Source organism: Winogradskyella sp. J14-2, assembly GCF_001971725.1.
Classification (GTDB): domain Bacteria; phylum Bacteroidota; class Bacteroidia; order Flavobacteriales; family Flavobacteriaceae; genus Winogradskyella.
Map to the genome: position 1 here is coordinate 1,787,816 of NZ_CP019388.1, position 57,671 is coordinate 1,845,486.

At 35.1% G+C, this 57,671-nt stretch carries 46 protein-coding genes (2 of these 46 running past the window's edge); 23 read left to right on the top strand and 23 right to left on the bottom strand.

What is annotated here, in order from left to right:
- From BWZ20_RS08200 to BWZ20_RS08220, 5 genes are all read right to left on the bottom strand, one after another.
- On the bottom strand, positions 1–377 hold the 5' end (the start) of the coding sequence (locus BWZ20_RS08200) for a vWA domain-containing protein (RefSeq protein ID WP_076618817.1). It extends 628 nt beyond the left edge of the window; the window shows 377 of its 1,005 coding nt (coding positions 1–377); it begins with the start codon at positions 375–377; the stop codon falls past the left edge of the window.
- Entirely contained in the window at positions 377–2,029 is a 1,653-nt protein-coding gene (locus tag BWZ20_RS08205) for a hypothetical protein (protein WP_157358457.1), read from the bottom strand. The genes BWZ20_RS08200 and BWZ20_RS08205 overlap by 1 nt, the downstream gene beginning before the upstream one ends.
- Positions 2,030–2,153: 124 nt before the next feature.
- Positions 2,154–3,020 carry a DUF58 domain-containing protein gene (locus BWZ20_RS08210; RefSeq protein WP_076618821.1) on the bottom strand — a complete coding sequence of 289 codons (867 nt, stop codon included), beginning with the start codon at positions 3,018–3,020 and terminating at the stop codon, positions 2,154–2,156.
- A 99-nt stretch (positions 3,021–3,119) separates the two neighbouring features.
- A complete protein-coding gene (locus BWZ20_RS08215; protein WP_076618828.1) occupies positions 3,120–4,121 on the bottom strand; it encodes an AAA family ATPase in 1,002 nt (333 codons plus the stop codon).
- Positions 4,122–4,279: 158 nt separating this feature from the next.
- Positions 4,280–4,846 (bottom strand): DUF4382 domain-containing protein, encoded by a 567-nt coding sequence (locus BWZ20_RS08220; protein ID WP_083677191.1) that lies wholly within the window; start codon positions 4,844–4,846, stop codon positions 4,280–4,282.
- A 105-nt stretch (positions 4,847–4,951) separates the two neighbouring features.
- Here BWZ20_RS08220 and BWZ20_RS08225 point away from each other — a divergent pair, with 105 nt between their 5' ends.
- Genes BWZ20_RS08225 through BWZ20_RS08235 form a run of 3 tightly spaced genes read left to right on the top strand, consistent with a single transcriptional unit; the run spans position 4,952 to position 7,731 of the window.
- Complete coding sequence (locus BWZ20_RS08225; RefSeq protein WP_083677192.1) at positions 4,952–5,815, top strand: aldo/keto reductase family oxidoreductase; 864 nt, start codon at positions 4,952–4,954, stop codon at positions 5,813–5,815.
- A gap of 2 nt (positions 5,816–5,817) precedes the next feature.
- The gene (locus BWZ20_RS08230; protein WP_076618852.1) at positions 5,818–6,567 is read left to right on the top strand and encodes an SDR family NAD(P)-dependent oxidoreductase; all 750 of its coding nucleotides are present in this window, start codon (positions 5,818–5,820) and stop codon (positions 6,565–6,567) included.
- A 30-nt stretch (positions 6,568–6,597) separates the two neighbouring features.
- Entirely contained in the window at positions 6,598–7,731 is a 1,134-nt protein-coding gene (locus BWZ20_RS08235) for an ATP-binding protein (RefSeq protein WP_076618858.1), read from the top strand.
- 212 nt (positions 7,732–7,943) lie between these two features.
- Here BWZ20_RS08235 and BWZ20_RS08240 read toward each other — a convergent pair whose 3' ends face one another.
- The 5 genes from BWZ20_RS08240 to BWZ20_RS08260 form a co-directional block, all read right to left on the bottom strand.
- Positions 7,944–8,318 carry a hypothetical protein gene (locus BWZ20_RS08240; protein WP_157358362.1) on the bottom strand — a complete coding sequence of 125 codons (375 nt, stop codon included), beginning with the start codon at positions 8,316–8,318 and terminating at the stop codon, positions 7,944–7,946.
- A gap of 49 nt (positions 8,319–8,367) precedes the next feature.
- A complete protein-coding gene (locus tag BWZ20_RS08245) occupies positions 8,368–9,555 on the bottom strand; it encodes a DUF1501 domain-containing protein (RefSeq protein WP_076618873.1) in 1,188 nt (395 codons plus the stop codon).
- A gap of 2 nt (positions 9,556–9,557) precedes the next feature.
- Positions 9,558–10,931: a DUF1800 family protein gene (locus BWZ20_RS08250; RefSeq protein ID WP_076618881.1), complete on the bottom strand. Its 1,374-nt coding sequence runs from the start codon at positions 10,929–10,931 to the stop codon at positions 9,558–9,560.
- Positions 10,932–11,091: 160 nt separating this feature from the next.
- Complete coding sequence (locus BWZ20_RS08255; RefSeq protein WP_076618889.1) at positions 11,092–11,331, bottom strand: hypothetical protein; 240 nt, start codon at positions 11,329–11,331, stop codon at positions 11,092–11,094.
- A gap of 290 nt (positions 11,332–11,621) precedes the next feature.
- Positions 11,622–13,175, bottom strand: a complete 1,554-nt coding sequence (locus BWZ20_RS08260) for an aldehyde dehydrogenase family protein (RefSeq protein ID WP_076618897.1) — start codon at positions 13,173–13,175, stop codon at positions 11,622–11,624.
- A 122-nt stretch (positions 13,176–13,297) separates the two neighbouring features.
- On the opposite strand from BWZ20_RS08260, the gene BWZ20_RS08265 reads away from it, so the two are divergent.
- From BWZ20_RS08265 to BWZ20_RS08310, 10 genes are all read left to right on the top strand, one after another.
- Positions 13,298–14,377, top strand: a complete 1,080-nt coding sequence (locus tag BWZ20_RS08265; RefSeq protein WP_076618904.1) for an isoaspartyl peptidase/L-asparaginase family protein — start codon at positions 13,298–13,300, stop codon at positions 14,375–14,377.
- Positions 14,378–14,467: 90 nt separating this feature from the next.
- Positions 14,468–15,208, top strand: coding sequence for a DUF6090 family protein (locus BWZ20_RS08270; protein ID WP_076618910.1), 741 nt, complete (start codon positions 14,468–14,470; stop codon positions 15,206–15,208).
- Positions 15,209–15,213: 5 nt separating this feature from the next.
- On the top strand, positions 15,214–15,969 hold the full coding sequence (locus tag BWZ20_RS08275) for a DUF6090 family protein (protein ID WP_076618913.1): 756 nt from the start codon (positions 15,214–15,216) through the stop codon (positions 15,967–15,969).
- A gap of 63 nt (positions 15,970–16,032) precedes the next feature.
- Positions 16,033–16,815, top strand: coding sequence for a DUF6090 family protein (locus BWZ20_RS08280; RefSeq protein WP_157358364.1), 783 nt, complete (start codon positions 16,033–16,035; stop codon positions 16,813–16,815).
- Position 16,816: 1 nt separating this feature from the next.
- Complete coding sequence (locus tag BWZ20_RS08285; protein WP_157358366.1) at positions 16,817–17,113, top strand: DUF6090 family protein; 297 nt, start codon at positions 16,817–16,819, stop codon at positions 17,111–17,113.
- A 695-nt stretch (positions 17,114–17,808) separates the two neighbouring features.
- Positions 17,809–23,397, top strand: coding sequence for an alpha-2-macroglobulin family protein (locus BWZ20_RS08290; protein ID WP_076618922.1), 5,589 nt, complete (start codon positions 17,809–17,811; stop codon positions 23,395–23,397).
- A 411-nt stretch (positions 23,398–23,808) separates the two neighbouring features.
- Complete coding sequence (locus BWZ20_RS08295) at positions 23,809–24,660, top strand: SH3 domain-containing protein (protein ID WP_076618923.1); 852 nt, start codon at positions 23,809–23,811, stop codon at positions 24,658–24,660.
- Between the two features lie 92 nt (positions 24,661–24,752).
- The gene (locus BWZ20_RS08300) at positions 24,753–25,088 is read left to right on the top strand and encodes an antibiotic biosynthesis monooxygenase family protein (RefSeq protein ID WP_076618926.1); all 336 of its coding nucleotides are present in this window, start codon (positions 24,753–24,755) and stop codon (positions 25,086–25,088) included.
- Positions 25,089–25,164: 76 nt separating this feature from the next.
- On the top strand, positions 25,165–27,528 hold the full coding sequence (gene pbpC, locus BWZ20_RS08305) for a penicillin-binding protein 1C (protein ID WP_076618929.1): 2,364 nt from the start codon (positions 25,165–25,167) through the stop codon (positions 27,526–27,528).
- A gap of 48 nt (positions 27,529–27,576) precedes the next feature.
- Positions 27,577–28,017, top strand: a complete 441-nt coding sequence (locus BWZ20_RS08310) for a hypothetical protein (RefSeq protein WP_076618931.1) — start codon at positions 27,577–27,579, stop codon at positions 28,015–28,017.
- A gap of 45 nt (positions 28,018–28,062) precedes the next feature.
- Here BWZ20_RS08310 and BWZ20_RS08315 read toward each other — a convergent pair whose 3' ends face one another.
- The gene (locus tag BWZ20_RS08315) at positions 28,063–29,148 is read right to left on the bottom strand and encodes an endonuclease (RefSeq protein ID WP_076618933.1); all 1,086 of its coding nucleotides are present in this window, start codon (positions 29,146–29,148) and stop codon (positions 28,063–28,065) included.
- Positions 29,149–29,283: 135 nt separating this feature from the next.
- Between BWZ20_RS08315 and BWZ20_RS08320 the strand changes: the two genes are divergently transcribed.
- Both BWZ20_RS08320 and BWZ20_RS08325 read left to right on the top strand, forming a co-directional pair.
- Positions 29,284–32,163: a TonB-dependent receptor gene (locus tag BWZ20_RS08320; protein WP_076618936.1), complete on the top strand. Its 2,880-nt coding sequence runs from the start codon at positions 29,284–29,286 to the stop codon at positions 32,161–32,163.
- 33 nt (positions 32,164–32,196) lie between these two features.
- Positions 32,197–33,639, top strand: coding sequence for a DUF5689 domain-containing protein (locus tag BWZ20_RS08325; RefSeq protein ID WP_076621304.1), 1,443 nt, complete (start codon positions 32,197–32,199; stop codon positions 33,637–33,639).
- 486 nt (positions 33,640–34,125) lie between these two features.
- Here BWZ20_RS08325 and BWZ20_RS08335 read toward each other — a convergent pair whose 3' ends face one another.
- Positions 34,126–34,635, bottom strand: a complete 510-nt coding sequence (locus tag BWZ20_RS08335) for a heavy-metal-associated domain-containing protein (RefSeq protein WP_076618939.1) — start codon at positions 34,633–34,635, stop codon at positions 34,126–34,128.
- 95 nt (positions 34,636–34,730) lie between these two features.
- Between BWZ20_RS08335 and BWZ20_RS08340 the strand changes: the two genes are divergently transcribed.
- The gene (locus tag BWZ20_RS08340; protein WP_076618942.1) at positions 34,731–35,609 is read left to right on the top strand and encodes a DMT family transporter; all 879 of its coding nucleotides are present in this window, start codon (positions 34,731–34,733) and stop codon (positions 35,607–35,609) included.
- Between the two features lie 48 nt (positions 35,610–35,657).
- On the opposite strand, the gene BWZ20_RS08345 is transcribed toward BWZ20_RS08340, so the two are convergent.
- Together BWZ20_RS08345 and BWZ20_RS08350 are read right to left on the bottom strand one after the other, a co-directional pair.
- Positions 35,658–37,739 carry a M16 family metallopeptidase gene (locus tag BWZ20_RS08345; protein WP_076621306.1) on the bottom strand — a complete coding sequence of 694 codons (2,082 nt, stop codon included), beginning with the start codon at positions 37,737–37,739 and terminating at the stop codon, positions 35,658–35,660.
- A 19-nt stretch (positions 37,740–37,758) separates the two neighbouring features.
- Positions 37,759–39,078 carry a M16 family metallopeptidase gene (locus BWZ20_RS08350; RefSeq protein WP_076618944.1) on the bottom strand — a complete coding sequence of 440 codons (1,320 nt, stop codon included), beginning with the start codon at positions 39,076–39,078 and terminating at the stop codon, positions 37,759–37,761.
- 288 nt (positions 39,079–39,366) lie between these two features.
- Between BWZ20_RS08350 and rplU the strand changes: the two genes are divergently transcribed.
- Together rplU and rpmA are read left to right on the top strand one after the other, a co-directional pair.
- Positions 39,367–40,053: a 50S ribosomal protein L21 gene (gene rplU, locus BWZ20_RS08355; RefSeq protein WP_076618947.1), complete on the top strand. Its 687-nt coding sequence runs from the start codon at positions 39,367–39,369 to the stop codon at positions 40,051–40,053.
- A 43-nt stretch (positions 40,054–40,096) separates the two neighbouring features.
- Entirely contained in the window at positions 40,097–40,357 is a 261-nt protein-coding gene (gene rpmA, locus BWZ20_RS08360; protein WP_076618949.1) for a 50S ribosomal protein L27, read from the top strand.
- 115 nt (positions 40,358–40,472) lie between these two features.
- On the opposite strand, the gene BWZ20_RS08365 is transcribed toward rpmA, so the two are convergent.
- The 6 genes from BWZ20_RS08365 to BWZ20_RS08390 form a co-directional block, all read right to left on the bottom strand.
- Positions 40,473–42,245, bottom strand: a complete 1,773-nt coding sequence (locus tag BWZ20_RS08365; protein ID WP_076618952.1) for a MutS-related protein — start codon at positions 42,243–42,245, stop codon at positions 40,473–40,475.
- 85 nt (positions 42,246–42,330) lie between these two features.
- The gene (locus BWZ20_RS08370) at positions 42,331–43,077 is read right to left on the bottom strand and encodes a succinate dehydrogenase/fumarate reductase iron-sulfur subunit (RefSeq protein ID WP_076618954.1); all 747 of its coding nucleotides are present in this window, start codon (positions 43,075–43,077) and stop codon (positions 42,331–42,333) included.
- 9 nt (positions 43,078–43,086) lie between these two features.
- Entirely contained in the window at positions 43,087–45,087 is a 2,001-nt protein-coding gene (locus BWZ20_RS08375) for a fumarate reductase/succinate dehydrogenase flavoprotein subunit (protein WP_076618957.1), read from the bottom strand.
- An 11-nt stretch (positions 45,088–45,098) separates the two neighbouring features.
- A complete protein-coding gene (locus tag BWZ20_RS08380) occupies positions 45,099–45,785 on the bottom strand; it encodes a succinate dehydrogenase cytochrome b subunit (protein ID WP_076618960.1) in 687 nt (228 codons plus the stop codon).
- A 94-nt stretch (positions 45,786–45,879) separates the two neighbouring features.
- Entirely contained in the window at positions 45,880–46,746 is an 867-nt protein-coding gene (locus tag BWZ20_RS08385; RefSeq protein ID WP_076618963.1) for a hypothetical protein, read from the bottom strand.
- A 23-nt stretch (positions 46,747–46,769) separates the two neighbouring features.
- Positions 46,770–49,613: a VPS10 domain-containing protein gene (locus BWZ20_RS08390; protein ID WP_076618966.1), complete on the bottom strand. Its 2,844-nt coding sequence runs from the start codon at positions 49,611–49,613 to the stop codon at positions 46,770–46,772.
- A gap of 367 nt (positions 49,614–49,980) precedes the next feature.
- Here BWZ20_RS08390 and BWZ20_RS08395 point away from each other — a divergent pair, with 367 nt between their 5' ends.
- The 4 genes from BWZ20_RS08395 (at position 49,981) to BWZ20_RS08410 (ending at position 52,655) form a co-directional block, all read left to right on the top strand.
- A complete protein-coding gene (locus BWZ20_RS08395) occupies positions 49,981–51,273 on the top strand; it encodes an aminopeptidase P family protein (protein WP_076618969.1) in 1,293 nt (430 codons plus the stop codon).
- 19 nt (positions 51,274–51,292) lie between these two features.
- On the top strand, positions 51,293–51,514 hold the full coding sequence (locus BWZ20_RS08400) for a hypothetical protein (RefSeq protein WP_076618972.1): 222 nt from the start codon (positions 51,293–51,295) through the stop codon (positions 51,512–51,514).
- A gap of 78 nt (positions 51,515–51,592) precedes the next feature.
- Entirely contained in the window at positions 51,593–52,363 is a 771-nt protein-coding gene (locus BWZ20_RS08405) for an HNH endonuclease (protein WP_076618975.1), read from the top strand.
- Positions 52,344–52,655, top strand: coding sequence for a hypothetical protein (locus tag BWZ20_RS08410; protein ID WP_076618979.1), 312 nt, complete (start codon positions 52,344–52,346; stop codon positions 52,653–52,655). The genes BWZ20_RS08405 and BWZ20_RS08410 overlap by 20 nt, the downstream gene beginning before the upstream one ends.
- Positions 52,656–52,723: 68 nt before the next feature.
- Here the strand turns inward: BWZ20_RS08410 and BWZ20_RS08415 are convergent, their stop codons facing one another.
- Positions 52,724–54,052, bottom strand: coding sequence for an aspartate kinase (locus tag BWZ20_RS08415; protein WP_076618982.1), 1,329 nt, complete (start codon positions 54,050–54,052; stop codon positions 52,724–52,726).
- A gap of 457 nt (positions 54,053–54,509) precedes the next feature.
- On the opposite strand from BWZ20_RS08415, the gene BWZ20_RS08425 reads away from it, so the two are divergent.
- Positions 54,510–55,874, top strand: a complete 1,365-nt coding sequence (locus BWZ20_RS08425) for an ATP-binding protein (protein WP_076618988.1) — start codon at positions 54,510–54,512, stop codon at positions 55,872–55,874.
- Between the two features lie 2 nt (positions 55,875–55,876).
- Here BWZ20_RS08425 and BWZ20_RS08430 read toward each other — a convergent pair whose 3' ends face one another.
- Together BWZ20_RS08430 and brnQ are read right to left on the bottom strand one after the other, a co-directional pair.
- Positions 55,877–56,581: a DNA adenine methylase gene (locus tag BWZ20_RS08430; protein WP_076618992.1), complete on the bottom strand. Its 705-nt coding sequence runs from the start codon at positions 56,579–56,581 to the stop codon at positions 55,877–55,879.
- Positions 56,578–57,671, bottom strand: partial view of a branched-chain amino acid transport system II carrier protein gene (brnQ, locus tag BWZ20_RS08435; protein ID WP_076618995.1) — the 3' portion only. It continues 211 nt past the right edge of the window; the window shows 1,094 of its 1,305 coding nt (coding positions 212–1,305); the start codon falls outside the window, past its right edge; it ends in the stop codon at positions 56,578–56,580. Before brnQ ends, BWZ20_RS08430 begins: the two co-directional genes overlap by 4 nt.

A 57,671-nucleotide genomic window follows, 5' to 3' on the forward strand; every position in this document is an offset into this window, starting at 1 on the left:
TCTATAAAATCTGCCGCGACTTCTTTTAAAGCTTCCAAACGATTAGGGCGTAGGTCTTTTGCCAACATGCTTGCGGATACATCTATTGCCATTACAATATCTATTCCTTTTGTTGTTTTTGTTTTGGTAGATACATCGACAGTTCTTGGTCTTGCAAGTGCTGTAATTAGTAAAGCTAAAGCGAGCATTCTTAATACAAATAATATGTGCTTAAACTTTCCCCAAAACGACGATGTTTGCTTAAACCCCTCTATACTAGATATCTTTAACTCAGCAGATTGTTTGCTGTGCTTAAACACATACCAGACTAGTGCTAATGGCAATAGCACTAAAAACCAAAATAATTCTTTATTTAAAAACTCTATATTTTCAAACATTAATTCTGTGATTCTTGTTCAGCATTAGCTTGTTTGTCAGATTTCATTTCTATTGATTCTATAATTCGCTCTGCAACCTTAACAGCGTAGTTATCTTCTGTAGCCCAAACCAAGGTGATATGTATAATTGCACCTTCTTTTGTAGCAAAACTAAAAATAGCATATGATGCTTTGAAGGTTTTATCAGAATCACCCGTTGGAAAATCACCAATGCCGTAAGTTTTACTTCCCTCAACATTATTTGGTGTTATGTACTGTTCGTTTTTAGTTATTATATTCTGAACATTCTTAGTTTCCCACGCTTTTAAAATCTGCTCTATAGACTGCGATACTTTTAGTTCTAGGTTTTCTTGATCTTGTTGGTTATTATCGGTTTTTGGTGTTTTAGTTACTATTTTAATGGTAACTTGTTTTGCGTCATTAAACACAAATTCTTTTGTATTAAAATTGAGTTTCTGCTCTTTTGATATGCTATCTGTAACTCGTCTTAATACTTGCGGAGTTTCAATATATACAGGTGGATAGCCGTAAGCACTTTTAACCCATTCACCTTCTAAAAGTTCTTTGCTTTCATCACCTAAAATGGTATCATTAACATATTTAAAACCATAGGTTATGCCAAAACCTACATAGGTTGCGATGACCAACAGTATTATACTTGTAATAGAAATAACTACATTTTTACGTTTCTTTTTACGTTCTTTCGCTTCCTTGTATTGTTGGTCTAGAAGTTTTTCTTCTTCACTTGGTTCTGGTAAAACGGCCTTTACACTATCAATTTCTTTTTCAATAGTAGCTCTATCCATTTCAATAAGCGCTGTGTCTGGTGCAGATTTTGCAAATTTTACCAAGTCGGCTCGCTTTAAAATGGTTTCGAGATTAAGAATAGTCTCTTTTGTAAACGCAAATTGATTGCCTTCCTTTAAAAGTTGAAGTCTTTGAATAAGTTCATCTGTTGTACTTTCCAATGAACGTTCGTAAACTTGCTCATCTAAATATTTTCTAATAATCATTGTTAGTTCAGAATAATATTCTTTGACTTCTGAGCGCATTAAATATTGACTATTATCTAGTTTTTTTAAAGCTAGTTTTGCTCTGTCGTAAGGTGGTAATAAGGCTATTTCTTCTTCCTCTGTCAGCGGTTTTTCTCGCCAGATAAACCACCACAATAAAAAAGCGACTAAAGCCAAGGCAGCTAAAATTCCTAATAACCATTTCCACCAATTACTACTACTTTTTTCAACTTCTATAATGGGTTTAATGTCGTATAGTTTCTGCTTGGTAGTATCAACTTGAACTGTACCCACATCTACACGTAAAGAATCTGTAAAAAATGGTTTTTCGCCAATAATTATTTTTTGCTTTGGAATTACATACGAACCAGAATCAAACTGCGTAAGCTTATAAATCCTAGACAGTTTTAATTTTGAATTTTCTTTAGTTGTATCAACATCTAGCGCTTCTACCGCTTCAAGTGGCATAAAGGTTTGTCCCTCTGGAAAAACAACCAATGCAGTAGAATCGGCTTCAACTTTTATTTTGTAGTTTATTTGCTCGCCTATTCTGATTTTTGTGGTATCTACTTCTATGGTAACCTGACTAAAAGCACTGCTAGTAAAAAGTAAATAGTAGATAGTAGATAGTATCAGAATTACAACTGCATTGCACGATGTTGCTCCTTCTGATAATTTCTCACTCAGACTAATTATATTTGTGTTATTCTTCGTCACTTTATACTTTTTACCTTACACTAATTAACTTAGCGCAACACGCTTATTATCCTCTTCGTTTAAAATACCCTAACAGTTTCTTTACATAGCTTTCATCTACACGGCAATCAATTGTACCTGCACCAGACTTGGTAAAGCTATCTTTAAAATAATCTACTTTTTCTATATAAAATTTACCGTAATTCAGTCTTACATTTTTAGATGCTGTGTTTACCAAAAGCAACTCGCCTGTTTCTTCATCTTCCATTTGTACCATTCCCAAATTTGGTATTTCCGCTTCGTGCTTATCGTAAACTCTTATCCCTGTAATATCGTGTCTACCAGCTGCAATTTTAAGATTCTGTTTATAATCGTCTGCTATAAAATCTGAAAGCACAAAAACAATGGCCTTTTTCTTCATAACATTTGATAAAAACTTAAATGCTTCGGCTACGTTTGTTTTTTTACTTTTTGGCTGAAATTCTAACAACTCTCTGATAATTCTTAATACGTGAGAGCGTCCTTTTTTTGGTGGAATGTAAAGTTCGATTTCATCTGAAAATAAAATCAAACCTATTTTATCATTGTTCTGAGTTGCTGAAAAAGCTAGTGTTGCTGCTATTTCAGTAACAATTTCATCTTTAAATTGATTTTTTGTTCCAAAGAATTTACTACCAGACACATCTGCCATAAGCATCATGGTCAGTTCGCGTTCTTCTTCAAAAACCTTTACATACGGTTCATTGTATCGTGCTGTAACATTCCAATCTATATTTCTTACATCATCACCAAATTGATACTGACGAACTTCAGAAAAAGTCATACCACGACCTTTGAAGGTAGAGTGGTACTCGCCTCCAAAAATATGATCAGACAAACGACGTGTCTTAATCTCTATTTTCCGTACTTTTTTAAGAAGTTCTTTGGTATCCATTTTTTTTAAGTATGCAGTGTGGAGTCTTCAATAAGCAGACAAAATAATTCAGAGTTCGAGTAAGTTCAGCTTACTGAACACTGGATTACTGCCAACTATTTATGGTACTTCTATCTCATTAACAATCTTGTTAATGATGTCTTCTGAAGTTACATTTTCTGCTTCGGCTTCGTAAGTAATTCCGATTCTGTGACGCAACACATCGTGTACCACTGCTCTTACATCTTCTGGGATTACATAACCTCTTCGCTTGATAAATGCATAACACTTTGCTGCAGTTGCTAAGTTAATACTTCCACGAGGTGAAGCACCAAACGAGATTAATGCTTTTAAATCACCAAGTCTGTATTTTTCAGGATAACGCGTAGCAAAGATGATATCTAGTATATATTTTTCAATCTTCTCATCCATGTAAACTTCTCTAACTGCTTGTTGGGCACTTAGAATTTGTTTCACAGAAACTACTGGATTGACTTTATCATAGGAACCTTTGAGATTTGCTCTTACTATAAGTTGTTCTTCATCTAGCTTTGGATAATCAATTACCGTTTTTAGCATAAAACGGTCAACCTGAGCCTCTGGCAAAGGATAAGTTCCTTCTTGCTCAACAGGATTTTGTGTTGCCATTACTAGGAACGGTTTGTCTAGTACAAAGGTTTCATCACCAATAGTTACCTGTTTTTCTTGCATCGCTTCTAATAGAGCAGACTGTACTTTTGCTGGTGCTCTATTAATCTCATCTGCTAAGACAAAATTTGCGAATATTGGTCCTTTTTTTATAGAGAAATCATTCTCTTTGATGTTGTAAATCAACGTACCAATAACATCTGCTGGTAATAAATCTGGTGTAAACTGTATTCTGCTAAAACTTGCATCAATGGCTTTAGATAAGGTGTTTATAGCTAATGTTTTTGCTAAACCTGGTACACCTTCCAAAAGAATATGTCCTTGACCAAGCAGTCCAATTAACAAACGTTCTACCATGTGTTTTTGACCCACTATAACCTTGTTCATTTCTAAAGTTAGCAAATCAACAAATGCACTTTCTTTTTCAATCTTTTCATTAATTGACTTAATGTCAACTGTACTCGTTTCTTCCATATTTGTTAAGTATAAGAGCTTATCTTTTCTAGGGATTTATTTAGTGATGCAAAATGTTAAAATTATTCGGTAGTTGCTGTTAACAATTGGTTAAAAAATAAAGAGCAAAACCACTACAGTATTGCTCTTATATCTTCATTTAATAGGGATTATTATAATTAATATTCAAATTGTCGTATTGCTGTATATAATTTAGGGTTTAAAATCATCATGTTTTCATCTTCATTATAAAAAATCGACTTGTCTAAGTCTATATCTATAACTATATCATATCGCCTTTTAGAATGTAGTTGCATTTCAATTAAGTTTGAAGGTGTAGCGTTTCCTAAGGTTTCAACATCTAAACTATGTAATACATTATTAATATCCATAAAATTATTATCACCTAGTACCAATCTAATTTCATAAACATAGGTGGCTTCGAATTCAAAATCATCAACTAGCAGCAAAGTATTATCCACTTTTAGGTCAGACACATTAAAAACGCCTTGATTGATTGTATTTAAACTCTTCCATGAGCTGGTGCTATTAGGGTTTTCCTCGATTCTAATCTGAATATCTTGAATATCAAAATACACCTTACCCTGAGATTGACTAGAACTTTTAAGATTTACCGTAATCTGTGTTGACTTGCTATTATCTTCTACATCGTCTTTAGTACAACTCGACATTGTTAGCATTAGTGTAAGTAAGAATAAAATCTTAATGAATTGAAATTTTTTCATGATTTGGGGAAATGGAATAATAACACACCAAGAATACTTTAATCTTTAGGATTTCAGTATTTTTATACATCAATTGCAGAAAAATCCTTATAACCTGAAAAAAAAGTGAAATATTCTCGATTAATTGCAGGTACAATGACCTGGGGAAGTTGGGGCAAACAACTCTCAAAACGCGACATGGTAGATTTAATGCACCATTGCCTTTCTAATAACATTACAACTTTTGACCACGCTGATATTTATGGTGCATACACAACTGAAGCTGATTTTGGCAAAGCATTTACCGATTCTGGTATTAAGCGGGAAGACATTCAGTTAATCTCAAAGTGTGGTATTCAATATTTAGCTGACAACCGAAACAACAAGGTAAAACATTACGATTACTCTAAAGACTATATCATTTGGTCCGTTGAAGAATCCTTAAAAAATCTCGAAACAGAATATTTAGACTTACTCCTTCTGCATAGACCAAGCCCTTTAATGGTTGCTGAAGAAATAGCAGAGGCAATTACCATCTTAAAAAAAGAAGGAAAAATAAGAGATTTTGGCGTTTCAAACTTTACACCTTCCCAAATGGAAATAATTGGATTGCGAATGGATATCGACGTGAATCAAATTGAATTTTCACTTACACAACATTTAGCAATGCACGATGGCACGTTAGATTATATGAAAACATGCGGAATAAAACCTATGGCTTGGTCTCCATTGGGTTCTGTGTTTAGAGAAGATAACGAGCAAACTAGACGTATCCATAAACAACTTGGTGAGTTGATGGACAAATACAACGCCACAGAAGACCAACTATTATTAGCTTGGATTATGAAACATCCTTCGGGAATTCATCCTGTGGTTGGGACAACTAATAAAACAAGACTTAAGCAAGCTGTTGAAGCCTATAAAATTGACCTAGAACTTGAAGACTGGTTTTTAATATTAGTAGCAAGTCAAGGCCATAAAGTTCCTTAATTATGAAGAAAACAGCATTAATAACAGGCGCTACAAGTGGCATTGGTAGAGCCACCGCACATGAGTTCGCTAAACATGGCATTAACTTAGTACTATGTGGGCGCAGACAACAACGATTAGATAGTATTGAAAAAGCCTTATCTAAACAAACGGATGTCCATACCTTAAATTTTGACGTTCGTAACAAAAAGAAAACACTTAAAGCTATTGCTTCGTTACCTACAGAATTTCAAAACATTGATATTTTAATCAATAACGCAGGTAATGCTCATGGATTAGACCCAATACAAGACGGAAGTCTGGATGATTGGGATGCCATGATGGATATTAACGTAAAGGGCTTGCTCTATGTTAGCAAAGCTATAATTCCAGGAATGACAGAGCGTCAATCCGGACATATTATTAATATTGGTTCATCTGCTGGAAAAGAAGTGTATCCAAAAGGCAATGTGTATTGCGGTAGTAAACATGCTGTTTTGGCAATAACAGAAGGTATGCGTATAGATCTTAATCCTTTCGGAATAAAAGTTTCTGCTGTGAATCCAGGTTTAGTAGAAACGGAATTTTCACAAGTGCGATTTAAGGGTGGAAATCAAGCTGATAATGTTTACAAAGGCTACAAAGCTTTACAACCCGAAGATGTAGCAGAAGTCATCTACTTTGCAGTATCCAGACCTGCTCACGTTAATATAGCAGATGTTTTAATGTTATGTACTGCACAAGCGAGTTCTACTATTGTAAAAAAGGAATAATAAAGGATTTCTGCTTTCGCAGGAAATATTATGATCAACAAACGCCTCCTCATAAAAAATCTACTGGCTCACAACGATGAGAACAGTTTTTATGACAAAAAGCGAAAAGTTGATATTAGCCACAAAGAAGGAAAAGCTAAATTTTTAAAGCACATTTGTGCATTGTCTAACAGCAATCCTAAAAACAACTCTTACATTGTTATTGGTGTTGAGGATGAAGACAATAAAATTGTAGGCACCGATTTTTTTGATGATAGTAAAATACAAAACCTCATCAACGCCTACCTCACCAATCCACCAATAGCACAATACGAGAATATTCCGTTTCCGCACTTAGCAGACGATAAAGTTGTGGGCTTAGTAACCATAAGGCCAATTGACAAGATTACATCTTTACGAAAGAATATCTGGAAATATTATGGAGGCTCCGTTTTTTTTAGAGATGGTAGTATAAGCATGCCAAAAGTGTTTGATATTGAAATTAGAGATGTTAACTCCAAGATTGTTGCTGAAATAGAAAACCATGCACAAAACAACATTGAGCTAACATTAAATGGTGTATTCGATTTTATGAATAAGCGGCAAGATTTTAACCCACAATACAAAGTTTTTAAAGAATATTTTGTGCTCTGTTGGTCTGGACAAAAAAAGCACGTTAAAAATGAAGTCTTTTATTCACGCGTGGATATTGAAATGATCAATGAACAAGTACGTTTATTTTACTCTGCATTAGATGAAGTTGCGATTTTTTATGATGACAATTCCTTTAAAATTGTAGAATATGTTCGTCTTGGGCTTCAAAAATCTTTTAAATACTATAAGCTCGAAGAGCAAATCATTCATTTTGATGAAAATGCAAATTATTCTATTGAAGCCAATCTTGTTTTTAATCCGCCTCAATTTGACAGGAAAGTATTGTACCACATATATAACACCAATAATACTCTACTCGAAAAGCTAGAAAAAGGAATTACAATTGCCAATCATGAGATTCCAGATTTAAAAAATTTAGCAGCAAGCTACTTAATTTGTTATCTCAATGGTTTTGAAGATGCACTACCCAAACTAGAATTTGCAAAACCATACATAAAAAATTACAGTTCTAATCTCTATAAATCTTATAAAGAAACCATTAGAATTTTAAGAAAGGTAAAGTACAATTAATTTTTAGTCGGATTTTTAGATTATTTTACCCTCATTTTTTGCATCTGGTCGAATGTAAATCGAAGTGAGTGCAGATTATACATTTTTTTCTACCATTCATCAAAAAATTAAATAATAAAAGGATTTAATATGCATCTTTGAAGTGCTATTAATCAATTATATAACCTTGTTTCAGTATGTTTTTAACTAGATCTGAAGCAAGGTTTATTGTTTTAATTAGGTGTTAACTGAAATTCTAAAATCCGAGTAATAACATGGCAATTGTCTTCAGTTTTATCAACTAAAATGGGATTGGAAATAAAGGTTTGATAGTTATTTGATGTCACTTCAATAATGTAAGTCCCCTCTCGTTCACCAGCTCCTAAAAAATAATCTGAATCTTCTATCCTAGTAAGTTGCTCTTGGTAAGAACCGTCTTTGGCTGTAACCGTAATACCATCCGTTATAATGGCTTGTGTATTTGCATCTTTAAAGGTAATGTTAAGCCCAAAAACATATACTTCTGTACAGTTTTGTGGATTAGGGTCATCAGAATTACAAGATAACAACACAAGCAATGTTAGAAATAAAATAAAGTTCTTCATCATTTTAGCTTTTCATTTTAAAGTTAACAAAAAAGCTGTTGACTGTACAGTTCTAGATAAAGTTAAGCTTTTCAAAATCTTGATTTAATACGATTCTGTCATCAGCATCTAACCATTTGCTTAAAATTGTAGCGTAAACTGTTCTAAAATCGATTTCATATTTTAAATCTCCATTAGAGTCTAAGTGCTCTAGGCTGGCTAGATTATTATAGAATCCAGCTTTCTTTAAATTTTCACCAATAACAAAAACGTTGTTTGCCGCTCCGTGGTCTGTTCCGTTTGCTGCGTTTTGTTTTACACGTCTTCCAAATTCTGAAAACGTTAAAACCAAGGTGTCCTTAAAAGTGTTGTTTTGTTTTAAATCTTTTACAAAAGCCGAAATACTTTCAGCATATTGCGTTAATAATCTTGCTTGTTTATTTTGTTGGTTGGCGTGCGTATCAAAACCGCCAAGAGAAGTGTAAAATACCTTGGTATCTAAATCTGAGTTAATGAATTGGGCTACATTTTTTAGCTGTTTTGCAAATCCATTCTGAGGATACTCTTGCTGCGATGATTTTACTTTAGTATTTTCAAAAATGTATTTAGCAGAAGATGTGGCCTCTATCATGGTTTGATAAAGATATCCCAAATTGTGCTCACTCAAATGCGTATCGTTGTAATGACTGAGCACATTTCTAAAAAATGGATCTTTGGCTGTTTTATATAAAACTTTATAATTATTAGTGGCTATACCGTTAAAATATTGGCCTTTCATTGCTAAGCTTAGTTGCTCATCCATCTCAATGGCGTTGTAGGGTTTTTTTCCATATATATCCATATATCTTCCCAACCACCCACTTTGTAAATACGTATTAGAATCACTTGCCGTTTGCCAAATATCCATTGACCTAAAGTGAGAGCGTACTGGATTTGGATAACCAACGTTATTCAATATTGAAAGCTCTCCGTTATCGTACAACGAACGTAAGGGTGCTAAACTTGGGTGAAATCCCAAATCATCAGTCATACGAATAATGTCATTGGTAATTGCCAAACGTGGTCTAGCATTATAGTAGATATCATTATTGTACGGAATTATGGTATTTAAACCATCATTTCCACCTGCTAGTTGAACAACAACTAGTCGTTTAAACCCTAAACGCGAAGTATCTACAGACTCAAAGGCTTTAAGAAAACTTGGCACAAAAAACAAGCTACTTGTTAATGCGGAATTTTTTAAAAATTTTCGTCTATCCATAGCTAGCACATTTGATATTCTGGTAAGGACATTAACTGAATACAATAATCCCGTTTAGATGTTTTACGCAACGTTTCTAGATAAGCTAAAGTACCTTTGTTAATACTTCCTTGTAATATAACCTGATGGAGATTCTCAGTTTCAACACTATTAAATTCTTTTAAAAATGTATCCCAATCAGCTAATGTCTTAAATGGTAATTTACCCTTATTATTTTTTAAAAAACCAGCTCTTGTTGCATCATTAAAATCTCCAAATTCTTCTAGAGAAATTACGGCGTTGTTTAGTAAAACGGATGGTAGCTTTAATCTTAGCATAATGGTATTGGCGTCTATCCAAGCTTTGTCTCCCTTCCAGCCTGCAACATTTGGTGGGTCCAATAGCATTTGACCCAATAATTTTTGGATGACAAGTAAATCTCTTTGTCTTTGAAATGTTACAGGAACAGTATTTGCTATTCCGACCAATAGCTCTACCGGTGATTTTATTTTACTCCCAATATTTTCTTCGGCATAAAACCAATCAGACAACAATACAAAGCGCATTAAATTTTCAATATTGTAATCTTTAAAAAACACATCAGTCATAGCTTCGATATGTGTTTTATTAAGCTTTGGATTTACAAAATAGCGATATATCTTTTGACATATAAATCTAGCGCATTGTTTGTTGGAGAGTATTTCGTCTATAATATCATCGCCATTAAAACGTGCTGTCTTCCCTAAAAAAGTCTTAAAACCATAATCGTGATGTAGTTTTCTAAATACAAAACCTCCTTCAAAATTGTGGCTATATCCTGTAAATGCTCTAGCGCTTTCCTTGATATCCTTTTCGGTAAAATGTCCTTCTCCTAGGGTGAATAGTTCCATTAACTCGCGCGCAAAATTCTCATTAGGTTTTCGTTTTCTATTTTGTTTCCCATTTAGATACCTCAGCATAGCGGCGTTTTTAGAAATTGCTTTTACAAACACCCTAAAATCACCAATGGCATAATGGCGTAATGTATTATTATACTGTTGGGCAAACAGAGGATTTCTTTCCCTACAAACAAAATGATTGGCCCAAAACAAAGTCATTCGCTCCCTTAGTAATGTATTTGAATAAATGAGCTTTTTTAACCATTCGTAATTGAGTTCTAAAATCTTTTTTTTATTTTTTTTCTGAATGTCTTTAACTACAGATGGAAACTTCTTAAGGTCATCTTGATTAAGACCATCGAGATAAGAAAAGTCTAATTGTATTGGCAAGATACTTTTAGAGTTTTCAAAAAGCGCATCAACTACTTGTTTTCTGTCTTTTGAAATTTCTTTATAGTTTCTAGGATGCCATCCAAAACCAGCACGATGATACAAATGTTGAAGTTCTTCTTGCTTCATATCTCTTAGACTTTGATTAGAGGTTTTGGTTTAATTTTAGCGACAATCGTTCCCAAACACTTTATTCCAATATAGATAAAAAAAACCATTTCTAAATTAGAAACGGTTTTTTTAAATTTTTAAGTATGCTTTAATAAAACAATCTGGCTTATTTATTACGTCATTCTTCCTTAAAAGGAGGTGGTGGACAAATAGGGTATCTATATTTTTCTGGAATCTTTTCTATTGTTTTGTTGTAATACAATCCAAAAACGTGACTCCACCAACTTTTTAAAGCTTCTTTTTCAGTAAACAAATAAGCATTTTCTATCCTTGGATTGTCTTCGCTAATATCTACACTTATAATTGCCGCGAAATAATATTCACGTTGATTTTCTCCTATAATCTTATAGGCAAACAAATTGTAGGCATAGATATTCTCTTTAACTGATGGACCAATAAAATCGCCAAAAACTACATCGATATTTTGGTTGTTTAAATCTTCACTAAATTCTAAAAGACGTTTGTAAGTCTACGTTCCTTTAGAAGGCGTGTTATTCTTAAATTGATTTAAATTACCACGCTTTAATTGAGCAGTATAAGCACTTCCTATAGAATCTATTTTCTTAAACTCTAAATCCGCTTGGCCATATCCGCAAAAACAGTATAAAAATCCAATTGTTATATAAAATTTATACAAATCCTTAATAGCTAAAGATCAAACTTAATACCTTGTGCCAAAGGTAATTCGTCTGAATAATTAATAGTATTGGTTTGTCTACGCATGTATATTTTCCAAGCATCAGATCCTGATTCACGTCCGCCACCTGTTTCTTTTTCACCTCCAAAAGCACCACCAATCTCAGCACCAGAAGTACCAATATTTACATTGGCAATACCGCAGTCACTTCCTGCAAAGGATAAGAATTTTTCTGCTTCTTTCATTTCGTTCGTCATGATTGCAGACGATAATCCTTGTGCAACTCCATTTTGCATTTCGATTGCATTTTCTAAATCTCCAGAATATTTCATTAAATATAAAATTGGAGCAAAAGTTTCGGTTTGTACAATTTCAAAATCATTTTCAGCTTCAATAATTGCTGGTTTCACGTAGCAACCAGACTCGTATCCTTCACCTTCTAAAACCCCTCCTTCAACTAGTATATTGCCACCTTCAGCTTTTGCTTTTTCTATTGCAGATAAATACGTATTTACAGAATCTGTATCGATTAATGGACCAATGTGGTTTTTCTCGTCTAATGGATTACCAATAGTTAATTGCTTGTATGCGCCAACAATAGCATCTCTTACTTTATCGTAAACTGACTCATGAATGATTAATCGACGCGTACTTGTACAACGTTGTCCGCAAGTACCAACTGCACCAAACACTGCACCAGGTACAACTACTTTTAAATCTGCAGTTGGTGTAATAATTATAGCGTTGTTTCCTCCTAATTCTAATAAAGATTTACCAAAACGCTCAGCAACTGTAGCTCCAACAATACGTCCCATACGTGTAGATCCTGTTGCAGAGATTAGCGGAATTCTATGATCTGTTGTCATAAACTCACCTACTTTATAATCTCCGTTTATGATACAAGAAATACCTTCTGGTAAATTATTTTCTTTTAATACCTCAGCAATAATATTTTGACAAGCTACTGCACAAAGTGGTGCTTTTTCTGAAGCTTTCCATACACAAACATCACCGCAAACCCATGCTAAAGCTGTGTTCCAAGACCAAACTGCAACTGGGAAATTAAATGCTGAAATAATACCAACAATACCTAAAGAGTGCCACTGCTCTCTCATAACGTGTCCTGGTCTTTCCGATGGAATAGTTTGCCCGTTTAACTGTCTAGATAAACCTACTGCAAAATCGCAGATGTCTATCATTTCTTGTACTTCTCCGTAACCTTCTTGTAAAGATTTACCCATTTCATAAGACACCAACTTACCTAATGGCTCTTTTAATTCTCTTAAGCGGTTACCAAACTGTCTTACTATTTCACCTCTTTGCGGTGCAGGCATTGCTCTAAACTGTAAAAAGGCGTCTTGAGCTGTCTTTATAACTTTATCGTAGTCTTCTCTAGTTGTCGTAGAAACTTTACCAATTAATTGTCCATCTGTTGGAGAGTAAGATGAAATTAACTCACCACTTCCAAAGCTATTTGAGCCTGTAGAAGTTCCTTCGTTAACATCTTTAACACCTAATTGTTTTAAAGCTTCTCTTATTCCGAAATCGGTAGCAATTGCTTCCATATACGTCTTTTTTTTATGAATTATTAAAATTTGCCACGAAGTTACTAATAATTTATCAGTTTAACTTGAAGTCTGAGACTTTATAACGTAACTTTAAAGCACTTACAAAACCAGTTAATATCATGAAAAAACTTCTTATTTGTCTTCTTGCGTTTTCGCTTCATTTCTCTTGTAAAAATGAGAACAACTCCAACATTAACAACAAATCTGACACTACAGCAACCTCAAAAGTTGAAACTGCCGAATTTACCATCATCATTCATGGTGGTGCAGGCACTATTCTCAAAAAGAATATGACACCAGAAAAAGAAGCTGCTTACAAAGCAAAACTCGAAGAAGCCATAAGAGTTGGCTATAACATTCTGAAAAATGGAGGAAGTAGTCTTGATGCTGTTGAAAAAACCATTAATGTTTTAGAAGATTCACCTTTGTTTAATGCTGGAAAAGGTGCTATCTTTACCAATGCCGAAACTAACGAGCTCGACGCTTCAATAATGGATGGCAAAACCCTAAACGCTGGTGCATCTGCAGGTACTACAACAGTTAGGAATCCTATTAATTTAGCAAGAGCTGTAATGGAAAAATCCAAACACGTGATGCTATCAGGAAAAGGTGCTGAAATCTTTGCAGAAGAACAAGGTCTAACACTTGTTGATCCATCTTATTTTTATACCGAAAACCGATTAGAATCCCTAAAACGAGTGAAGGAACGTGAAGCCGAAAAAGCTGGTAAATTTGACACTGAATCTGCTTATCTCGATTTCTACGATGCTGATATTAAAGATTCAAAATTTGGAACTGTTGGTTGTGCAGCACTCGACAAAAACGGAAACCTCTCTGCAGGTACTTCAACTGGAGGTATGACCAACAAACGCTACGGCAGAATTGGCGATGCGCCAATCATTGGCTCTGGTACTTATGCCAATAATGCAACCTGTGCCGTGTCGAGTACTGGTTGGGGAGAATATTTTATAAGAGCACAGGTCGCTCATGATATTTCTGCACTTATGGAATATAAAGGCCTCAGCCTAAAAGATGCTGCTAAAATAGTTCTTGATAAAGTTAAGGCACTTGGTGGCAATGGTGGTATTGTAGCTGTGGATAAAAACGGTAATATGGTAGCCGATTTTAATACGGCTGGCATGTACAGAGCCACAATGAATGACAAAGGAGAATTAACCATTGGGATATATAAGCAATAGTTTGTAACAATTTACTATCTTCATAAACAAATAGTTAACCAACCTCAGCTACACCATCAACCTAATTTGCTTTCAACTTAGAGAAAGTAAATGATTAAATTTTTTAGGCGAATTCGTCAACGACTTCTTTCTGAAAACAAATTCAGTAAATATCTAATCTATGCCATTGGTGAAATAGTCCTCGTGGTAATAGGAATCCTAATTGCACTTCAAATCAATAACTGGAACACCAAGCGATTATTAAAATCCAAAGAGCAAGTCTATTTACAACAAATTAGAATAAGCTTAAACAGTGATTTAGAAAGGATAAAAGAGGTTAAAGAATTTAATGCTTTAAAAACTTCAAAAATAGACTCAACATTTATAGTGTTAGAACAGTCTAACCCTGAAAGATATGTGCCAGCAATTGCAGAATATATGTCAGTAGTGAATGAATTTGACGTTTTTGAGCCCAACGCTATTGCTTTTGATAACATGATTGCCTCAGAAAATATTGATCTTATTACCGATATGGAGTTAAGAAAAAACTTATCACTTTACTATCAAAGAAGAAACTTGAATCTCACCCAAGAGCGAATTAAAGAGACAACGCGCCAATTTGTAGATGACATTATGCCTAAAATGGGCAACAGACAACTCTTGAAACAATTAACGCAACGCGACCACTCTAATTTACCCGATATTTCAGAAGTTAACATACATAGTGATACACAAGTTTATACCAATCTTTTTAATATGACTTTAGTTATAGATGGTCAGAATGAATATTTAGAAATAACTACAGAAGACATAAAACATTTGCTGAATTTAATTAATACTAATCTAAAATAATAGCTATGATTAAATTCTTCAGACATACCCGCAAATTATTAATTGAAAAGAATCAAATGGGTAAATATTTCAAATATGCCATTGGCGAAATACTGCTAGTAGTTATCGGTATTCTCATTGCGCTACAAATAAATAATTGGAACGAAAACAGAAAAAGTAGTATCCAAGAAATTTCAGTATTAAAGAGTTTAAGAGACAATTTACAACAAGCTGAAGAACAGTCTAAAGCACTAATTAACCGAGAAATTGAATTAAAACAAATTCTTATCAAATCTATAAATGTAGCAAGCGAAAATAACAGGTCTTATAAAAAGCAAATTACCGATTCAATTTTCAAAATAGCAGTTTGGGATTTGCAGAGAGACTTACCGACGTTAACAACATACTTAAATCTAAAAAACACCAATCAATTAGGATTAATAAAGAACAAATTGATAAGTGAGAAATTCACCCAATTAGATTTTAAGTACAACAGATTAGCAGATATTTTAGATGATAGATTAAATGTTCAAGAAATAAGGATTGACAATATTTCAGAAAACAATATCAATTTTATTCAATTACTAAAATTTGAAATCCCTGAAATTAATAACGCCAATGAAGTTTCCACAGATTATGAAGAGATTCTGAAAAACAAAAAAGTGAGAAATCTTTTAGGAATGAAATTAACACTTACAAAAGATATTATAGATAGGCGATTAGAACTCGATACCGAAATAAAAGCACTGCTAAAACTTATAAATGAACAATTACAAAATTAAATGATAAAGTTCTTTAAACTATCTGAAATTAAAGATTCAGTGAATCTTTGATGAGGATACAAATTGAAAATAGAATATAAAACTATGATAAAATTCTTCAGAAAGATAAGATATAAACTCTTGAGTGAAAGGAAAACATCACGATATTTAAAATATGCCATCGGTGAGATTATTCTCGTGGTCATCGGTATTTTAATTGCCCTTCAAATCAATAATTGGAATGAACAAAAAAAAGCAAAACAACAAGAGCAAACCTATTACTGCAAAATTGCCGAAGATTTACAGGTAGATATTAAAAATATTGATAGCTCGCTAGTCACTATTGATGAGCGGTTGAAAAGCACAGAACGGTTTTTAAAAAATCTTTTAAAAATACAAACGGATAAACAAGTCATTTTCAAAGACTTTATACCAACTTTTAGGTATTATAAATTCATCCCTACCAAACCAGCTATAGTTGATATCACATCATCTGGAAAACTTGAAACACTTAGAAATCAAGCTTTGAAAAACAGAATTTTAAGCCATTATACTGAGCAAGACAATGCATTACAAATCATTGATATAAATGACAAGGCGCATATTCAAAAAATAATTGAAATTGAAAAATTTGCCGATTTTGGATTTCAAGAAGTGCCAGAATATCAAAGCATATTTGATGAAGAATTGCAAGGATTATTATCCAGCACACAATGGCAACAAAACCCAAAAGACGAATTATTTATAAAGATTAAGGATGCTATGATTTTAAGTATAATTCGAAGTGACCGTGAAAAAGAGCTTCTTAAAGCCATTAAAACTGATGCCGAAGAATTGAATAGTTTATTAATTGAAAACTGCGATTGATATGATAAAATTCTTTCGTCATATTCGTCGCTCACTAATCAACCAAAATAAAATGAAAAATTATTTTAAATACGCTTTTGGTGAAGTATTACTAGTAGTCATTGGAATACTCATAGCCCTAGCGATTAATAATTGGAATGAAAATAGAAAAGCAAAAAATAATGAAATTGTCCTTTTAAGTAAACTGCAAGAAGAAAATAGCTTGAATATGACCTCTATCGAAGACCATCTCGAACTTAGAAAAGAGATGCCTGATGCAGTAGACAGTTTTTTGAATTCCTTGAGAGTAAAAACCTAGAATCAAAAAGTGAATTAACACAAGAAAAACTCGGTAATATTTTACAGTCAGCTGCCTATACTTTTATACAAAGCAATCTTGTAAATTATATAAATACCTACAATGCTAAAAATTCAGAGCTGAGCAAAGAGCTAGCCACATTAGAGTTTTATCAAAACGATTTACATTTATCCTCAACCAAGGGCTTAGATTTAAAAATCAAATACGTTTTTGAAGCCTTAAATAACGATGTTGATTTTAGCTCATTAAACATTATCTCTTATAAAACATTAGAGTCTTTGAGATTTAAAAATAATTTGGTGATTTTAGCAGATATTGAGTACGAAATATCCTCTATGTTTATCCAAACTTATAACCAGATGCAAAAAGTTGATTCCTTAATTACACAAAAGCTCAAATAAAATCAATTATTTCAGTTCGAATAATCTCGTGTCAGTTCTAGTGATTCCGACATTTTTGTAAGAATTGTATCGAGAACTTTTATTATTAACCACAACTTCTCAGAGCAACTACAACTCCAAAATATCCCTTATTTTTTATTAATATTTCACGCGCATCCATAGTCTTCTTTTGTAACTTTAAGAACAATTTAACAAACACTCAAAGTCTAAACCTGTAAAAAACAAAGTATTTATTTAACAAGAATGCACCTACCTTTCTTTTTACTGAAGTTTTATTTAATACCATCATCAACTATGCGCATCAAAAAGCACCTTGCCTTCCTAGCTCTAATCATAATCACATTTTCCTGTAAAAACAAGCCTGTTGAAACTGATAACATCTTTAAATTTCGTGATTATATCAGTTACACTACTTCTGGTCGTGTATCTATAGCTGACCCAATACAAATTAATTTAGCTGAAGAAGTTAGCGGTTGGGAAGCAGAGCAAGGTATTGATGCCAAAATCGTAAAAACACATCCTTATGTTGAAGGGTCTCTTAAAGCTCTGAACAAGCACACCCTTGTATTTACGCCAGACGAAAACCTAGAGCCAGACACCGAATACACGGTAACGGTAAATTTAGCTGACATCTATAAAAATATCCCAAAAGATTTTGAATACTACACTTTTCAGTTCAAAACCATAAGACCAAGTTTCAACCTTATTACCAACAATGTGCAATCGTACAGCAAAGAATGGCAATATGTTTTAGGAACGCTACAATCGGCAGATATTATTGCTCTAGAGGACGCTAAAAATTTGGTAGAAGCTTCTCAAAATAACAAAGACCTCAATATTGTATGGTTAGAAAGCAATGATACTTCTCGTTATTTCGAATTTAAAATCGATAGCATTAAGCGCGAGATTGAAGATAGCAAAGTGCTTGTCTCTTGGGATGGGAAAGCCATTAACGCAGATAACAAAGGGGAAAATCACCTCAACATTCCTGGTAAAAACAACTTTACCATTATAGAAACTAATGTGATTCAAAATCCTGAGCAGCATTTAACGATTAACTTTTCAGACCCATTACAAAAACAACAGAATTTTGCTGGTTTGGTAACACTTCAGAATGTAAAAAATCCAAAATATATCGTCGATGGTAATGTGCTAAAAGTGTATCCAGACACTAAATTGGTTGGCAACATTAAAGTTGATGTATTCACAGGAATTAAAAACACAGATGGCTTCAAACTCAAAAATCAGTTTACCCAAACCTTAACCTTTGAAGAATTAAAACCTCAGGTACGTTTAATAAGCAGTGGTTCTATTCTTCCGAATTCAAAAGACTTAAAATTCAATTTTGAAGCGGTTAATTTGAGCAAGGTGGATGTCAGAATTATCAAGCTTTTTGAAGATAATGTGCTTCAGTTTTTACAAGACAATAACCTCAATAGCGATAACAGTTACGCGATTAGAAATGTTGGCCGTCGTATTGCTAAAGAAACTATAACACTTATTCAAAATCCATCTCAAAACACAGGAAAATGGAAAGCCTACAGCATCGATTTATCTAAATATTTACAGGCAGATGCTGGTGCTATTTATCGTGTAGAAATCGACTTCAAAAAAGACTATTCCCTATATGATTGTTCGTCAAATGTTGAAACTTCAGATGTTGATGAAGACGATTACTATGATGATTATTACGAGGACTATTATGAGGATGATGTTTATGCTTCCGAAGACATTTCCGAAGAAGAGCAAGACTTAAGAGAAGAGCGTTATTGGGACAATCTTACTTATAGCTATAAGAACAGAAATTACAATTATCGCGAAAGAAATAATCCGTGTACAGAATCGTATTTCAACTATGGCAACAAAGGCATTGCTGCCAACCTAATTGGCTCTAACCTTGGTGTTATTGCTAAGCAAGGCAACGATAACAATTACTTTTTTGCAGTGACCAATATTTTGGACACCAATCCAGAACATGGCACAAAAATCACATTATACAACTATCAACAACAAGCTTTGGCAGATGGTATAACCAATCAAGATGGAATTGTAGAAATTGACGCCAAAAAACGTGCAGCTTTTGCGGTTGCTGAAAAAGGCAACAACGTAAGCTATGTAAAATTGTTTGATGGCAACGCACTCTCTCTAAGTAAATTCGATGTCTCTGGAAGCAGATTGCAACGTGGTCTTAAAGGCTACATTTATGGCGAACGTGGTGTTTGGCGACCTGGTGACAGTCTGTTTTTAACCTTTGTGCTTAATGACAAAGCGAACAAATTACCAAAACGCCATCCTGTAAAATTAGAAATCACAGATCCAGTCGGCAAATTGGTCTATCGTAAAGTTTCGACCGACAATCTCAACAACTTCTATGATTTTAAAGTGCCTACTTCATCAGATTATAAAACTGGAAATTACAATGCTAAAGTCTCGGTTGGTGGTGCCAATTTTACCAAAAGTTTGAAGATTGAAACGGTAAAACCAAACCGTTTAAAAATTAAAATCGATTTTGAAGACAAGGTGCTCAGCAACAACAAACCGCTTCAAGGCGATTTGAATGTGGCTTGGCTTCACGGTGCACCTGCAAAAAATTTAAAAGCTGAAATTAAGGCGAAATTCACCACAAAATACACCAGTTTTGATGGTTATAAAAACTATGAATTCAACGACCCAACACGTAATTTCAGTACGGAAGAAACCAATGTTTTTGAAGGTAATCTTGATACTGAAGGCAATGCAAAAGTAAATTCAACATTAAACATTGGGAAAAATGCACCTGGAATGTTAAACGCACAATTCTTAGTACGTGCTTTTGAAAATGGTGGTGATTTTTCTCTCGATGCATTCACAGTGCCTTATGCGCCTTACGAGAGTTTTGTTGGGCTGCGTTCGCCAGAAGGTAATCGTTACGGATCTTTCTTCACCGATGAAAATCACACCTTTGATATTGCTACAGTTGATGCCAGCGGGAAACCTGTTCAACGTAGAAAACTAGAAGTAAAAATCTATAAAATTGAATGGCGTTGGTGGTGGAATTCTTCTTACGACAACTTATCGAGCTACGTGTCTAGCAATTACCACAGACCAATGCAACAGTATGAAATTGATACAGATGCCTCAGGAAAAGCAAGTTTCAAAATTAATATTCCTGAAAAAGACCGTGGACGTTATTTAATTAGAATTGTAGACCCAATAAGTGGTCACGCTACTGGTCGTACTGCATATTTCTATAAAAATTGGTGGTCTAATTCGCCATCTGGTGATAAGGATGCTGCTAAAATGTTAGTCTTTTCAACAGACAAGGACAATTATAATGTTGGCGAAACAGCAAAATTAACCTTTCCATCTGGAAGTGAAGGTAGAGCGTTAATCAGCATAGAAAATGGCACTGAAGTTTTACAACACCAATGGGTAAAAACGCAACCTGGTGAAACTACGGTAGATATTCCTGTAACGCCAGAAATGGCACCAAACGTATTTATCAATATTTCGTTGTTGCAGCCTCACGCTATAACGTCTAACGATTTACCAATTCGTCTGTATGGTGTTATTCCTATGATGGTAGAAAATCCTGCCACCAAATTAGAACCACAAATTAAGATGCCAGATGTTATTAGACCTGAACAATCTTACGAGATAAAAGTATCTGAAAAGAACAACAAACCAATGACTTACACTATTGCTGTTGTTGAAGAAGGTTTACTCGATTTAACCCGATTTAAAACACCAAATGCTTGGGATAGTTTCTACGCTCGCGAAGCTTTAGGTGTAAAAACTTGGGATGTTTTTGACGATGTTATTGGCGCTTATTCTGGTAGTATAGACCAGGTCTTTGCTATTGGTGGCGATGGTTCTGCAGCTAAAGGCAAAAACAAAAAAGCGAATCGTTTTAAACCTGTGGTAAAGTATTTAGGACCTTTCCTTTTAGATGCCGGAAAAACACAAACGCATCAACTAAAAATGCCAAATTATATTGGCGCTGTGCGTACAATGGTTGTGGCAGGAAACAATAACAAAGAAGCCTACGGAAGTGCTGAAAAATCTGTTCAGGTTAAGAAACCACTTATGGTTTTGGCTACTTTACCACGTAAGTTGAGTCCTGGCGAAAAAGTAACGCTTCCTGTTACTGTTTTTGCAATGGAAAATAAAGTGAAGAACGTCAACCTATCCTTAAAATTAAGTGATGGCATTACAGTAAAAGGTCAGCAAACACAGTCGCTTCAATTTGATAGACCAGATGAAAAAATGGTGTATTTTGAATTGGATGTTTCCAAAGCAAAAGGTATCAATACGATTGAAGTTATCGCTTCAGGAAATGGCGAAAAGTCCAACTACAAAGTAGAGATTGATGTTGAAAATCCTAACCCAATGACCTCTCGTGTTATTGATAAGGAATTGGCTGCCAATGGTAACCAAACGATAGAATTTTCAACCTTTGGAGAACCAGGTACCAACTATGCAACGGTAGAATTTTCAACCTTGCCACCAATGGATTTCTCTAAGCGTATGGCATATCTCATTCGTTATCCTTATGGTTGTGTTGAGCAAACCACATCTAGCGTATTTCCGCAGTTGTACTTAACGGATATTTTCGACCTAACGGATAAAAAGAAAAAAGAAGTTCAGCAAAATATTGAAAATGGTATTCGTCGTTTGGGAACATTCCAAAATCCTGATGGTGGATTAGGGTATTGGCGAGGCGAGCGCACAGCAAGTGATTGGGGAACGAGTTACGCAGGTCATTTTATGATTGAAGCTGAAAAGAAAGGCTTTGTTTTACCACTGAGTTTTAAGAGCAACTGGATTGCCTATCAACGCCAAGCAGCTCGCAACTGGCGACCAAGTTACAGACATTACAATAGTGACTTAACGCAAGCTTACAGATTGTACACTTTGGCATTGGCAGGAAGTCCAGATTTAGCAAGTATGAACCGATTACGTGAGTTTGAAGACATTTCGAATGATGCCAAATGGAGATTGGCTGCAGCTTATGCTTTGGCAGGACAAAAAGAAGCGAGCGAAGCGATAACGAAAACGGCGAATATCGATTTTCAACCTATTAATGCTGATAATTACACTTATGGGTCGTTACACAGAAACAGAGCAATGGCTTTGGAAGCTATGCTGCTTACCAACGATTCTAAAAAAGTAGAATTAGCAAAACGCATTGCAAAATCGTTGTCTAGTGATCAATGGATGAGCACGCAAACTACAGCCTACAGCTTATTGGCAATGGGCAAACTTATTGTTGAAAATGGTGGAAAAGATTTAAAACTAAGCTATTCCATAAACGGAAAATCGGAAACGATTGATACTAAAAATGGTATTGCACAACGTAACATTCCTATTAATGATGGTGCTAATCAAATTACAATCAATAACAGCAGAGACAATGTGGTTTATGTTAGAATTTTAAACTCTGGAAAACTGAAACTAGGCGAAGAACTGCCAGTGCAACGTGGTTTTTCAATTTCAACAGTCTATAAAGATTTACAAGGCAATATAATTGATGTTCGCAAATTACAACAAGGTCAGGATTTTGTAGCAACGGTTAGCATTTCTAACCTCACTAGTGATTATGTCAATGATGTGGCGCTGACTCAGATTTTTCCATCTGGTTGGGATATTGTCAATACGCGTTTCACTGATTTTGGTGATACAACGGTCAGTCAAGCCAGATACACAGACATTAGAGACGACCGTGTGAACTTCTTCTTTGATATGGACAGAAGCGGCACACGTGGCACAAAGACCTTTACAGTAATGCTCAATGCTTCGTATTTAGGCACCTACTATTTACCAGGTGCACAAGCCGAAGCGATGTACGATAATGACGATTATTTAGTACGCAACAAAGGGCAATGGGTTACTGTTGAGAAGTAAAATTCCTGCCTTTCGACTACGCTCAAGGTAGACTCTGACAGGAATCTCATAAAAGTAACGTCAGTTCGAGTGATTTTCTGTCATATCGAGCATTGGTTGAAATCAAAATATATTTTGATTGAAAGCACCTACGAAGTAGTCGAGATAAAAGAAAATTGTATCGAGAACAAATAGAAGTGAAAAAGTTTCTTTTCTCGATACTAATTTCAACCTATAAATAGCTTGAAATTCACTCGAAATGACGAAACTTGAAAAGACTGAACTAATTTAAAATAGATTCTGAATCAACACTTCGACAAGCTCAGTGTGACAGTTCAGAATGACAAAAACAAAGCTAAACTACTTGTCGTCCGGAAGACAAGCATCCTAGAATGTAAACCGCTAAAACGTTAAACTTAAAAACAAGTAATTATGAACAATTTAAAAATGATTTTAGCGATTGGATTTGTATTCAATATCCTAGTGGTAACAGCACAACAAAACGCTTATGTATCGGCAGAAAGTGGATTGTCATTGAGAGATCAGCCTGATGTTAGCGGCAAAATGCTGACAAAATTAGCCTATGGTGAAGCCATTGGTGTTTTAGAAAAAACCAATAAACAATTGGTCGTTCTCGATGCTGGTGAAAAAGTAAGTGGCGAATGGGTTAAGGTGGAAACCAGAAATCATATTGGTTATGTGTTTGATGGGTATTTGTCATCAGAAAAAATTGCCAAAACCATTCGTTTGAAATTAAAAGATTTAAATGTTGAAATTAAAAATTTGGCGACGAGTGATTACAAGCGTTCGCACGATTTAAGCAATAGCGAAACAGCAACCATCAATGTTGACGCAGACGCAACACCTGAAGGCAAAAATATCGTATTAGTAGATAGCGATTATAAGCACGTAAGCTTGTTTCAACGTTATGAAAACAGTTTCTCATTTATGAGTTCAGATTCAAAATGCAACACTAACGAGTGGACACAATTTGACACCGAATGGAAGCCATTAAAACAATTGAATTCTAATACTTACGAGACTTTGACATACACTGAAAAGGATTGGATTACATTTATTGAAACAGCAACAAAAGATTTAAAAGATGATGTGGTAGATAAATGTGGTGTAGATTGGTTGAATTATGTAAAGACCATTGATAACGTTAAAGATTTTCCTGTGAGTGTATTGACAAATCGTGTATTTATCAAAATAATTTTAACCGATTTTGAAGATAATGTAACAGAAAAAATCATTGAGTTTGAAATGCCAAAAGGCTCTTGAAATGTAAATTTGTCAATTTGAGTGCAGTCTGAAAAGTTCCTAAATTCTATTAGGTTTCGACTGCGCTCAACCTGACAAAAAATTAAATACTAATGAAGGATAAAATTCCCTACTACGCAGTCATATTCACATCAACTCAAACCGATGACACTGAAGGCTATTCAGAAATGGCTGAGAAAATGGAAACTTTAGCCAGACAACAAGAAGGTTTTATTGGAATTGAAAACGCTCGTAATACAATTAGCATCACTGTAAGTTATTGGGAAAGTTTAGATGCCATAAAAAACTGGAAAGCCAACACTGAACATTTATTCGCCCAACAAAAAGGTCGTGAGCAATGGTATAATTGGTACAATGTAAAAATTTGTAAAGTAGAACGTGAGTACCAATTCCTGCGAAAGCAGGAATCTCATAAACAGAAACTATAATAGTCTATACTGTCATTCCGTGCTTGACACGGAATCCATTATAAATTCCACAGTTAGATTCTGAATCGAGTTCAGAATGACAAAAAACAAGGTGAAACCAATAAACTACATAAAACGCCACAAAATAAAGTCAGCAATCCTAGCTGTACTTCTTTTAGTTTATTATTTCTCTTTACCAAAAGAACTATTTAAAGACCCAACAGCTACTGTAATTACCAGCAATAATAATGAATTGTTAGGTGCTAAAATTGCAGATGACGGCCAATGGCGATTTCCTGAAACCGATAGTGTCCCTGAAAAATTTAAAACCTGTATTTTACTTTTTGAAGACGAATATTTCTACAAACATCCTGGTTTCAATCCTATTTCAATTTTTAAAGCGTTAAAAGAAAACCTAAGTTCTGGTTCGGTAAAACGAGGTGGAAGTACACTCACGCAACAAGTGATTCGCTTATCTAGAAAAGGACAATCTCGAACCTATCTCGAAAAACTGAAAGAGCTTATTCTAGCAACACGACTAGAATTCAGACATTCTAAAGATGACATTTTAAAGCTGTATGCAAGTCACGCACCCTTTGGTGGTAACGTGGTAGGTATTGATGCCGCAGCTTGGCGTTATTTTAATAGAGAAGCATCTGATTTATCTTGGGCAGAAAGCGCAACCCTTGCGGTTTTACCCAATGCACCAAGTCTTATTTATCCGGGAAAAAACCAACAACGATTACTTGACAAACGCAATCGCTTATTAAAAAAGTTGTTAGACAATGGCACTATAAATGAGCTCACTTACGAACTTTCCATCGCTGAAACTTTACCACAAAAACCGTATCCTTTACCTCAAATCGCACCTCATTTATTACAAAAAGTAGCCAAACATAATAAAGGTAAGCGACTAAAAACAACGGTTGATATTGCCTTGCAAACACAAGCTAACCATATTGTAAAACAGCATTACAATAGCTTAAAACAAAATGAGATCTATAACATTTCGGTATTGGTCTTAGACGTTAAAACCAGAAAGGTCTTAACCTATATTGGCAATTCGCCAACAGATAATGCGCATCAAAAAAGTGTGGATATTATTGACAAACCCAGAAGTACAGGCAGTATTTTAAAACCGTTTTTATATGCTGCGATGCTTGATGCTGGCGATTTGTTACCACATACTTTGGTAGCTGATGTTCCCACACAATTTGGTAGTTACCAACCCGAAAATTATGACAAGTCTTATGATGGTGCAGTACACGCCAACGAAGGGCTGTCACGCTCGCTGAATGTACCTGCTGTAAGGATGCTTCAGAAGTTTGGGCTAGACCGTTTTTACCATTATTTGAAGCGATTAAAGTTGAAGGATTTAAGATACAATGCCCATTATTACGGTTTGTCTTTAGCGCTTGGTGGTGCCGAAAGTAACCTTTGGGATTTGTGTAAAAGTTATGCTGCAATGGCTTCGACTTTAAATCATTTTAATACCAATTCTAGCGCATATTTTACAAACGAATTTGTAGAACCTGTTTATAGTTTTGAATCGGAGATCGACTTCGGCAATCTGGTTTCTGAAAAATCAGTTTTTGATGCTGCATCCATCTATCTCACGTTTGAAAGTATGAAACAAGTCAACCGACCTGAAACGGATGAAAGCTGGGAATTTTACGATTCGTCTCAAGACATTGCCTGGAAGACTGGTACCAGTTTTGGGTTTAGAGATGCTTGGGCTATTGGCACCACCAAAGATTATGTGGTTGGTGTTTGGGTTGGTAATGCAGATGGTGAAGGTCGTCCTGGTTTGGTTGGTGTACAAACTGCGGCACCAATTTTGTTTGATGTTTTTGATATTTTACCAAAAAGCGAATGGTTCGCCAAACCTTATGACGAAATGATTGAAGTGAGCATTTGTAAGAAAAGTGGTTATCGCGCTTCAACTGTTTGTGATGATGTGGAATCTCAATTTATTCAAAATTCTGGACAAAAAACAGCACCTTGTCCGTTTCATAAGTTGGTGCATTTGGATGCTTCTGGGCAGTTTCAAGTGAATTCTTCTTGTGAGGATGTTTCAAACTTAAATACGATATCTTGGTTTGTTTTACCACCACTTCAAGAATATTATTTCAAAACTAAAAATCCGTTTTATAAACCGTTGCCGCCTTTTAGAAATGATTGTGTCGAAACTTCAGCAATTCATATGGAATTTATTTATCCCAATCAGCAAAACACTATTTTCTTACCTAAAGATTTTAATGGCAACACCAACGATTTAATTCTGAAAGTAGCACACTCTAGACCAGAGTTGACGCTGTATTGGTACATAGACGATTCTTTTATTGGACAAACCAAAGATATACACGATATGGCAGTTTTACCTGAGGCAGGTGAACACATCGTTACTGTTGTTGATGAAATGGGTAATGAAATAAAGCATAGGCTTACTATAGCAAATTAAAATGGTTTCTAATTCGCAAATTCTTACTTTTGCATTAAAACATAATAAATGGAAACACTACAATTTATACATTCGGGTTGGGCTTACATTGTTTTGCTGGTCTTAGTCATTGCAACATTAAATGCTTTAATTAAGTTTTTTAGCGGCAAAGAATATAGTCCTGTAGACTTTAGATTTTCGTTATTTGCTTTAATTACAATGCACATTCAGCTTTTAATTGGAATTATTTTGTTTTTCTCTAAAGATTACTTTTCTACAATAAAAGAAGTTGGTGGCATGGGAGAGGTGATGAAAAATTCCGCCCTAAGAAATTTAATTGTTGAGCATCCTTTAACAATGATTATAGCTGTGGCATTAGTAACTATCGGCTACTCAAAACACAAAAAGAAATTGGTATCTAGACCAAAGTTTAAGCTTCTTGCTATTTTTTACACATTAGCTTTAGTGTTAGTACTAGCTAAGATTCCTTGGAATTTATGGTTTAACTAATAAAAAAGGCGCAAATTAAAATTTGCGCCTTTTTTATTGAGAAAACTAACCTTTACTTGGCTCTTCTTCAGTATTTTCTTTTACTTCTTTAATGAGATAAATATATACTGGGAAATGGTCACTAAAGCCATCGGTAAAACCACCATCCGCAAAACTTCTTAGCGGATACCCTTCGTAACGTCCACGTTTATTGAACAAGTAGACTGGATTGTAAATACCAGCTTTCCAATATCTAAATGATGAGTAATCGTCTTCTAATAAAGGTTTAGTCATCATAATCTGATCAAATAAACTCAAAGCATCTCTATATGCTGTTGTTCCCCATCCTTTGTCTGTAAACATTCTTTCATAAGGATTGTAAATACCTTTAAAAGGTACTTTCTTCTGATCTTTTTTTGCCTTAAGGACCTTCTTTACGCTTTCGTTTGTTGGGTCGTCATTTAAATCTCCCATAACAAGAATCTTAGCATATGGATTTATAGACTGAAGCGAGTCTATCATACGTTTATTTAATTTAGCTGCGGCAACACGCTTTGGCCTACTTCTAGCCTCGCCACCTCTTCGCGATGGCCAATGATTGACTATGACATGAATTAAATCTCCATCTAACTCACCTGATACTAATAATTGATCGCGCGTATTAATCTTTTTCCGAGATTCATCATCATAGATTACTAACTCGTGAGAACTTGTATTTATAGGTTTGAAAAGTGCTTTTTGATATAATAGAGCAACATCTATCCCTCTTCCATCAGGACTTTCGTAATGGATTATCCCATAATCTTTTGCCAAAAGTAATGGATCGTTAACTACATCTTCAATAACATCTCTATTTTCAATTTCACAAATACCAATTACAGCTGGAGAGTTATTGGCCATATCTGCGCCAATATCTGCAATAACTCTCGCCATATTTTTAACCTTCTTTTTATACACTTCTGCACGACCACCTTTCATTTCCATTATTGGGCTGGCTTCATCATTTTTTAAAGGGTCGTTGATAGTGTCAAATAAGTTTTCTAAATTGTAGAAGGCTATTGTATGAATTTTAAAGCGTTTTTCATCTTGTGCATTAACATTTAGAAGGCTAATCATTACAAGCACAGTCATAAGAGGTTTTAATATCTTCATAATTGATATATTATGTAATTGTTATATCCTAAGCAAATTGCTTGCCAAAAGTATATAATTATTATAAATAATGTACATTTGCACGCCTTAAATAACTATTATTTAATCTAAACGAAAATCAATTTAAAATTAGGTATGAAAAAAAGTTTTTTATTCTTTCTGTCCTTCATAACCTTTTCATTAGTAAGTTTTGCCCAACAGACTACTATTAAAGGAAGTGTTTTAGACGGAACAACAGGAGAACCTATTCCTGATGTAACTATTACTATTGAAGAAACTGGGCAGAGCCTTAAAACCGACGCTAAGGGTGAGTTTAGTTTTACTCAGAACGTTCCTTTAGGCGAGCAAGTTCTGAAAATTGAAAAAGTAGAATACGTTACTAAACGTTACCCTATCATTGTTAATGAAGGACAAACTGTTGATATTAGCGGAATGACCTTAGACTTTGATACGAGTGACAAAAAAGATCTCTTCGTTATTTCAATTTCGGATGATAATCTAAATGGCGAAGACGATGGCTTAACAGATAACGTATCTGGATTATTACAAGCCTCAAGGGACGTGTTTTTAAGTGCTGCCGCATTTGATTTTAGTGCTGCTTTTTTTAGACCGAGAGGTTTAGACAACGCTAATGGTAAAGTACTTATCAACGGTGTTGAGATGAACAAACAGTTTAACGGTAGACCACAATGGGGTAATTGGGGTGGACTAAATGATGTACAGCGCAACCAAGAGTTTACTATGGGCTTAGCTGCTAATGATTATAATTTTGGAGATTTAGCAGGTACTAATAATATTGTAATGCGTGCCTCAAGATACCGAGAAGGTGGTCGTATCTCTTATGCCTCTGCAAACAGAAGCTATCAAGGAAGGATTATGGCTAGTTATAGCTCTGGGTTACTCAAAGGAGGTTGGTCTTACTCTGTTTTAGGGTCTCGTCGCTTTGGTGAAGAAGGTTTTGTGGACGGTACCTTGTATGATGCCAACTCATTTTTTGTGGCTGTTGAAAAACAAATCAATGAGAAGCACAGTCTTAACTTTACAGGTATCTATGCACAAAACAGACGTGGTCGTTCTACAGCCATAACTCAAGAAATTCATGACCTTAAAGGACGAAAATACAATCCTTTTTGGGGTATGCAAGATGGGGAACAACGTAACTCTAGAATGCGAGAAATTAATGAGCCTATTTTAATGTTAAATCATTTTTGGAAAATTTCTGATAACGTAAGGTTAAACACTAATGTTGCATACCAATTTGGAGAATTTGCTGATACAAGAATTGATTTTTTCGGTACTCGTTTTGATGAAGAAAACGGGCAGCTTTACGGTGGTGCCAGAAATCCTACACCAGAATATTGGCAAAACTTACCAAGTTTCTTTTTGGCTAGCCCTAACCCTTCAACAGCAGATTACGCAAGTGCCTACTTTGCTCAGCAAGAGTTTTTGAATGATGGCCAATTAGATTGGACTGAATTTTATGATGCAAATATCCGTAACGGCTACAATATTTATGCACTTCAGGCAAACGTTGTAAATGACAATCAGCTAACCGTTAATACTATTTTAGATGCAGAATTATCAGATAATATTAGGATTAACGGAAACATCAACTACAGACGCTTAAATAGTGAAAACTTTGCACGTATTGAAGATTTGCTAGGTGGTCCTGGCTATTTAGATGTTAACCTTCCTTTTAATGATGGCGAAGGTTTTGGGCAAAGTGTTGACATATTTGCGCAAAGTAACATTAGAACACCAAACAGAATTGTTGGTGAAGGTGACAAATACAGTTACCACTACGATATTAATGCAAACGTTCTTTCATCATTTGTACAAGCACAATTTAAATATAATAGAGTAGATTTTTATCTAGGAGGTACAATATCTAATACTACTTATCAACGTGAAGGCTTTTATGAGAACGGTTATTTCACCAATAACAACCCTAACGGAATAGTTGGTTCTTTTGGTAAAAGTGATACCGCAGATTTTACGAACTATGGTATCAAGGCTGGCGCAACTATTAAAGTAACGGGTAAACATCTTATTGATATCAACGCCAACCATTTCACAAAGGCACCTGGTATAAGAGCCTCATTTGCAAACGCAAGACAAAACAATCTATTAGTTCGAGATCTGGAAAGCGAAACCATAAATTCCATAGACGCAAGTTACATTTTTAGATCACCAATACTAAAGGCAAGACTTACGGGATATTTCACTACTTTTGAAAACGGCACTGAGGTAAACTTCTTTTTTACCGAATCTGTAGGTAATCTTACCCAAGAAATTGCACAGAATATTAACAGACAAAATTATGGTGCAGAACTTGGTATAGAAGCCCAGATTACACCAACAATAAAGCTAAAGGGAGCTGCGGCAATGGGTCAGTTTACATACACCAATAATCCAAACGTTTATTACTCATCTGATAGATTTGTCGACTTAACTTTTGGTGATGGCACTGCTGAAATGGAAGACTATCGTGTAGCCAGCGGACCAGAGCGTGTTTTTCAGGTAGGCTTTGAGTATAGAGATCCTGACTATTGGAATTTTGGTGTAACTACAAACTTTTTCTCACACACCTATGTAGACCCAAGTTTCTTAAAAAGATCTGCCGCGTTTGCTCAAGATCCTGATACTTATGATCTAGATGAAATATTGGCCAGTAGCCAAGACGGTGTTGTAAATATTAGCGGCTTTGGTGTTGCTGATTACGATGAAGAAGTTGCCCGCGGCATTTTAAGACAAGAACGCTTTGAAGATTATATGTTAGTTAATTTAACCGGTGGAAAATCTTGGAAAATCAATGACTACTTTGTTGGTTTTTTCGCAACGGTTAATAACGTCTTTAATCAAAATTATAGAACTGGTGGCTTTGAGCAAGCTAGACGACTAGATTACAGAAGCCAGATTGAAGAACAAACCAATACTGGTGGTCCTATATTTGGTAACCGCTATTTCTTTGGTAACGGAACAACATATTACCTTAATGTATATGTAAGATTTTAATAAGCAATGTTAGAACAAAATAAATTAGAAAAAATGAAAACCTTAAAAATTAATAAATTAATAGTATTACTAATTGGTCTATTAGTATGTAACAGCTGTGTTCAGGATGATGATTATAATGTTCCAAACACGCAAATCGAAGAACCTGTATTAGATGGCCCAGTAATAGAAATTAGTGATGTTCTTGGTAGATTGGTGCAAGAACAAATAAGTGAAGATGATAACTTTGGTGCTAATCCTAATAACGGTCTTAACTACGATTCTGAGGTAACGTATCAATTTGACGACGAAACCGTACAATACATGGAAGGGTATGTAATATCCACTGATGAAGCAGGTAACTTTTTTGAAGAAATAATCTTACAAGATAAACCAGAAAACCCAACTGTAGGTATCAAAGTTCCTATAGATGTCAATCCACTTTTTACAAAGTACGAGATAGGTCGTAAAGTCTACATTCGTGTCACAGGACTTCATGTTGGAATTTCAAATGGTGTCTTAGCAATTGGTGCTAAGGATGGTAACTTTATAAGTAAGATTCCTTTTCCTTTAGAACTTCAAACTATTAGACGCTCTGCAGAAAAGGCTGATTTAGTACCTTTAACACTTCCTCTAGAAGAGTTTGATGATTCTAAAACAAATCTCTTCATTAATATTCCTGATGTACAATTTAACAGAACACAAGCTTTAATTGAAGAATTAAGTTTCGCCTCTGAAGGGTTTGATGAGTTTGACGGAGAACGTACTCTAGAGAGTTGTAGCTCAGGAGCATCAAGAGTGTTTAGTACTAGTACGTTTGCTGACTTTAGCGCTTTAAATTTACCACAAGGTAGAGGTAGTATGGATGCCATTTTAAGTAAAAACTTTTTTGGTGACGAGTTTAATGTTGTAATTAATACACCTGAAGGAATTGATTTTGGTGGTATTGAGAATCGTTGCGATCCAGACTTTTTAGAATGTACTGGTGCATCTGGAGGTGGAAGTGCCATCTACTCTGAGGATTTTGAAGGCTTTGGTGGCTATGCCGCAGAAGGTTGGACAAATGTAAATGTGAGTGGCGGTAGTACAACATGGATAACTGGAAGTTTTAGTGGGTCTACTTACGCCCAAATTTCTGGATTTAACAGTAATGAAGATGAAATAAATGTATGGTTGGTGACACCAGGCATTAATATGGATAATACAGAAGGTGAAGAAATTAGCTTTGATATTCAATCTAATTTTGATAACGGAGACATCTTATCTGTACTTGTTTCTACAGATTTTACTGGAGATCCGCTTACGGCTACGTGGGAGATTCTAGATGCAAATATCCCATCAGGTCCTGCTAGCGGGTTTGGTACCTTTACTGGTGTTGGGCCAATCAATATATCTTGTGTAGATGGTACTGCGCATTTTGCCTTTCTTTACGAAGGGTCTGACCCAAGTGCCACGACAAGATATCATGTAGATAATATTGTTGTAACTGGCAACTAAAACTAGATTTAATGTATAATAAGCCACGCCATTATAATACATGGCGTGGCTTTTTTATAAGAGAGTTTATGTTAGACTTGTATTATATTACCGTATTTAACTATTATAAGAGGAGTTTTAAAAGACAATCTCATAGAATTGCATTGTTTTATATAAACCTATTAGAGATTTCTATTTATTCAGCTTTAGGTGCTTTCTTTTTGGCTTTTTCTAAACAAATGAAATTAGTAACAATGTCTTTATCTAAATTCTGGATACTCTTTGTGTTAATTTCGACTTTTATAGTTTTTAAAAACTGGATGCGTTATAACGGAAAAAAAAGAAATGTACTTAATGCAAAATCCAGGACTAAACGGTCTATATTTTTTATATGGTTTTTACCATTAGCCTGTCTGGGTCTTACCTTTATATTTTTTCAAGTATTATAAAAAAAAACCATCTATTAAAAGATGGCTTTCACTTTATTAAAATATAGGTTAAAATTTTCTATTTTAACTTGTTGCTACATTCTTTTTTACATGCCTCTTTGCATGCTTTCTTTTCGGCCTCTGTTTTGTTTGCACAATCCTTTTTTTCTTTGCAAATTTCTGAACATGTTTTAACCTCGCCCTCAAAGCTATTCACAACTTTAATATCTTTAACCTTATATACGTCTCCTACCTTAGCTACAGCTTCTTCTAGAGATTCTGGTGTTACTTTAGCTTCATCGTATTCTACCATTGCTAAGCGTTTGTCAAAATCTACTTTAGCAGATTTTACACCATCCATTTTAGCCATTTTCTTTTCTATGGTTTTTGCACAACCCATAGCACAGGTCATACCATCAATTCCAAACTCTACTTTAGCGTAAGTTGCGTTAGGGTCTAAGGTTTTAGATACCTCCTTGCTACTCACCTCAACATTTACAGTCTTAACTTCTGGCTCAGCTTTATCTTTACAAGATGTAAAAGCTAAAAGTAAAGCAGTAGCGATAATTACATTCTTAAATATCCTCATAAGTATTAACTCTTAAATTTTGGCTAAATCTAATAAATATTGCTGTTTCTTGCGAAAGAATTAACGATTTTTGTGATGTTTTAGAAAACACTTGTATGAAAAACCCTAACATTAAGTGGATTTATCTTCTTATTCTTTCCGTTATTTGGGGAAGCTCGTTTATCCTTATTAAAAAATCACTTTTAGGACTAACACCCTATCAACTCGGTTCTCTAAGAACCCTTTTTACAGGAATTATATTGTTATTTGCAGGGTTCTATCATTTAAAGAACATTCCAAAATCCAAATGGAAATGGCTTATTTTATCTGGATTTCTAGGCTCTTTTTTTCCAGCGTACTTCTTTGCTATAGCCGAAACTGAAATTGATAGCGCTGTTGCATCCATATTAAATTCCTTAGTGCCCTTAAATACAATAATACTGGGCTTTGCCGTATTTAAGATAACATCTACCAAACGACAGATTCTTGGTGTTATAATTGGCTTTATTGGTACGGCTCTTTTAATTTTAAAAGGCTCGGAGCTTAACCCTAACCAAGACTATCTCTATGCTGGTTTTGTTATTGCGTCTACATTAATGTATGCTGCCAACGTTAATATAATAAAACGTTATTTACAAGATGTAAAGCCTTTAGCTATTGCTGTTGGTAATTATATTTTTATTAGTATTCCGGCGTTTATTGTTCTTGTGTTTTCGGGTTTTTTTTCTTCTGAACGATTAAACCATCCTGATTTGCTCAACTCATTAGGGTTTGTAGCGCTCCTCTCTATTTTTGGCACTGCGATAGCTAAGGTTGTTTTTAATAAACTTGTTCAAATTTCTACACCTGTATTTGCTTCTTCTGTCACTTACATCATGCCTGTAATTGCACTTATTTGGGGTGTGCTAGACGGTGAATCTTTCAGTATTGTGCAGGCTTTAGCAGCTCTCTTAATTTTAGTAGGGGTTTATTTGTCTCATAAACGTAAAACATAAAAAAACCGAAGTTAAGACTTCGGTTTTTTTTATTAAAGCATTTTAGTTTTAATTAAAATCTTCGGCTGTTACACCTTCGTTTATTTTTACTTCTGTGGTTTCAAACGTAAATGCTTGTGGTCCCGTAGTAACTTTCATAGTATACGGCATTTTGATACCGTCTACTTCTTTATAGTTAGAGTAATCTATAGTTGTAGTAATGGATTGTCCTTGTGCTTCTGCTGTAGATTCTGTTCTTATTAAGTAACCTGATTGTGCATCATAATATCTATATGATTCTGTATCATCTTTAGTTACTTTTATTTTGTAAGCATCTTTACCTTCAATAGTTGTTAAGCTTTCTAATTTAATAGTTGAGGATTCCATATATAATTCTTCAAAAAGACCTTGAGCAGATTTTCTAGAAGATAGTTCTTTGTCTTCCATCGGAATCTTCCTTCCCTGTTGCTCCATGTAGCCGTTGGTACCATCAAAATTTTGTTTCATCAATGTTCCCATACCTTCTGCAACTACCTCCATTTTATATTTGTTTGGTGCCATTTGCTTAGTTGTAGCCATAGGCTTAAATGGTGCGCCAGGAATAGTCATTTCTGCTTTGACAAGGGTTGTATTTACTTTTCTTAAGTTATCCTCTCCTCCAATAGCGTTAACGTAATTTTTAATCACGGTTTCTGCTGTTAAATCAGCTGGCAACGGCTTTGAGAATACAGGCTTTTCTGTTTTATTAGCGTATGCATCATAATACATTATTGGAATTCCTGTTTTTTCAAGATTTTCTAAAACTTCGCTTCCCTTACCTACTACAACGATTCGCGCATTTTCTGGTCTAAAGTGTTTGTTAGCTACGCGCATTACGTCTTCTTTAGTAACAGCATTAATTTTCTTGAGATACGTAGAATAAAAATCTTCAGGTAAGTTATTTAATTTAATATTTAAAGCATAGTTCGCTATAGTTCTTGGACTTTCTAAATCTAGTATAAAATCACCTACATATTTAGCTTTTGCATTTTCTAAGTCTTTAGTATCAACAGGTTCTGTTTTAATTCTGTTAATTTCTTTAAGGGTTTCTACAACTGCGCTATCCGTAACCATATTTCTTACGGCTGCACCTGCTGTAAAACGAGATACTCCGTATCTGCTTGGGCTTATACTTGTTCTGGCACCATAGGTATAACCGTGTTCTTCCCTAAGATTCATATTTAGATAACTACCAAAACCTCCTCCTAAGATTTTATTTGCAATCAATACAGCGTGATAGTCATCGTCATTCATTTTAAAATCTACATTATTTGTCAAAGAAATATTTGACTGGACCGCATTTGGCATATCCACAAAATTAATTTGTGTGTACTGCGCATTTGGCATCGGATCTGGTATTGTAGTTTCTACATCTATGGATTTTTCCCACTTACCAAAATGCTCTTTTACTTTACGCTCAATATCTCCCATTTCAACATCACCCACAATAACTAAGTACGCATTATTAGGGTTGAAATATTTTTCATAGAACGCCAAAACATCGCCAAACTCAATATTATTTACCGTTTCTTCGGTCACAAACTCACCGTAAGGATGTTTTTCTCCATAAGATAAGGCAGAACCTACTCTAGCCGCAACAGCATCTACACTTTTTTCTTGAGATTTTAAATTTTCTATAAGCTTTTCTTTTTCTTTTTCAAATTCTTCCTTTGTTAATAAGGGATTGATGGCAGCATCTGCCATTAATTCAATTATTCTGTCAGAATATTTAGAAAGTGAGCTTGCAAAAGCACTTTGAGAACCAAATCCTAAGTTGGCGCCTAAGAAATCTATTTCGTCGTTAAATTCATCTTTAGGAATACTAGTGGTACCGTTTCCTAACATGGCACCTAGAATACTGGAAATTCCTGCCTTTTCGCCTTCTGAAATAGGCTTGTTATCAATTCTTAAGGAGATAGAAACCCTAGGTAATTTATGGTTTTCTACAACTAAAACCTCAATACCGTTACTCAATTTAAATTCTCCTGGTTTTTCTAAAGTAATCTTTGGTGCAGGTCCTGGTTCTGGCTGTTTAGATCTATCTATTTGTGCATTTAGTACACTTACTGTCATTAAAAACAATGCAATAAATGCGGATATTTTAGTTTTCATTTTACTATTCTTTTTGTTTTTATTGATCATCTTTCTTTGGTAAGTATTCTAATATTAAACGCTGATTAGGGTTTAAATACTTTTTTGCAACGTCTCTTATTTCTTCTCGTGTTATAGAACGATAAATTTTAATTTCATCATTTATAAGGTTTACATTGTCATATAGCATATAATATCTTGCCAGTGAGTTGGCTATACCTTCTATGCTTGAGTTAGAGTTTACAAACTGGTTTTCAAATTGATTTTGAAGTTTTTGATAATCGCGCTCTGAAATTAATTCCTCTTGAATCTTTACAATTTCCTCGTCCATTTCTGTGATTAAAGTATCTAAAGATACATCTCCAAGTGGCAACCCAAATAATGCGTATATTCCGTAATCCTCTTGACTAATGTTAACAGCTGCCACTTGTAAAGCTTGTTTCTGTTCGTCTACCATTTTTTTGTAGAGCACTGAGCTTTTTCCACCACTTAGGTAGCTAGAAATCATGTCTAATACATAAGCATCTCGATCCTTAAAGGATGGTGTTCTGTAAGCTGCAATAACCGCAGGGATTTGAATGTTTGGGTCATAAGCCTTATCTCTCATGGGCTCGGTAATAGGTGCTTCTCTTGGAAGATCTCTTACTATTTCTTCTCCTCTTGGTATTGGCCCAAAGTAATCTTGAATCATTTTCTTAACCTGAGGCTTATCAATATCTCCAGCTACTACTAATACTGCATTATTTGGCACATAGAATTTTTTGTTAAAAGCCTGAAATTCCTCTAAGGTTGCTGCATCTAAGTGCTCCATTTCGCCAATGGTTGTTCCTTTGTAAGGATGTACTTTAAACATGCGTTTTTTAATTTCGGCCAAAATATTACCGTAAGGCTGATTATCTACACGTAAACGCTTTTCTTCTTTAACAACCTCATTTTGGGTATCTACACCTATTTGATTAATTACAGGATGTAACAGCCTTTCAGACTCCATCCAAAGGCCCAACTCTACACTGTTAGAAGGAAAAACCTCGTAATAATAGGTTCTGTCATCTGTAGTGTTTGCATTATTACTTCCGCCATTAGATGTTACAATATTAAACCACTCACCTCGAGGGATATTTTCAGTTCCTTCAAACAATAAATGCTCAAAAAAGTGAGCGAAACCAGTACGTTCTGGATTTTCATCTTTTGCACCTACATGGTACATTACTGATACAGTAACAACAGGCGCAGAATTATCTTGATGCAAAATAACATGCATACCGTTGTCTAAATCGTACTCCTCAAATTCTACTTGCTGTGCGTTGGTGTAAGAACCAACAAACAACAAGAGTGCCAGAGCAATTAAGCTTTTTCTCATTATTTAATAGTATTTAAATTATAAATTGTTTTAGTGTTTGTCTTAACAACATGTGTATTGTTACACAAAGCCACACAAAAATAAGGAATCAAAACGCTTTTTTAACATAATAAAATGTAAAAACTATAAATGTTAAATACCTTAATAAAAAATAAGACAGATATTTAGCCTTAAAATATCCCAAAAGCCCAAAAACGTTTGTAGATTAGGAATTTAGGAGTATATTTGCATCCGCTTTCTGAGAAAAGCATATTTATTTAATAAACAAATTAATAAAAACGTTACGCTATGTACGCAATTGTAGAGATAGCAGGGCATCAATTTAAAGTTGAAAAAGACCAAAAAGTTTTTGTTAACCGTTTATCTACAGAAGAAGGTAAAAATGTTGATTTTGACAACGTACTTCTTATAGGTGATGGTAACAATGTTACTTTAGGCGCCCCAGCTATAGACGGAGCACAAGTAAGTGCAAAAGTCTTAAAACACCTAAAAGGTGACAAAGTAATAGTTTTCAAGAAGAAAAGACGTAAAGGATACCGTGTTAAAAACGGACACAGACAGGCCTTAACCGAAATCGTAATTGAAGGCATTACAACTTCTGGAGCTAAGAAAACTGCTCCTAAAAAAGAAACTAAAGCTTCGACAAGCTCGGCTACCAAAGCTGAACCAAAAGCTGAAAAAGCCGCTCCGAAAGCAGCAGCTAAAAAAGCAACTGGTAAAGCTGACGACTTAAAGAAAATTGAAGGTGCTGGACCTAAAGCTGCTGAAGCATTAGTAAACGCTGGATATGAAACTTTTGCTAAAGTTGCTAAAGCAACTCCAGAAGAATTAAGCAATGTTCTTTCAGAAGCGAGCTCTAGATTAGCACACATCGTTACAGATACTTGGCCCAAGCAAGCTAAATTAGCTGCTGATGGTAAGTGGGACGAACTAAAAGAATTACAAGACAGATTAGACGGTGGTATTGAAAAGTAATTTTTCTATTCCATTAATATTAACAAAATAAAACCTTAAGACAATGGCTCATAAAAAAGGAGTTGGTAGTTCTAAAAACGGTAGAGAATCAGAATCGAAACGCTTAGGTGTTAAGATTTTTGGTGGTCAAGCTGCCGTTGCTGGGAACATTATCGTAAGACAAAGAGGTAACACACACCATCCGGGTGAAAACGTATACCAAGGAAAAGACCACACTTTACACGCTAAAGTTGATGGTATTGTACAATTTACTAAGAAAAAAGACAATAAGTCTTATGTTTCTATAGCCCCTTTTGAGGCTTAAGAATCTTATTTCTTAAAAATATAGGAACCCTTTCTGTTTTTCAGGAAGGGTTTTTTATTATGATAAGTTTTTGTCATTCTGAAACAAGTTCAGCGTGACATGTATTGAAATAGGCTCAAACAATTTCCATCTTTTTCAAAAGGAAGCTCGCATTCATGTTTTGGCAAACACCTTTCTTTAGTTTATAATCAAAAAAGAGTTCGTCGTTTTTAATTTCAGCATCAAAGTAGTAGTTTTTTACAGTCTCTAGTCCAGCTTCTATTTCAGTAAGGCTTAAATCGTGCGTAGCGATAATTCCTGTTGCTTTTTGGCTAACTAATTTTTCTACAAATTTTCTTGAGCCAATGGCCTTATCTGTACTGTTGGTGCCCTTTAGGATTTCATCTAAAATCACAAAATAGTTTTTATATTCAGCAATAGTGTCTACAATAAATTTTAATCGTGTCAACTCGCTAAAAAAGTACGAACTATCATCCGTTAATGAATCTGTAGTACGCATACTTGTGATGAGTTTAATCGGTTTGTATTTGCTTGTTTTCGCACATACTGGTAAACCAACATTTGCCATAACAATATGCAACGCAACCGTTCTTAAAAACGTACTCTTACCAGCCATATTGGCACCTGTAACGATGAAAAACTGCTCTTGTAACAATTCTAAATCGCTATTGACACGTTTCTCGGTATTTAATAAAGGGTGTCCTAAACTTTCGGCTTTAATCGTTATGTTTTCTGCGGTAATTTCAGGGTAAGTAAAGTCTTGATGATTATAGGCATAGTTACCCAAAGTGTTGTATGCATCAAAAAAGGTCACCACTTCAAACCAATCCTCAACCTTATGCGCGTACTTGCTAATCCACTGTTCTACACGATACGTTTGCCTAATATCCCAAAGCAAATATCCATTACCAAAAATGGCTGAAATGAAGTTATTTCGGTTATCTAAAGCGTCTAAAGCTTTTGAGAATTTTGTAAATATCTGTGAGGCTTTTTCACCTTCAGACTGTATTTTTTGTTGCTGTTGTTGTAATAATTCAGACTGAAATTCTTTATGTTCAATTTGTTTCAGTAATAAAGCATATTGCCTAAAGGTGTCTTTCGCTTTTTCGGTGTTTTGGGCAACATTATTGATTGGCTTTAAAAATCTTCCTGTAATAGCTAAACCTAAAAGCAGCCAATATCCAGCATATTTTATTGGAATAATTTCAGTAAAACCTAAGACCAAAAGTGCTATTGAACTAATACTAAAACCAATTGTTAACCAATATAATGTTGCGCTTAAAAATGGCTTATAATCCTTTAACCATTCAATAATGGATTTTGCAGAATGTTCCACTTTTACACCTTGGGCTATGCCAGAATAGTATTGTCTCCATTCTGGCTCGTTGGCGAGTTCTTTAATCGCATTTTGGCGGGCGTCAATATTTGTAATATCATTTGCAAGCAAACAATTAACAAGCGATTGCGTACCTTCCTTTATGGTTGTTCTGTTAATATATTGAAAGAAAGAGCCTCTTCCGAATAAATCAATATCCAAACTATACGCATGAGCCGGATTTTGAAATACTTTTCCATCTGCTCTATCATGAAAATCTCCTGAAGCGATTTTAATCTCATCTTCGTTAATTACAACCAATCGTTTATGAAGTTGGCGTTTAGTTTTAAGATCGGTATACCTCGATAATAAAAACAAAAAAACAGCAATACCAAAAACAGCTATAACCAGTGCTAATTGCCAATTTTGAAAGGTAAGATATACACCAAGCCCTGTAAAACCAAATACGGCCAATCTTAGCAAACTATACAAACTCATTGTTTTATAAATGCGTTTGGCTTCAGAATTATGTTTTGATAATTGAGATTTATAAAATGGAATTGTAGCCTTCATTATTTAATTAAAAAATAAAATCCCAAGATAATGGTTTACCTTGGGATTGTTATATTATTTGTAAATCTCTACTTTGTAGAAACTTTTAACCTTTTAAGCTAGCTGCAAGATATTCACGATTCATACGTGCAATATTCTCTAAAGAAATACCTTTTGGACACTCTACCTCACAAGCACCAGTATTAGTACAATTACCAAAACCTTCTTCATCCATTTGTTTTACCATATTTAACACACGGTCTGTAGCTTCTACTTGGCCTTGTGGTAGCAATGCAAACTGAGAAACTTTAGCCGAAACAAATAACATAGCCGAAGAGTTTTTACAACTTGCTACACAAGCTCCACAACCAATACAAGTAGCTGCATCAAAGGCTTTGTCTGCATTTTCTTTTTCAATAGGAATGGCATTTGCATCCTGTGTATTCCCTGAAGTGTTAACAGATATAAAACCACCAGCCTGTTGAATACGATCAAACGATGAGCGATCTACCACCAAATCTTTAACTACCGGAAACGCTTTTGCGCGCCAAGGCTCAATATAAATGGTATCACCATCCTTAAAACTTCTCATGTGTAACTGGCATGCCGTTATTTTAGTTTGAGGACCATGGGCACGACCATTTATATACAATGAGCAAGTACCGCAAATACCCTCTCTACAATCGTGGTCAAATGCTACTGGTTCTTCACCTTTTCCAATCAATTCTTGGTTAAGCACATCTAACATCTCTAAGAAAGACATATCTGGTGAAATACCATTAATAGGATAATCTACGATCTTGCCTTTGTCTTTTGCGTCTTTTTGACGCCATATTTTTAACGTTAAATTCATCATAGCTTTTTATTTGTAACTTCTCTCTTTCACTTCAATATTTTCATACTCTAGTGGTTCCTTGTGATGAACTGCTTCACTTGGCTTCCCTTTAAACTCCCATGCTGAGACATATTGGTATTCTGGTCTTCTCAAAGCTTCGCCACCTTCAGTTTGATACTCTTCTCTAAAATGACCACCTGCTGACTCCTCGCGTTCTAGAGCATCCTTAGCAAATAATTCTCCTAGTTCTAGGAAGTCTGCTACACGACCTGCTTTAGCTAACTCTTCGTTATATTCGTTTTCAGTTCCTGGTACAAAAACGTCTTTGTAAAATTCTTCGCGTAACGCAGCAATTTCGGTAATAGCTTCCTTAAGTTCTTTTTCGTTACGTGCCATACCACACTTGTTCCACATAATTTTCCCTAATCGTTTGTGGAAATGGTCAACTGATTTAGAGCCTTTATTATTAATTAACTTATTAATATCCGCTCTCACCTTATTTTCTGCCTCATCAAATTCCTTACTATCCGTTGGTATTGGTCCTGTTCTAATATCGTGTGCCAAATAGTCGCCAATAGTATAAGGTAATACAAAATAACCGTCGGCCAGACCTTGCATCAATGCAGATGCACCTAATCGATTAGCTCCGTGATCTGAGAAATTAGCTTCACCAATAGCATATAAGCCAGGTACTGTAGTCATAAGGTTATAATCTACCCAAAGTCCGCCCATAGTATAGTGTACTGCAGGGTAAATCATCATTGGTGTCTCGTACGGATTTTGATCTACGATTTTTTCGTACATCTGAAACAAGTTACCATACTTATTTTCTACTACTTTTTTACCTAAATCGGTAACTACTTTTTTATCATCAACATCTAAGCCCTTAACATAAGCCTGCTCTTTTCCATAGCGTTCAATAGCTGCGGCAAAATCCAAATACACGGCTTCTCCAGTCTTGTTAACTCCATAACCAGCATCGCATCGCTCTTTAGCAGCGCGAGACGCAACGTCTCTTGGCACTAAGTTTCCAAAAGCTGGGTAACGTCGCTCTAAGTAATAATCTCTATCTTCTTCTGCGATTTGTGTTGGCTTTAAGCTTCCATTTCTAATCGCTTCAACATCTTTTTTATGTTTTGGTACCCAAATACGGCCATCGTTACGTAACGACTCGGACATCAAAGTTAATTTTGATTGATGATCTCCTGAAACCGGAATGCATGTTGGGTGAATTTGCGTATAACAAGGGTTGGCAAAGAAGGCACCACGTTTGTGTGCTTTCCAAGCTGCTGTTACATTAGAACCCATTGCATAGGTTGATAAATAAAAGGCATTACCGTAACCACCAGTTCCTAATACAACGGCATGAGCCGAATGTCTTTCTATTTCACCAGTTACGAGGTTACGTGCAATGATTCCTCTTGCTTTTCCATCAACCACCACCACGTCTAACATTTCGTGACGAGTATACATTTTTATTTTACCACGACCTATTTGGCGATTCATGGCAGCATAAGCTCCTAATAATAGTTGCTGCCCTGTTTGCCCTTTAGCATAAAATGTACGTGATACCAATACACCTCCAAATGAGCGGTTATCTAAAAGCCCACCATATTCTCTTGCAAAAGGCACTCCTTGCGCCACACACTGGTCGATAATATTTGTAGAGACCTCCGCCAAACGATACACGTTAGCTTCGCGCGAACGGTAATCACCACCTTTTACAGTATCATAAAATAAACGGTATGTAGAATCACCATCGCCTTGGTAATTTTTGGCCGCATTAATACCTCCTTGTGCTGCAATAGAATGTGCGCGTCTTGGTGAATCCTGAAAGCAAAATGCCTTTACATTATAACCAAGCTCGGCAAGCGTTGCCGCGGCAGAGCCACCAGCTAAACCTGTACCTACGATAATAACGTCTATCAGGCGCTTATTAGCTGGATTGACCAAATTAATTTCGTTTTTATGTTTGGTCCACTTGTCCGCTAATGGACCATCTGGTATTTTAGAATCTAATATTGACATAGCATTAATTTTTAGTGCGTAAAGTGATGGTAAACTGCAATGAAAATAAATAAAGCAGGAATCCCTATAGCGTACACTTTACTAAATCCTTTAAGACTTTTTGTATACTTATTGTTAGCACCAACTGACTGAAAGGCTGAATTAAATCCGTGCAACAGGTGTAATGCCAACAAGACAAAAGCTACTACATAAATTCCGACCCTTACTGGACTTACAAACTTTTCTCTTAATTCTTCATAATAGCGATATCCTGACTCGGCATTGTTAGGATCTATTAAACCGCTCATGTCTCCATTAACGTATTTTACAGTCATTTCATGCACCCAAAAATCATAAAAATGAATTCCTAAAAATGCTAAAACCACTAAACCTGTAAGTAACATATTTCTAGAAACCCAACTAGAATTGCCTGAAGCTTCATTTTTTGCATATTTTACATTTCTAGAAGCTTTGTTCTTTGCTTCTAAAATAAATCCCATTACAAAATGAAAAATAACACCGAATATTAAAATTGGTTGCATTAATCCTTGAACCACAGGATTAGTACCCATAAAGTGTGATAATTCATTAAATAATTCCTCACTAAAGACTGAGGTGAAATTTATAGAAACGTGCATTACTAGGAAAATCATTAAGAAGAATGCCGAAAGAGCCATAGCAAACTTTCTTCCTATCGAAGAATTAAAAATTCCGCTCATTGTAGATCTAATCTTTTTGTTAGTGCAACAAAAATACTGCACAAATGGCGTTTTGCCAACAAGTCTAAAATATAATTATTTATTTAGAATCGTTTTAATTAGAAGCGCTCGGAATCAAACCTCTTAAACCCATATCTACAACTTGTTCACCTGCTGATGGCTCATATTTACCGTCTTCATTCACTTCTACCCATTCAAACGAATTATTAATTGAAAAGGACAATGTTACCTCAACATCTTGTGTTTCATTTCCTGTTAAGGTAAATGGTGTTGTAAATTCGCCCGTAACCACACAAGAGCCTTGTGGTACTGGAGATGAATCAAATAATGGATTGGGCACAGTGGTTGCGCCTTCTGGTGCTTGCCCTTGCGTTGTAAATCCTAATGCTTCAAAAGCCCAAAAACCTTGTAAGACATCATCGTTTACAGTGATTGTACTTCCGTTTAAATCAAAATCTGTGATGTAATTGTTGTATCCAACAAAACTTGCCAAACGTCCTGTGATTTCTTCAGCATTTTCTGTTAAGACCTGAATGTTACCTTCTTGATAGGATAATGATACTCTTACCCATTCGTAAGAACCTGCTTGTACTTCGCTCAGCGGAACACTTAAAAACACCTCATCATCTCCTGCAAATATAGCTTGCTGAAAATCAATTGCCATAGCTCCACCTGATTCTGTTTCAGAGCCTACATAAATCACTTCTCCTTCTCCTAAAAGCGTTGTTGCTGTTGGTGCCAACTCTATGTAATTGGCACTCATCCGCTCGATAGTAGGTGATTGTGCTGCATTACCATCTGGAACAGTAACTGGTTCACCTAAATTACCTAAACGCTCTTGATTAGGGTCAAATTTTAGTTTAATGATTAGCTGCGGTGAGGTGCTAAGATTATCATCCTGATCTTCTCCACAAGCCATAAATAAGCTAAAAACTATAAAAAGTAAGATGATTTTTTTCATGATTATTTAGATTTAGGGTTGTTTTATTTTATTTCTAAAGTCGATTTGGCATCATTGATTTCAATAATATAAACGCCTTTTGGCAAGTAATATTTTCCATTGCCAGATTTACCAATCTTTAATTCTTTATTCGCTTTTTCCAAAGCTTTCTTTCCTTTTTCAGAAAGGGTTAAATCGTAATCTGTGTAATTAAATCCTTTATCAACGTTTAGTTTAAAGCTATTTAACTCAACTCCATTTTCTGATACTATTTTTATCGTTTTTTCGCCAGAAGTATTACTGTAAAACTGTATTGTTTTGCTCGGTTCGTAAGCATTTGACCATTGACTCCAAGCACTTCCCCAACGACCAGAGTGTCTTACAGAACCAACATCAAAAATGGTTGTTGATTTCGCTTTCAAGTCGGGATTCATTTGCTGTAAAGCTTCAATATTGGTTTTATAGATGCTTCGTCCGTGTGTACCTAACAATAAATCATTAGCTTCTGGTTGTACCACAATATCATGAATAGCCACATTCGGTAATCCTTTTGAAAATACTTCCCAAGATGTACCTTTATTAAAAGACACATAGGCTCCGTTATCGGTTCCTAAGTATAGGATATTTTCGTTTTTAGGATCTTCTTTTATCACGTTTACTGGAGATGCTGGAATGTTTCCGCTGATGTCTTTCCATGTCTGTCCATAATCATCACTCATGAAGGCATAAACTTTAAAATCGTCCCAACGGTAACCATTCAAGGTCACATAAACTCGCTCTTTTTTGTGTTGAGACGCAATCACACGACTTACCCACAAATCCTTTGGAAATGACTTTGAAACGTTTGTCCAGCTGCCACCACCATTTTTGGTGATGTGCACTAAACCGTCATCACTTCCTGTGTAAATTAACCCAAATTGAAACGGACTTTCTGAAATAGACGTTAATGTACCGTAAGCCACATTTCCTTTTTTACCTCCATTGGTTAGATCATCACTAATGGCTTCCCAATCGTTACCTTGATTCATGGAACGCATTAATTTATTACCTCCCAAATACAAAATATCCTGATTGTGAGGCGACAGTAAAATTGGTGTTTGCCAATTAAAACGGTACGGATTTTCGCCTAAAGTATGCTTTGGTTGAATGTAAGTTGCATCTTCAGTTTCAAGATTTAATCTGTAATAATTACCGAATTGGTAACCTGTGTACACAATATTAGAATTTCTGTTATCAATTTGAATTTGCATACCATCACCTCCCATTATGGATTTCCATGGATACTGTCCTTCTTGATGCCAGCTTTTATCTTCGCGTGCATTGTGTGCACCAACCCAAACACCATTATCTTGTAAACCTCCATACACATTATATGGTTTTTCGTTGTCCACATTAATAGCATAGAATTGTCCTACTGAAGGCGAATTGTTCTTTATCCAGTTTTCGCCATCATCATAAGAAATATTGATACCTCCATCATTACCATCAATTAAATGATTAGGATTTTTTGGGTTAATCCAAAGTGCATGATGATCGGCATGCACATTTTCTGCACTAATGCTTGTAAATGTTTTTCCTCCATCTTTAGACTTTACAATTGGCACACCATAGATGTAAATGTCATTTTCGTTTACTGGTGACACATGGATGTGACCAAAATAATAGCCATAACTATAATAGATGCCATCTAAGAAATCCTCGTGGGTTTTACTCCAAGTTTGTCCGCCATCGGTACTTTTATAAACTTCGGCACCAATTACTGGAGTATCGAACAACATGGAATTGGCATCCTCTAAATATTTTGCTAAATCAATAGGTTTTACATTGCCCGAGCGCACCATTTTCTTTACGTTCTGCGCTCGGTATTTTTCCTGAAAGCCATTATTTTTTAGAAATTGGTCTAGTTTTTTATCTTCTAAAGCCAAAAAATCTGAAGTTGACATGGTTTTAAAATCGTCCTTTGTCAATCCTTCTTTTTTATCCGATGTTTTGTCGTCCGCTCTTCGGAATTGGTTATCGTGGATGGCATAGACCACATCATCATTAAAGACTGCTATACCGATTCTTCCTACTCCTTCACCTGTTGGGAAACCGCTTTTTTCTGTGGACACTTTAATCCACGTTTCACCTGCATCTGTGCTTTTGTAAATAGCCGAGTTGTCGCCATTTCCTTTAAAGTTCCACGCTTTTCGGTCTTTTGTCCATGATGTTGCAAACATCACATTGTAATTTTTTGGACTATGTTGCAAATCGATAATACCACTTTCATCATCTACAAAAAGGGTTTGTTTCCACGTTTTTCCACCATCAGTAGTTTTATAAATTCCACGTTCTTTATTTGGCGAGTACAAATGTCCTGTAACACCAACGGTAATGACATTTGGATTATCGGGATGAATTAAAATAGGCGCAAAGTGGTGCGCATCCATTAAGCCAATGTTTTCCCAAGTTTGGCCATTGTCATTAGACTTCAACAAACCAATACCTGCATACGAGGAACGCGACGCATTATTTTCGCCTGTGCCAACATAGATGGTTCGGGTTGGCCAATGCACAGCAATATCACCAACATTCTGCGTATCTGAACCATCTAAAATTGGTGTAAAAGTAGTACCATTATTTGTGGTGTGCCATACTCCACCTGAGGCATAACCTACGTAAAATTCGGATGGCATTTCAGGATTTACATCCACATCAACCACACGACCACTCATTATAGTTGGCCCAATATTTTCAAAAGGCACATTTTTTACCAATGAGGTTTTGGCCATTTCGCGTTTTTCTGCTAGGGCTCTTTTTACGGTTTCTGCAGAGGTTGCTGGTTGTTGTGCAAAAACCACTAAAGCACTTGCGGCAAATGCAAACGACAGGAATTTAGTTCTAAACATGTTGGTTAGTTTTTATTTTTATTGTCAGATAGAGCGCAGTCGAGAACTAATCTTAAAGATATTTCTCAATTACATTTCGACTGCACTCAATGTGACAGTAATTAAAGTTGGCTGAATTTAGCCATTAATCCATATATCCTCAAAATTTATAAACAAAGTTTAACAGATTATCTTAGTAGACTTGGGCTTGCGTTTTACTTTGTTTATTTTTGAGTCACCAAAAAAACATGATAACAAAACGTCAGTTTGAGCTTAGTCAAAATGTTTTTTGTCCACTCGATTTAGCTTTCGACTGCGCTCAAGCAGACACTTAATTAATATTAATGAAATTCCCATTTTCATGGGAATAGAAAAATAAATTTTCTTTATGAAATACCATCCTATAGACCGTAACCTATTCATAAAAAACCGTGAAAACTTTGCTTCTCAGATGAAGCCAAACAGTTTAGCAGTATTCAATTCAAACGATGTTTATCCTATTGGAGCGGACAGCACTATTCCGTTTCAACAAGACCGTAATATATTTTACCTCAGTGGTGTTGACCAAGAGGAAAGTATTTTGGTACTTTTTCCCGATTGCCCCAATCCTAAACACCGTGAAATTCTATTTTTAACCGAAACCAATGATCACATTGCGGTTTGGGAAGGTGAAAAACTCACCAAAGAAAAAGCCTTTGAAACCTCTGGTGTAAAAACCGTGTATTGGCTACAAGATTTCGATAAAATTTTCAAAGAAATCATGGCTCAGGCAGATACCATCTACATTAACACTAACGAACATTATCGTGCTAATGTAGCAACGGAAACACGCGAGGCACGATTCAACAAACAGATAAAAGCACAATTTCCTGCGCACAAAGTAGAAAAAAGTAATCCGATTTTACAGCGTTTGCGTTCTATAAAAGATCCTATAGAAATTGACTTGATGCAAAAGGCTTGTAATATTACCGAAAAAGGGTTTAGACGCATTTTAGAATTCACAAAACCTGGTGTTTGGGAATACAACTTAGAAGCTGAGTTTATGCACGAGTTCCTTAACAACCGCTCTAAAGGTTTTGCTTATACTCCAATTATTGCTTCAGGAAATAATGCAAACGTTTTACACTATATTGAAAACAACCAACCGTGTAAAGCTGGTGATTTAATTCTGCTCGATGTTGGTGCAGAATATGCTAACTACTCTAGTGATATGAGTAGAACCATACCTGTTTCTGGAAAGTTTACTAATAGGCAAAAACAAGTCTACAATGCCGTAAATCGTGTTAAGGATGAAGCTACCAAAATGCTTGTGCCTGGTACTATTTGGGCAGACTACCACGTTGAAGTTGGTAAATTAATGACATCTGAATTATTGGGTCTTGGTTTATTGGATAAAGCTGATGTGCAAAACGAAAATCCAGATTGGCCAGCGTACAAAAAGTACTTTATGCATGGTACAAGTCACCATATTGGTTTAGACACGCACGATTACGGTTTACTACACGAACCAATGCAAGCCAACATGGTGTTTACGGTAGAGCCTGGTATTTATATTCCAGATGAAGGTTTTGGTGTCCGTTTAGAGGATGATGTGGTGATACAAGAACAAGGAGAACCGTTTAACTTAATGGCGAATATCCCAATTGAAGCGAACGAGATTGAAGAATTAATGAACGCATAATAACCAAAACTGATTATACATGAAACGTATTTGTATAGGCTTACTTTGTTTAAGCTTGCTTTTTAGCACCACAGGATGTGCCACGATTTTAGGTGGACCAATTTCATCGAGTCAAAAAACAAAACCTGTACCAGGACAACAACAACGCGATGTTAGAGTAGGATGGCTTATTGCAGATATCCTACTTTTTGCACCTGGTCTTATTGTTGATTTTGCTACTGGAGCTATTTATAAGAGGTAAGTTATTATTTTTAATATTGAAGCTGAAGAGATTGAGGAGTTGATGAATTAAAATTCTGATAAAACATGATTTTTTATTATGAAAAAAGGCCAAAGACTTTGGACAAGAGATGAATTAATTTTAGCGATAAACCTTTATTGTAAATTACCTTTTGGAAAATTGCATAGAACTAACCCTCAAATAGTTCATTTAGCCAACCTCATTGGAAGAACACCAAGTTCCATAGCTTACAAGTTAGTAAATTTTGCAAGCCTAGATCCAAGTCTACAAGCAAGAGGGATCAAAGGAGCTTCAAATTCAAGTAAGCTTGATAAAGTTATTTGGGATGAATTTTATAATAATTGGGAAGAATTACCATTTGAAAGTGAGAAGTTATTATCTAAATTTGAAAGAAAGTCAATCGAAGAATTAAATAATATAGATTCTAAAAGCTTACCTAAGGGTGAGGAAAGAGAAAGAGTTGTAAAAGTTAGAGTTAATCAATCGTTTTTTAGAAGCTCTATTTTAGCTTCATACAATAACACTTGTTGCGTGACTGGAATTAAACAAAGTGAATTATTAGTTGCTGGACACATTAAACCTTGGAGCCAAGATGAAAAAAACCGATTGAATCCTAGAAATGGTATTGCAATTAATGCCTTGCACGATAAGGCTTTTGAAAATGGGTTAATGACAATAACTACAGATTATAAAATTAAAATCTCTTCAATATTGTTAAAAAAGAGAAAAACAGATTCTTTAGAAAAATACTTTTTTCAATATCATGAAAGAGATATCTTTTTACCATCAAAGTTTTTACCTGATGAAAAATTTTTAACTTACCATAATAATGAGCGTTTTAAAAAATAATTTGGCTTTTGAGTATTTACATCGAGATAATGGGAATTACAAACAATTTGGTCGTTTGGTCTTTAATAACCCTAATCAAATCGATGTTACAGTTGCAACTTTAAAAATTAAAGAAAAATTAATTGACAAAATGTTTTTTTATCCTTCAAAAGTTGGTGTTCGGGAATTTAACAAAGTTGACTTTGCATTTAATATGGAATGGTATGAATTCGTGAAGTTTTCGACTACAAATGAAAAACCCACAGAAGTGATTAATATTGAAAATTTCATAGAATTATTCAATACTAAATAGTAAAACAAATACGTCATTTAACGACTACTTATAAAAATTATTAAGTAAGAGATTAATAGGTAAAGCAGTTAAACTCCCACAAAACCACCCTCAAAAACATAACGCTGCAACTTCTGCAAAGTTTCTAACTTATCGCTAGTATTAACTAAAAGTGAAATATTGTTGTTGCTACCACCATAAGCAATCATACGCACATTAACATCTTGTAACACCTGAAAGAGTTCTGGCGTATCAGGATGATAAATAATATTGTTACCGACCAGACAAACAATACTCATATAGTCGTCAATAGCTACAGTTGCAAATTTTTCGAGTTCTTCGGTTATGGCTTCTAAATGTGTGGTGTTGTCTATGGTTAAGGACACTGCAATTTCTGAGGTGGTTACCATATCTATTGAGGTTTCGTAACGCTCAAAAACTTCAAATACTTTCTTTAAAAAGCCGTGTGCTAACAGCATACGTACCGACTTAATTTTTATAGCCGTAATACCATCTTTTGCTGCAATGGCTTTAATGCCTTCTCCATGAATTTGGTTGGTAATTAAGGTTCCATGTGCCTGTGGTGCCATGGTGTTTTTGAGTCGTAATGGAATATCGAGTTGACGTACTGGCATTACGGTTTGCGGATGCAAAATCTTAGCACCAAAATAAGCCAACTCAGCAGCTTCATCGTACGACAAATGCGATAAGGCTTGTGTATCGTTAACGTAACGAGGATCGTTGTTGTGGAATCCGTCAATATCGGTCCAGATTTGCACCTCATCAGCTTCAATAGCTGCACCAATAATAGTTGCTGTGTAATCGCTTCCACCACGTAGCAGGTTGGTAATTTGCCCTTCTGCATCTAAACAAATAAAGCCTTGTGTAATGTATATATCAGCTGGTTCAACAGTATTGATAAGTCGATTAAGGTTTTGCTTGATGTAAAAATTATCGGGTTCGTTATGGTTATCAATACGCATAAAATCTAAAGCAGGCAATAACCTTACGTTAAAGCCTTCTTTTTGTAACAAACGACTAAACATAAATGTAGATAGCAATTCACCATTGGCAACAATACTGTTATGTAACGTTTGTGAAAATGGCTCGTTAATCGCATCTAATAACAGCTTGAATCTGGCATTGACGTACTTACTCACTTCCAATCGTAATGCCTGATCTTGCAACAAATCGTAAACTACAGCATTATACGTTTCGTTCAGTTCTGTAACGATGGTTTTGGCAGTTGTAAGCTCATCAACCTCAACCAATCTTGAGATTTCAACCAAAGTATTTGTAGTGCTAGACATGGCAGACAATACAACAATTTTGCGGTCTTTGGTGTTAATGATATCTTTTACATGATTCATATTCACTACCGAACCTACTGAAGTGCCACCAAACTTATATACTAACATAATGCGTTTATTTTTGAGCGCAAATGTAGATGACCTTTAAGCTATTGACCTAAATTTTGAAAGAATAGTACAATTAATTACAATTTGTTAATTATATAACAAGCATATCTATGTTTTCATTTAAAAACATCTCTAATAAGCTTTGCTCGGTATCTTCAACAAAACCTATAGCTTTCGTTTCGATAATCCTCAAGGGGACAATTCTTAACAAAATTGAAATGATAAACCTCAAAAGGAATTGCAAATGGGCTCTATTTATCCATTGAACACAAACAGACGTTACACACTTTTTTTGGCTGGTAAGTTATCAGCATGCCATAAAAAGGTGGTTTTGGTGTCTTTTCCCGTTTTACCTTTACTTTGTTACAATTTTTTTCATTTTTTACCATTACTTTGTTACATAATATTGTTATATTTACCCTTACTTTGTTACAATTTAAAATTATAGACAAACACATTGCACTTTAAAAGACTCATAAACAAAAGCTTAAAACAATGGAAAGCCAACCCAAAACGAAAGCCGCTCTTATTAAGAGGCGCAAGACAAGTGGGTAAAACAACTTTGGTGAACTCGTTTTCTCAAGGTTATGACTACTTTATTCCATTAAACCTAGAGCGTGCTGCAGACTTACGATATTTTCAAGATTTTACAGATGTCAAAACCCTTGTAGATGCTTTGTTTTTAGCAAATAATATTAGGACCAATGCTATGTCCAAGGTGCTTTTATTTATTGATGAAATACAAGAATCACCGGAAGCTATCGCATTATTAAGATATTTTTATGAAGACTTACCCCAACTACATGTTATAGCAGCTGGCTCTTTGCTTGAGCACGTTATGGACAAGGTAAAGAGTTTTCCAGTAGGTCGTGTGTCGTACTTGTATTTACATCCTTTAAATTTTGTAGAGTATCTTAACGCAAAACAACAATCATTAGCATTAGAGGCATTACATGAAATACCTGTAAAGGATTTTGCACATCAAACACTAAAAGATTTATTTCATCAATACGCCATTATTGGAGGTATGCCAGAAGTTATAGACACCTTTTTAGAGACTGATAACGTTGCAGATTTACCAGAAGTTTATGAAAGTATTTGGGCAACCTACAAAGACGATGTAGAAAAATATGCCAACAACGCCACAGATGCAAGGGTTATACGCCACATTATGAATACAGCACATTTGTATTTAGATGAGCGTATAAAATTTCAAAACTTTGGTAACTCCAATTATAAATCTAGAGAAGTTGGAGAAGCGATGCGCAACCTAAATGATGCGCGCATTATTCAATTAATTTATCCCACTACATCTATAGCGTCTCCTATAAAATCAGATTTAAAAAAATCTCCGCGCTTACAATTTTTGGACACTGGTTTAGTAAATTATGAATTAAACATTCAAGGAGATATGTTGACTTTAGAAGACTTGAGTAATGCTTACAAAGGGGCTATTATTCCTCATTTAATTACTCAAGAACTAATGTCGCTCAACACTATCACTTATTCTAAACCTAATTTTTGGGTGAGAGAAAAAAAACAAGCGTCTTCTGAGGTTGATTTGGTAATGCCTTACAAGGAAAAACTAATTCCTATTGAAATTAAATCTGGTAAAGAAGGAAAACTAAAATCGCTTCATCAATACATTGATCGAGCCGACCATCCATATGCGATTCGCATGTATAGTGGAGAATTTAGTATTGAACAACATTCAACTCCAATGGGTAAAAAACCGTATTTACTAATGAATTTACCTTATTACTTAGGCACAAAACTAGAAGATTATATCGCCTATTTTATAAACAATTATAGTATCAACTAATGTTAACCTTCAAAAACAAACAAGCGTTCCACACTTTTTTTAGCTGGTAAGTTATCGGCATGCCATGAGAAACTTGTTTTTGCTGGTTTTTCCCAAATACAGTTGAAATCTTCTGGTGCACTGTATTCGCTCACAAACAATTGATGACCTGCTTTGCTTTGCTGTCTGCACCAATCCCAAAATTTGTCATGGTCAAAACTATCTCTATATTTGGTGGTGGACGCATAAGGTGGATCGCAATAGACGATACTATTTTCAGGAATCTCTAATTCGGTATACGATTTACAGGATAAAATAACACCTTCGAGATTTGGCACTTGTTTGGTAATATTTCGGTAATGTTCTGCCCAATAATCGCGCTTGCCTTGCTTATCGCGTCTGTAACCTGCAAACCATTTTCCACCAAACGAATTAAAACCAACATAAGCCACCAAATTTTTTGGATAATCATCTTGATTGTATTTTATGGCTTTGTATTCGTCCTCACTTACCGATTTTGGTGGATCCCAATTCTCGTAAATCAAGGCTTGCCACATGGCCATTAATTCTTCATGCTGATCGTTGGCAATTCGGATACCATCAACCTTGTCTATCATATTCATACCACCTGCAAAAGGTTCAATATAAGATTGATTCGGTTGTCTGTCTTTTAGAATAATTGGTAATATATGTTTGGCAAAACGTGCCTTGCTTCCCATGTATTTCATGCGTCTTTCGGCTTTGATTTCAACATAGATACTATTCCAAAGGTTACAACAGCAGGCAACACCCAACCCAAACTATGCTTTGCCAAAGGAATGTATTCTGTTAACTTTTGTAAACTCTCCGAAGGCCTTAAAAACCCAATAACATCTGGTATGCTGAATACTAAAGTGACGATAATTACAGCTCTAAACAGAAGTGGAGTTGCTAGTCTCTCAGGTAAAACATTAAGTAAAATAAGCATAATCGTAATTGGATATACCAACAACAATACAGGAATAGCTACTACAACAATAGAGTTAAAATCGAGCTGCCCAACAATAACACCCAAAATACAACCGATGATGGCAGTGACTACAAAAACAGTTTGCGAATTATTCAACAAGCCTTTAAAATAATCTGCTGTACCAGCAATAATACCTACAGCTGTGGTAAAACAGGCCAGTGAAATGAGAATACTTAAAACCGTATTACCAAATTCGCCCAAGGATTTTATACTAATATCTCTTAGCAAACTGGCTCGTTGCATATCGTTACTCAAGGCTGTATCAACGCTAATTTCTGAACCATAATACGCACCAACAGCAATTAAACCAGCGTAAATTACTAACAGACCTAAACCTGCAATAAAGCCTGAATTTCTGATGAGTTTTCGTTTCGATTCGAAGCGGCTTACTTCCATATTATCGAAGTTAAGCGATACAATAATCACTGCACCAACAACCACGGCTCCGATAGCATCAAAAGTTTGATAGCCTTCTAAAATTCCCGAAACGATAGGTGTTTCAAATTGAGGTGTTCCTGTGGAAAATTCTGAATAAAATAATCCAATCGCTATCACTGCCAGCAACATAATGACAATAAATGGTGTTAAAAACTTTCCGATGAGATTCAATATTTTGGAACGATTGAGCACAAAAACCAAAACCAAAGTAAAATAAATGCCACTGGTTAATAATGGCGACGTACCAAAGGCAGGATGAATGGCAATCTCGTGCGTTGCAGCAGCTGTTCGAGGTGATGGAATGGCAACTGCAATGACATAAATGAGAATACAATAAATTAGACTAAAGGTTGGTGACACTTTTTTACCAA

What these genes read in the sequence shown, in the direction of transcription:
- BWZ20_RS08310 (WP_076618931.1), top strand. Translation starts at nt 27,577, where the DNA reads ATGGAAACACTACAATTTATACATTCGGGTTGGGCTTACATTGTTTTG.
- BWZ20_RS08290 (WP_076618922.1), top strand. Translation starts at nt 17,809, where the DNA reads ATGCGCATCAAAAAGCACCTTGCCTTCCTAGCTCTAATCATAATCACA.
- BWZ20_RS08325 (WP_076621304.1), top strand. Translation starts at nt 32,197, where the DNA reads ATGAAAACCTTAAAAATTAATAAATTAATAGTATTACTAATTGGTCTA.
- BWZ20_RS08240 (WP_157358362.1), bottom strand. Translation starts at nt 8,318, where the DNA reads ATGATGAAGAACTTTATTTTATTTCTAACATTGCTTGTGTTGTTATCT.
- rplU (WP_076618947.1), top strand. Translation starts at nt 39,367, where the DNA reads ATGTACGCAATTGTAGAGATAGCAGGGCATCAATTTAAAGTTGAAAAA.
- BWZ20_RS08285 (WP_157358366.1), top strand. Translation starts at nt 16,817, where the DNA reads ATGATAAAATTCTTTCGTCATATTCGTCGCTCACTAATCAACCAAAAT.
- BWZ20_RS08385 (WP_076618963.1), bottom strand. Translation starts at nt 46,746, where the DNA reads ATGAAAAAAATCATCTTACTTTTTATAGTTTTTAGCTTATTTATGGCT.
- BWZ20_RS08340 (WP_076618942.1), top strand. Translation starts at nt 34,731, where the DNA reads ATGAAAAACCCTAACATTAAGTGGATTTATCTTCTTATTCTTTCCGTT.
- BWZ20_RS08395 (WP_076618969.1), top strand. Translation starts at nt 49,981, where the DNA reads ATGAAATACCATCCTATAGACCGTAACCTATTCATAAAAAACCGTGAA.
- BWZ20_RS08390 (WP_076618966.1), bottom strand. Translation starts at nt 49,613, where the DNA reads ATGTTTAGAACTAAATTCCTGTCGTTTGCATTTGCCGCAAGTGCTTTA.
- BWZ20_RS08335 (WP_076618939.1), bottom strand. Translation starts at nt 34,635, where the DNA reads ATGAGGATATTTAAGAATGTAATTATCGCTACTGCTTTACTTTTAGCT.
- BWZ20_RS08265 (WP_076618904.1), top strand. Translation starts at nt 13,298, where the DNA reads ATGAAAAAACTTCTTATTTGTCTTCTTGCGTTTTCGCTTCATTTCTCT.
- BWZ20_RS08350 (WP_076618944.1), bottom strand. Translation starts at nt 39,078, where the DNA reads ATGAGAAAAAGCTTAATTGCTCTGGCACTCTTGTTGTTTGTTGGTTCT.
- BWZ20_RS08270 (WP_076618910.1), top strand. Translation starts at nt 14,468, where the DNA reads ATGATTAAATTTTTTAGGCGAATTCGTCAACGACTTCTTTCTGAAAAC.
- BWZ20_RS08365 (WP_076618952.1), bottom strand. Translation starts at nt 42,245, where the DNA reads ATGAAGGCTACAATTCCATTTTATAAATCTCAATTATCAAAACATAAT.
- BWZ20_RS08380 (WP_076618960.1), bottom strand. Translation starts at nt 45,785, where the DNA reads ATGAGCGGAATTTTTAATTCTTCGATAGGAAGAAAGTTTGCTATGGCT.
- BWZ20_RS08250 (WP_076618881.1), bottom strand. Translation starts at nt 10,931, where the DNA reads ATGAAGCAAGAAGAACTTCAACATTTGTATCATCGTGCTGGTTTTGGA.
- BWZ20_RS08415 (WP_076618982.1), bottom strand. Translation starts at nt 54,052, where the DNA reads ATGTTAGTATATAAGTTTGGTGGCACTTCAGTAGGTTCGGTAGTGAAT.
- BWZ20_RS08210 (WP_076618821.1), bottom strand. Translation starts at nt 3,020, where the DNA reads ATGGATACCAAAGAACTTCTTAAAAAAGTACGGAAAATAGAGATTAAG.
- BWZ20_RS08320 (WP_076618936.1), top strand. Translation starts at nt 29,284, where the DNA reads ATGAAAAAAAGTTTTTTATTCTTTCTGTCCTTCATAACCTTTTCATTA.
- BWZ20_RS08410 (WP_076618979.1), top strand. Translation starts at nt 52,344, where the DNA reads ATGAGCGTTTTAAAAAATAATTTGGCTTTTGAGTATTTACATCGAGAT.
- BWZ20_RS08430 (WP_076618992.1), bottom strand. Translation starts at nt 56,581, where the DNA reads ATGAAATACATGGGAAGCAAGGCACGTTTTGCCAAACATATATTACCA.
- BWZ20_RS08245 (WP_076618873.1), bottom strand. Translation starts at nt 9,555, where the DNA reads ATGGATAGACGAAAATTTTTAAAAAATTCCGCATTAACAAGTAGCTTG.
- BWZ20_RS08235 (WP_076618858.1), top strand. Translation starts at nt 6,598, where the DNA reads ATGATCAACAAACGCCTCCTCATAAAAAATCTACTGGCTCACAACGAT.
- BWZ20_RS08375 (WP_076618957.1), bottom strand. Translation starts at nt 45,087, where the DNA reads ATGTCAATATTAGATTCTAAAATACCAGATGGTCCATTAGCGGACAAG.
- BWZ20_RS08260 (WP_076618897.1), bottom strand. Translation starts at nt 13,175, where the DNA reads ATGGAAGCAATTGCTACCGATTTCGGAATAAGAGAAGCTTTAAAACAA.
- BWZ20_RS08220 (WP_083677191.1), bottom strand. Translation starts at nt 4,846, where the DNA reads ATGAAAAAATTTCAATTCATTAAGATTTTATTCTTACTTACACTAATG.
- pbpC (WP_076618929.1), top strand. Translation starts at nt 25,165, where the DNA reads ATGACAAAAAACAAGGTGAAACCAATAAACTACATAAAACGCCACAAA.
- rpmA (WP_076618949.1), top strand. Translation starts at nt 40,097, where the DNA reads ATGGCTCATAAAAAAGGAGTTGGTAGTTCTAAAAACGGTAGAGAATCA.
- BWZ20_RS08295 (WP_076618923.1), top strand. Translation starts at nt 23,809, where the DNA reads ATGAACAATTTAAAAATGATTTTAGCGATTGGATTTGTATTCAATATC.
- BWZ20_RS08400 (WP_076618972.1), top strand. Translation starts at nt 51,293, where the DNA reads ATGAAACGTATTTGTATAGGCTTACTTTGTTTAAGCTTGCTTTTTAGC.
- BWZ20_RS08345 (WP_076621306.1), bottom strand. Translation starts at nt 37,739, where the DNA reads ATGAAAACTAAAATATCCGCATTTATTGCATTGTTTTTAATGACAGTA.
- BWZ20_RS08230 (WP_076618852.1), top strand. Translation starts at nt 5,818, where the DNA reads ATGAAGAAAACAGCATTAATAACAGGCGCTACAAGTGGCATTGGTAGA.
- BWZ20_RS08300 (WP_076618926.1), top strand. Translation starts at nt 24,753, where the DNA reads ATGAAGGATAAAATTCCCTACTACGCAGTCATATTCACATCAACTCAA.
- BWZ20_RS08370 (WP_076618954.1), bottom strand. Translation starts at nt 43,077, where the DNA reads ATGAATTTAACGTTAAAAATATGGCGTCAAAAAGACGCAAAAGACAAA.
- BWZ20_RS08215 (WP_076618828.1), bottom strand. Translation starts at nt 4,121, where the DNA reads ATGGAAGAAACGAGTACAGTTGACATTAAGTCAATTAATGAAAAGATT.
- BWZ20_RS08405 (WP_076618975.1), top strand. Translation starts at nt 51,593, where the DNA reads ATGAAAAAAGGCCAAAGACTTTGGACAAGAGATGAATTAATTTTAGCG.
- BWZ20_RS08315 (WP_076618933.1), bottom strand. Translation starts at nt 29,148, where the DNA reads ATGAAGATATTAAAACCTCTTATGACTGTGCTTGTAATGATTAGCCTT.
- BWZ20_RS08275 (WP_076618913.1), top strand. Translation starts at nt 15,214, where the DNA reads ATGATTAAATTCTTCAGACATACCCGCAAATTATTAATTGAAAAGAAT.